At 47.0% G+C, this 51,160-nt stretch carries 49 protein-coding genes, 1 tRNA gene and 2 pseudogenes (2 of these 52 only partly in view); 42 read left to right on the forward strand and 10 right to left on the reverse strand.

Features of this window, described 5'->3' with window-relative positions; all coding sequences use genetic code 11:
- Window positions 1-42: the end of a tRNA lysidine(34) synthetase TilS gene (gene tilS, locus DXA20_RS06505; protein ID WP_118559712.1), read on the forward strand. The gene continues 1,509 nt to the left of window position 1, outside the view; 42 of the gene's 1,551 nt are visible here — the last part of the coding sequence; its start codon lies beyond the left edge, outside the window; the stop codon is at window positions 40-42.
- Window positions 1-517, forward strand: partial view of a hypoxanthine phosphoribosyltransferase gene (gene hpt, locus DXA20_RS06510; RefSeq protein ID WP_022306533.1) — the 3' portion only. It extends 14 nt beyond the left edge of the window; only the last 517 of its 531 coding nucleotides appear in the window; its start codon lies beyond the left edge, outside the window; its stop codon occupies window positions 515-517. The genes tilS and hpt overlap by 56 nt, the downstream gene beginning before the upstream one ends.
- Before the next feature lie 79 nt (window positions 518-596).
- Entirely contained in the window at window positions 597-2,426 is a 1,830-nt protein-coding gene (gene ftsH / locus DXA20_RS06515; RefSeq protein ID WP_243100561.1) for an ATP-dependent zinc metalloprotease FtsH, read from the forward strand.
- A gap of 292 nt (window positions 2,427-2,718) precedes the next feature.
- Window positions 2,719-2,892 (forward strand): hypothetical protein, encoded by a 174-nt coding sequence (locus tag DXA20_RS16135; RefSeq protein ID WP_158577153.1) that lies wholly within the window; start codon window positions 2,719-2,721, stop codon window positions 2,890-2,892.
- 754 nt (window positions 2,893-3,646) lie between these two features.
- Entirely contained in the window at window positions 3,647-4,642 is a 996-nt protein-coding gene (locus tag DXA20_RS06520; protein WP_022305345.1) for a LacI family DNA-binding transcriptional regulator, read from the forward strand.
- On the forward strand, window positions 4,639-5,043 hold the full coding sequence (gene rbsD / locus DXA20_RS06525; RefSeq protein ID WP_118559713.1) for a D-ribose pyranase: 405 nt from the start codon (window positions 4,639-4,641) through the stop codon (window positions 5,041-5,043). Before DXA20_RS06520 ends, rbsD begins: the two co-directional genes overlap by 4 nt.
- An 18-nt stretch (window positions 5,044-5,061) precedes the next feature.
- Window positions 5,062-6,546, forward strand: coding sequence for a sugar ABC transporter ATP-binding protein (locus tag DXA20_RS06530; protein WP_118559714.1), 1,485 nt, complete (start codon window positions 5,062-5,064; stop codon window positions 6,544-6,546).
- Between the two features lie 182 nt (window positions 6,547-6,728).
- Window positions 6,729-7,540: pseudogene (locus DXA20_RS06535) on the forward strand (ABC transporter permease).
- Window positions 7,541-7,557: 17 nt separating this feature from the next.
- Window positions 7,558-8,493, forward strand: a complete 936-nt coding sequence (locus DXA20_RS06540) for a substrate-binding domain-containing protein (protein WP_118559715.1) — start codon at window positions 7,558-7,560, stop codon at window positions 8,491-8,493.
- A 13-nt stretch (window positions 8,494-8,506) separates the two neighbouring features.
- Window positions 8,507-9,394: a ribokinase gene (locus DXA20_RS06545; protein WP_118559716.1), complete on the forward strand. Its 888-nt coding sequence runs from the start codon at window positions 8,507-8,509 to the stop codon at window positions 9,392-9,394.
- 193 nt (window positions 9,395-9,587) lie between these two features.
- Window positions 9,588-10,088 carry a CarD family transcriptional regulator gene (locus DXA20_RS06550; protein WP_022305339.1) on the forward strand — a complete coding sequence of 167 codons (501 nt, stop codon included), beginning with the start codon at window positions 9,588-9,590 and terminating at the stop codon, window positions 10,086-10,088.
- A gap of 92 nt (window positions 10,089-10,180) precedes the next feature.
- On the opposite strand, the gene DXA20_RS06555 is transcribed toward DXA20_RS06550, so the two are convergent.
- The gene (locus DXA20_RS06555; protein WP_022305338.1) at window positions 10,181-11,755 is read right to left on the reverse strand and encodes a response regulator; all 1,575 of its coding nucleotides are present in this window, start codon (window positions 11,753-11,755) and stop codon (window positions 10,181-10,183) included.
- 148 nt (window positions 11,756-11,903) lie between these two features.
- Between DXA20_RS06555 and DXA20_RS06560 the strand changes: the two genes are divergently transcribed.
- The 8 genes from DXA20_RS06560 (at window position 11,904) to hydG (ending at window position 19,832) form a co-directional block, all read left to right on the forward strand.
- Entirely contained in the window at window positions 11,904-12,449 is a 546-nt protein-coding gene (locus DXA20_RS06560; protein WP_118559717.1) for a spore maturation protein, read from the forward strand.
- 93 nt (window positions 12,450-12,542) lie between these two features.
- A complete protein-coding gene (locus DXA20_RS06565) occupies window positions 12,543-12,902 on the forward strand; it encodes a hypothetical protein (protein ID WP_118559718.1) in 360 nt (119 codons plus the stop codon).
- Between the two features lie 319 nt (window positions 12,903-13,221).
- Window positions 13,222-13,398, forward strand: coding sequence for a DUF6472 family protein (locus DXA20_RS16390; protein WP_022305870.1), 177 nt, complete (start codon window positions 13,222-13,224; stop codon window positions 13,396-13,398).
- Between the two features lie 31 nt (window positions 13,399-13,429).
- Window positions 13,430-14,269 (forward strand): class I SAM-dependent methyltransferase, encoded by an 840-nt coding sequence (locus DXA20_RS06570; protein ID WP_118559719.1) that lies wholly within the window; start codon window positions 13,430-13,432, stop codon window positions 14,267-14,269.
- A 15-nt stretch (window positions 14,270-14,284) separates the two neighbouring features.
- Complete coding sequence (locus DXA20_RS06575; RefSeq protein WP_118559720.1) at window positions 14,285-15,952, forward strand: glycoside hydrolase family 36 protein; 1,668 nt, start codon at window positions 14,285-14,287, stop codon at window positions 15,950-15,952.
- A gap of 103 nt (window positions 15,953-16,055) precedes the next feature.
- Entirely contained in the window at window positions 16,056-17,549 is a 1,494-nt protein-coding gene (gene glpK / locus DXA20_RS06580) for a glycerol kinase GlpK (RefSeq protein ID WP_118559721.1), read from the forward strand.
- A 482-nt stretch (window positions 17,550-18,031) separates the two neighbouring features.
- A complete protein-coding gene (locus tag DXA20_RS06585; protein ID WP_022305866.1) occupies window positions 18,032-18,277 on the forward strand; it encodes a TM1266 family iron-only hydrogenase system putative regulator in 246 nt (81 codons plus the stop codon).
- Between the two features lie 127 nt (window positions 18,278-18,404).
- Complete coding sequence (gene hydG / locus DXA20_RS06590; protein ID WP_022305865.1) at window positions 18,405-19,832, forward strand: [FeFe] hydrogenase H-cluster radical SAM maturase HydG; 1,428 nt, start codon at window positions 18,405-18,407, stop codon at window positions 19,830-19,832.
- Window positions 19,833-20,045: 213 nt separating this feature from the next.
- On the opposite strand, the gene rfbD is transcribed toward hydG, so the two are convergent.
- The 4 genes from rfbD to DXA20_RS06610 form a co-directional block, all read right to left on the reverse strand.
- Window positions 20,046-20,987: a dTDP-4-dehydrorhamnose reductase gene (gene rfbD / locus DXA20_RS06595; protein ID WP_022305864.1), complete on the reverse strand. Its 942-nt coding sequence runs from the start codon at window positions 20,985-20,987 to the stop codon at window positions 20,046-20,048.
- A 43-nt stretch (window positions 20,988-21,030) separates the two neighbouring features.
- On the reverse strand, window positions 21,031-22,050 hold the full coding sequence (gene rfbB / locus DXA20_RS06600) for a dTDP-glucose 4,6-dehydratase (protein ID WP_118559722.1): 1,020 nt from the start codon (window positions 22,048-22,050) through the stop codon (window positions 21,031-21,033).
- 62 nt (window positions 22,051-22,112) lie between these two features.
- The gene (rfbA, locus tag DXA20_RS06605; RefSeq protein WP_118559723.1) at window positions 22,113-23,009 is read right to left on the reverse strand and encodes a glucose-1-phosphate thymidylyltransferase RfbA; all 897 of its coding nucleotides are present in this window, start codon (window positions 23,007-23,009) and stop codon (window positions 22,113-22,115) included.
- A 200-nt stretch (window positions 23,010-23,209) separates the two neighbouring features.
- Window positions 23,210-24,394 carry a MerR family transcriptional regulator gene (locus DXA20_RS06610; RefSeq protein ID WP_118559724.1) on the reverse strand — a complete coding sequence of 395 codons (1,185 nt, stop codon included), beginning with the start codon at window positions 24,392-24,394 and terminating at the stop codon, window positions 23,210-23,212.
- A gap of 233 nt (window positions 24,395-24,627) precedes the next feature.
- Here DXA20_RS06610 and DXA20_RS06615 point away from each other — a divergent pair.
- From DXA20_RS06615 to DXA20_RS06645, 8 genes are all read left to right on the forward strand, one after another.
- Window positions 24,628-24,711: transfer RNA gene (locus DXA20_RS06615), tRNA-Leu, on the forward strand.
- Window positions 24,712-25,184: 473 nt separating this feature from the next.
- Window positions 25,185-28,664, forward strand: a complete 3,480-nt coding sequence (locus DXA20_RS06620) for an InlB B-repeat-containing protein (RefSeq protein WP_118559725.1) — start codon at window positions 25,185-25,187, stop codon at window positions 28,662-28,664.
- Between the two features lie 2 nt (window positions 28,665-28,666).
- Window positions 28,667-28,801, forward strand: a complete 135-nt coding sequence (locus tag DXA20_RS17125) for a hypothetical protein (RefSeq protein ID WP_279222356.1) — start codon at window positions 28,667-28,669, stop codon at window positions 28,799-28,801.
- Between the two features lie 107 nt (window positions 28,802-28,908).
- Window positions 28,909-30,621 carry a hypothetical protein gene (locus DXA20_RS06625; RefSeq protein WP_118559726.1) on the forward strand — a complete coding sequence of 571 codons (1,713 nt, stop codon included), beginning with the start codon at window positions 28,909-28,911 and terminating at the stop codon, window positions 30,619-30,621.
- A gap of 128 nt (window positions 30,622-30,749) precedes the next feature.
- A complete protein-coding gene (locus tag DXA20_RS06630) occupies window positions 30,750-32,066 on the forward strand; it encodes a hypothetical protein (protein WP_118559727.1) in 1,317 nt (438 codons plus the stop codon).
- Window positions 32,067-32,253: 187 nt separating this feature from the next.
- Window positions 32,254-32,442, forward strand: coding sequence for an EAL domain-containing protein (locus tag DXA20_RS06635; protein WP_279222357.1), 189 nt, complete (start codon window positions 32,254-32,256; stop codon window positions 32,440-32,442).
- A 165-nt stretch (window positions 32,443-32,607) separates the two neighbouring features.
- On the forward strand, window positions 32,608-34,056 hold the full coding sequence (locus tag DXA20_RS06640; RefSeq protein WP_118559729.1) for a hypothetical protein: 1,449 nt from the start codon (window positions 32,608-32,610) through the stop codon (window positions 34,054-34,056).
- Between the two features lie 105 nt (window positions 34,057-34,161).
- Window positions 34,162-35,445: a hypothetical protein gene (locus DXA20_RS06645; protein WP_118559730.1), complete on the forward strand. Its 1,284-nt coding sequence runs from the start codon at window positions 34,162-34,164 to the stop codon at window positions 35,443-35,445.
- A gap of 10 nt (window positions 35,446-35,455) precedes the next feature.
- Here DXA20_RS06645 and DXA20_RS06650 read toward each other — a convergent pair whose 3' ends face one another.
- Window positions 35,456-35,842 (reverse strand): NusG domain II-containing protein, encoded by a 387-nt coding sequence (locus tag DXA20_RS06650; RefSeq protein WP_118559731.1) that lies wholly within the window; start codon window positions 35,840-35,842, stop codon window positions 35,456-35,458.
- A 263-nt stretch (window positions 35,843-36,105) separates the two neighbouring features.
- On the opposite strand from DXA20_RS06650, the gene rpmG reads away from it, so the two are divergent.
- The 7 genes and pseudogenes from rpmG to DXA20_RS06685 all read left to right on the forward strand — a co-directional run bounded on the left by rpmG (window position 36,106) and on the right by DXA20_RS06685 (window position 39,708).
- Complete coding sequence (gene rpmG / locus DXA20_RS06655; protein WP_118559744.1) at window positions 36,106-36,255, forward strand: 50S ribosomal protein L33; 150 nt, start codon at window positions 36,106-36,108, stop codon at window positions 36,253-36,255.
- A gap of 27 nt (window positions 36,256-36,282) precedes the next feature.
- Window positions 36,283-36,537: a preprotein translocase subunit SecE gene (secE, locus tag DXA20_RS06660; RefSeq protein WP_022306961.1), complete on the forward strand. Its 255-nt coding sequence runs from the start codon at window positions 36,283-36,285 to the stop codon at window positions 36,535-36,537.
- Between the two features lie 51 nt (window positions 36,538-36,588).
- Window positions 36,589-37,083 (forward strand): transcription termination/antitermination protein NusG, encoded by a 495-nt coding sequence (gene nusG, locus DXA20_RS06665; protein ID WP_118559732.1) that lies wholly within the window; start codon window positions 36,589-36,591, stop codon window positions 37,081-37,083.
- An 85-nt stretch (window positions 37,084-37,168) separates the two neighbouring features.
- Window positions 37,169-37,593, forward strand: a pseudogene (gene rplK, locus DXA20_RS06670) (50S ribosomal protein L11).
- A gap of 130 nt (window positions 37,594-37,723) precedes the next feature.
- Window positions 37,724-38,416 carry a 50S ribosomal protein L1 gene (rplA, locus tag DXA20_RS06675; protein WP_118559733.1) on the forward strand — a complete coding sequence of 231 codons (693 nt, stop codon included), beginning with the start codon at window positions 37,724-37,726 and terminating at the stop codon, window positions 38,414-38,416.
- A gap of 165 nt (window positions 38,417-38,581) precedes the next feature.
- A complete protein-coding gene (locus DXA20_RS06680) occupies window positions 38,582-39,241 on the forward strand; it encodes a family 10 glycosylhydrolase (protein ID WP_158577154.1) in 660 nt (219 codons plus the stop codon).
- Window positions 39,214-39,708 carry a family 10 glycosylhydrolase gene (locus DXA20_RS06685; protein WP_147403710.1) on the forward strand — a complete coding sequence of 165 codons (495 nt, stop codon included), beginning with the start codon at window positions 39,214-39,216 and terminating at the stop codon, window positions 39,706-39,708. The genes DXA20_RS06680 and DXA20_RS06685 overlap by 28 nt, the downstream gene beginning before the upstream one ends.
- A gap of 56 nt (window positions 39,709-39,764) precedes the next feature.
- On the opposite strand, the gene DXA20_RS06690 is transcribed toward DXA20_RS06685, so the two are convergent.
- From DXA20_RS06690 to DXA20_RS06700, 4 genes are all read right to left on the reverse strand, one after another.
- Complete coding sequence (locus tag DXA20_RS06690) at window positions 39,765-40,229, reverse strand: hypothetical protein (protein ID WP_158577155.1); 465 nt, start codon at window positions 40,227-40,229, stop codon at window positions 39,765-39,767.
- On the reverse strand, window positions 40,226-40,378 hold the full coding sequence (locus DXA20_RS16140; protein ID WP_158577156.1) for a hypothetical protein: 153 nt from the start codon (window positions 40,376-40,378) through the stop codon (window positions 40,226-40,228). The genes DXA20_RS06690 and DXA20_RS16140 overlap by 4 nt, the downstream gene beginning before the upstream one ends.
- Before the next feature lies 1 nt (window position 40,379).
- On the reverse strand, window positions 40,380-41,687 hold the full coding sequence (locus DXA20_RS06695) for an MATE family efflux transporter (RefSeq protein WP_118559737.1): 1,308 nt from the start codon (window positions 41,685-41,687) through the stop codon (window positions 40,380-40,382).
- 77 nt (window positions 41,688-41,764) lie between these two features.
- Window positions 41,765-42,346 (reverse strand): flagellar filament capping protein FliD, encoded by a 582-nt coding sequence (locus DXA20_RS06700; RefSeq protein ID WP_022306968.1) that lies wholly within the window; start codon window positions 42,344-42,346, stop codon window positions 41,765-41,767.
- A gap of 177 nt (window positions 42,347-42,523) precedes the next feature.
- Between DXA20_RS06700 and DXA20_RS06705 the strand changes: the two genes are divergently transcribed.
- The 8 genes from DXA20_RS06705 to DXA20_RS06740 all read left to right on the forward strand — a co-directional run bounded on the left by DXA20_RS06705 (window position 42,524) and on the right by DXA20_RS06740 (window position 50,637).
- Window positions 42,524-42,970: a hypothetical protein gene (locus DXA20_RS06705; protein WP_118559738.1), complete on the forward strand. Its 447-nt coding sequence runs from the start codon at window positions 42,524-42,526 to the stop codon at window positions 42,968-42,970.
- Window positions 42,971-43,128: 158 nt separating this feature from the next.
- On the forward strand, window positions 43,129-43,827 hold the full coding sequence (locus DXA20_RS06710) for an ABC transporter ATP-binding protein (RefSeq protein WP_022306970.1): 699 nt from the start codon (window positions 43,129-43,131) through the stop codon (window positions 43,825-43,827).
- The gene (locus DXA20_RS06715; protein ID WP_118559745.1) at window positions 43,827-46,148 is read left to right on the forward strand and encodes an ABC transporter permease; all 2,322 of its coding nucleotides are present in this window, start codon (window positions 43,827-43,829) and stop codon (window positions 46,146-46,148) included. The genes DXA20_RS06710 and DXA20_RS06715 overlap by 1 nt, the downstream gene beginning before the upstream one ends.
- Window positions 46,138-47,292 carry an AAA family ATPase gene (locus DXA20_RS06720; protein ID WP_243100563.1) on the forward strand — a complete coding sequence of 385 codons (1,155 nt, stop codon included), beginning with the start codon at window positions 46,138-46,140 and terminating at the stop codon, window positions 47,290-47,292. Before DXA20_RS06715 ends, DXA20_RS06720 begins: the two co-directional genes overlap by 11 nt.
- Before the next feature lie 4 nt (window positions 47,293-47,296).
- Window positions 47,297-48,400, forward strand: a complete 1,104-nt coding sequence (locus tag DXA20_RS06725) for a DUF58 domain-containing protein (protein WP_118559739.1) — start codon at window positions 47,297-47,299, stop codon at window positions 48,398-48,400.
- 2 nt (window positions 48,401-48,402) lie between these two features.
- Window positions 48,403-49,503, forward strand: coding sequence for a hypothetical protein (locus tag DXA20_RS06730; RefSeq protein WP_118559740.1), 1,101 nt, complete (start codon window positions 48,403-48,405; stop codon window positions 49,501-49,503).
- 67 nt (window positions 49,504-49,570) lie between these two features.
- Entirely contained in the window at window positions 49,571-49,996 is a 426-nt protein-coding gene (locus DXA20_RS17130; RefSeq protein WP_118559741.1) for an AI-2E family transporter, read from the forward strand.
- Complete coding sequence (locus DXA20_RS06740) at window positions 49,939-50,637, forward strand: AI-2E family transporter (protein ID WP_118559742.1); 699 nt, start codon at window positions 49,939-49,941, stop codon at window positions 50,635-50,637. Before DXA20_RS17130 ends, DXA20_RS06740 begins: the two co-directional genes overlap by 58 nt.
- Window positions 50,638-51,160: the final 523 nt, after the last annotated feature.

Here is a 51,160-nt window from a genome sequence, read left to right on the forward strand (position 1 = left end):
ACATGTAATGTTCTCCCGGGAGCAGGTAGAGAACAGGATTAAAGAGTTAGCAGACCAGATCAATGAGGAGTATGGAATGACACCGCTCCGTCTGATCTGTATTTTGAAGGGAAGCGTATTTTTTTCCTGTGAACTGGCAAAGCATCTGAAGATGCCGGTGACACTGGATTTCATGTCTGTGTCCAGCTACGGCAACAGCACATCAAGCTCCGGCAAGCTGACGATCAAGAAGGATCTTGAGCAGTCTATCCAGGGCGTCGACTGTCTGTTGATCGAGGACATCATTGATACCGGTTACACACTTTCCATGCTTAAGCCGATGCTGTTAGAACGTAAGCCAAAGAGCTTTAAGATCTGTACACTTTTAAATAAGCCGGATCGCAGGGAGGTTGAGATGGAGGCAGATTATACCGGATTTGCCATCCCGGATGAGTTTGTAGTCGGATATGGACTGGATTATGCACAGAAGTACAGAAATCTTCCGTATGTCGGCACACTGGAGTTTGTTGAGGAATAACAGCCCATCGCAGGAATTGCCCGTCAGGGCATTTCTTATGAAATAAATATCAGGTAAGGAGACATTCATGAGGCAACAGATGAGAACAGGAATCGGCTTTTATCTGCTGATTCTGGTGATTATTGCAGCGGCCGTCTATGTTTCGGGAACTTTGGATTCGGGTGGACAAAAGTCCTACAATATTGTGAACTTCACTCAGGATCTGGAGGATGGAAATGTCACCTCCGTGGCAATCCTTCCGAATGAGGAGGTGCCGACCGGCGAGGTCGACGTCCGCAAGAAGGACGGTTCTACACAGAATTTTTATGTATCCGATGTAACAGAGGTTGAGAAGCTGATCCGGAGCAAGGACAGTAAGCTGGCAGATAAGTATGTGATGAAGGATGTGCAGAAACCATCCTGGATCATCACGACACTGCTTCCGTATCTTTTAGGCATCATTGCTATTTTCTTCTTGTTTTCATTCCTGTCTGCGCAGACAGCAGGTCAGGGAGGCAGCAATGCCAAGATGATGAACTTTGGCAAGAGCCGTGCACAGAGGATCGATCCGGATGATCCAAATGCAAAGCATTTTAAGGATGTAGCAGGACTCAAGGAAGAGAAGGAGGAGCTGGAGGAGATCGTCGATTTCCTGGCAGATCCATCCAAGTATACACAGCTTGGAGCCCGCATTCCAAAGGGAATTATCCTTGTGGGACCTCCGGGAACCGGTAAGACGCTGCTTGCAAAGGCAGTGGCCGGAGAGGCCGGAGTACCATTCTTCAGCCTGTCCGGTTCTGATTTCGTCGAGATGTTTGTCGGAGTCGGAGCATCCCGTGTGAGGGATATGTTTGCGGAAGCTAAGAAGAACGCACCCTGTATCGTATTTATCGATGAGATAGATGCAGTGGCAAGAAAGCGAGGAACCGGTCTTGGCGGCGGTCACGACGAGAGAGAGCAGACATTGAACCAGATGTTGGTTGAGATGGATGGTTTCGGTATCAATGAAGGAATCATTGTAATGGCAGCCACGAACCGTGTGGATATTCTGGATCCTGCGATCCTGCGTCCGGGTCGTTTCGACCGCCGTGTGGCGGTTGGCAGACCGGATGTCAGAGGACGTGAGGAGATTCTTGAGGTTCATGCAAAGGGCAAGCCGCTCAGCGACGATGTGGATCTTGAGAAGGTGGCACGCACTACGGTTGGATTTACCGGAGCAGATCTGGAGAATCTGATGAACGAGTCCGCAATCGCCTGTGCAAGAGAGGGACGTCCTTGCATTACACAGGCAGATATCGACCGCTCCTTCATTAAGGTTGGGATCGGCACCGAGAAGAAGAGTAAGATTATTTCCGAGAAGGATAAGCGGATCACCGCATATCACGAGTCCGGGCATGCGATCCTGTTCCATGTGCTTCCGGATGTCGGTCCGGTGCATATGGTGTCTGTGATCCCAACCGGACAGGGCGCAGCAGGTTATACGATGCCACTGCCCGATAAGGATGAGATGTTTAATACCCGAGGCAAGATGCTGCAGGATATTATGGTAAGTCTTGGCGGTCGTATCGCAGAGTCATTGATCTTTGACGATATCACCACAGGTGCTTCGCAGGATATCAAGACAGCGACAGCAACGGCGAGAGACATGGTGACAAAGTATGGTTTCTCCGAGGCGATCGGTATGATCAACTATGCCGACAGCGACGAGGTGTTCATCGGAAACGACTTTGGACATACGAGCCGTACCTACAGCGAGGAGACGGCACGGGATATTGACAAGGAAGTGCGTAAGATCATTCAGGACTGCTATGACAAGGCACGCGCGATCATTGAGGAGCATATGGATGTGCTTCATGCATCTGCCGAGATCCTGATGGACAAAGAGCGTATCACCCGTGAGGAGTTCGAAGCACTGTTTGATACAAAATAACAAAAAACAGCTATCATATCCGTATTTTTTATGGAAAATGATAGCTGTTTTCTTATGCCAAGCAAAAATGCACAAAAACTTTTTGGAAAAGATAGTAAGTTTATGCACACTTTAGTAGACCCCGCTGTTATACTAACACTCGTAAACCCCAATACATTATATAGTTTTTGCTACACCCCATAAGTAACAAAAATACCTTCTCCAAAAGGGACAGTCGTTCGGTGACTGTCCCTTTTATTGTGGGCGGAAAAATCGGACGAGGCTCTGATCATGAACAAGCGAAAATAAGCTTGTGCTGTGGTTTATAGATAAGATCGAGCTGCCGCTTGCCAATCTGTGTGGTCACGGAGACGTCACGCTTCCAACAAAGGAATTGATTGCAGAATGCTGTAAGAACGCAGGTTTGACCGTAGAGAAGCTAGAGTTTCGCACGGGGATGAGAATGCACTGCGTTGTAAGAAAATAAAAATGAGATGAATGACCTCGATTGGAAATGGATCAAGCTTCGCACACCAATTATCAGATTGCATTCATCCTATTTCTTATGACTGGAGTGTAGATGTGATTTTTGCCATATAGATTTTTGAAATCTCTGGGAGAGTGCTCCTGAAAATTGACGCAGATCGTTAGGTTTTCTGAAAAATCTTTGCTTTGCAATGTTTCGATGAAATACGTGTCTGGACGACTGAGCCTCTCGGGTGGGCTCAGTTATTTCAGCGGGCACGCTCCCGCTACATTGCGCTACGCAGCACTACATAGCATCCTATAAAGCAGGATGCAAGTAGTGGCGAGCGCAAGTGCCCTTTGAAACATCTGAATCCCACCCGGAGGCGAGTACGGGAAGAACCGTTCATCAAACATCGAAACAGCAAAGTATTTAGATTTTTCGAAAACCGTAGAACGACAAGACAATTTTCAGGAGCACTCTCCCAGAGTTATTTAAATTCAGAGGCAAAAATCAATTAATAACATTTACGAGACATAAGAAATAGGATAGGTGCCGCCACATACCGAATGTGCGAAGCTTGTCTCAATAGAATGATTGTACATAATATACAAAAATCACGGTGAAATTAACGAGCTCATCGTGATTTTTTGTGCTTTTTGCCAGAAATACATGAAGCGATGGGATTCATATTGACTTTAAATGACAAAATGATATAATGAAACCATCATGAAACGGGTTTCAAAAGTAAAAAAGCACAAAACGGAGGGATGATATGGCAAGTATTCGAGAAGTGGCAAAGCTGGCAGGGGTTTCCCCCTCCACGGTATCCAGAGTGATCAACGGAACAGCGAATGTAGATGCAGAGAAAAAGGATCGTGTTTTAAAAGCCATCGAAGAAAGCGGTTTCACACCGAATGAGGTGGCAAGATCTCTTTTTAAGAAATCTTCCAAAACGATCGGTGTGATCGTTCCAAGTATCACGAATCCGTTTTTCGCGGAGATGTCCAGTGCAATCGAGCATACGGCTAACCAGCACGGCTACCGTATGACGATCTGCAACACCGGCGGAGATGTCGAAAAGGAGAAGACAGCGATCTCCATGCTCACCTCCATGAATGTGGACGGCATCGTATTGACAACCAGCAACAAAGGACTGAAGAAGATCATAGAAAACTGTGAAACGCCGATCGTTGCAATTGACCGGGCTGTTTCCAGGAACACGGCAGGCGGCTATATCCACTGCGACAATTATGAGGGTGGCAGAATGGCAGCACAGCATCTGATCGACTGCGGATGCAAGAGTATTGTATGCGTCAGAGGTCTTGACCGGATTTCCAGTGCCAGCGAGCGTTACAAAGGATATCAGGATGTATGTATGGAACAGGGCATTAAAGAGCATAGTATACAGTGTGACTATTCATTTCATGAAGGTCTTGAAATGACACAGAAGCTGTTAGAACAGTTTCCGGATGTGGATGGCATTATTGCCTGCAATGATATGGTTGCAATCTCTATTTATAAGGTGCTTTGCCGCAGGAACATTCGCGTTCCGGAGGACATCCAGCTCATCGGCTATGACAATATCGCCCTGGCGCATCTGATGACGCCGGAGCTTACCACAGTGGGACAGCCGATCAAAAAAATGGGCATCAAGGCGGTCAATATGCTGCTGCAAAAAGAAACCAAAAGCTATAAAGAATATATATTTTCACCGGAGCTGATCGTCCGGGAGACAACAAAAGAAATGAAAGGAGCTGATCATCAATGAAGAAACAGGGCATCTTAAACAGTGATATTTCCAGAGTTCTTTCTTACATGGGACACACAGACTGCATTGCCGTCGGAGACTGCGGGCTTCCGATCCCGGAAGAGGTGGAACGGATTGATCTTGCACTCGAGTTTGGCGTTCCGTCATTTATGGATGTGCTTCGTGTCATCACAAAGGACATGAAGGTTGAGAAGATCGTTCTGGCAGAAGAAATCAGGGAGCAAAACCCGAAGGTACTCGGAGAGATCAAGGAGCTGTTTGCAGGACAGGAGCTTGAGACCGTATTTGTATCTCATACAGAGCTTAAGAAACAGACAAGGGAATGCAAGGCAGTGATACGCACCGGAGAGACAACACCATATGCCAATATCATTCTGCAGTCGGGTTGTATTTTTGGGTAGAAAAGGGGGTGAGCATTCATGAAAATCGAGATGAAAGGGATTAATAAATCGTTCGGTCCCAATCAGGTGCTTAAGGACGCCGGTTTTGTTCTGGAGGATGGTGAAGTACATGCACTGATGGGCGAAAATGGTGCCGGAAAATCGACCCTGATGAAGATTTTGACCGGAGTATACAAAAAGGATTCCGGAACCATAACGATCGATGGCAGGGAGGTTCATTTCAAATCACCGCAGGAGGCAGAGAAAGCCGGTATCGTATTTATTTATCAGGAGTTAAATGTGCTGTTCGACCTGACCGTGGAGGAGAATCTCTTTATGGGAAAGGAGATCACAAAACATTTTGGAATTTGTGATAAAAAGGCAATGCGTCGCAAGGCTCAGGAGGTCATGGAACGGATGGGGGTGCAGATCCCGGTCGATGCTGTGATGTCCGATCTGTCCGTAGGACAGCAGCAGATGGTTGAAATCTGCAAGGCACTGATGGTAGACGCAAAGGTTCTGATCATGGATGAGCCGACAGCAGCACTGACAGAGCGTGAGACAGAAACCTTATTTAAGGTCATGAAATCGCTGCGGGAAAAGGGTGTTTCCATTGTTTATATTTCTCATCGAATGGAAGAAATCTTTGAACTGTGTGACCGGATCACGATTCTTCGCGATGGTACCTATATTGGCACCGAAGAAATCAGCAAGATCGACATGGATGGCGTTGTCCGCATGATGATCGGAAGAGAGATCGGCGAGCGTTTTCCGAAAAGAGATGCAAAGATCGGTGATGTTGTCTTAAAGGTGGAGGGACTGACAAAGGAAAAACTGTTCCACGACGTATCCTTTGAGGTCAGAGCCGGTGAAGTTCTCGGTGTTGCCGGACTGATGGGGGCCGGACGGACAGAGATCATGAGAGCGTTGTTTGGCTGTATCGCCAGGGATCGCGGCAGTATTTACATTGATGGTGAAAAGGTTAAGATCAAAAATCCGGAGCAGGCGATCAAGGCAGGCATCGGATTTATCACAGAGGACCGTAAAACAGAGGGACTTCTGTTAGAGAAAAGCATTGCGGATAATATTGAGATCGTGAATTTGAAAGCGGTTTCACGAAAAGGCGTTTTATCCAAACGCAAAGAAAAGGATCTGGTTCATAAGGAGATTGAAGAGTTTCGGATCAAATGCTTTGGACCATGGCATGAATGTGATAACTTAAGCGGCGGTAATCAGCAGAAGGTTGTTCTTGCAAAATGGATCGCAACCAATCCGAAGATACTGATCCTGGATGAACCGACAAGAGGAGTCGATATCGGTGCCAAGAAAGAAATCTATCATGTGATCAATCAGATGGCGTCCCTCGGGGTGGCAGTGATCATGGTATCCTCAGAGCTTCCGGAGGTACTTGGCATGAGTGACCGCATTATGGTGGTACGCGAGGGTGAGGTACGAGGCATTCTGGATGGAAAGGAAGCTGACCAGGAGAAAATAATGACTTTAGCGACGGGAGGTACATTATAATGGGAAAAAATAATGAGAAAAATAAATTAAATATCGGCACACTGATCGGAGAATATGGAGCTTATATTGCACTGGTACTGCTCGTCATTGTGATCAGCTGTGTCAGTCCGGAATTTCGGACAGGCAGCAACTTCTTGAATCTGCTCAGACAGGCATCCTTCAACGGACTGATCGCCTTTGGTATGACATGTGTAATCTTATCGGATGGTATTGATCTTTCCGTTGGATCAACCTTTGCATTAAGCGCGATCATCTGCGCAGAACTTATGATCCATGGCATTCCTGCAGCGGCAGCAATTCTGATCGCTCTTCTGGCTGGTACGGCGCTCGGCATGGTCAGCGGTGTTCTTGTAACAAAGGGAAGACTTCAGCCGTTCATCGCAACACTGATCACGATGACGGCATATCGTGGACTGGCACTGATCATCACCGATGGAAAGCCGGTTTCCAGACTGGCAGCCAGCGTGAAAAATGAGTCAGGTGCATTTTTGTTTAAGGTGCTTGGAAAAGGAAGTTTTGTATTCGGACCAAACGACATGATCTCCATTCCGATCCCGGCGATCATTCTGATCCTTTTCCTTCTGGTATTCTATTTTGTACTGCATCACACCACCTCGGAAGAAGAATTTATGCAACAGGAAGTAATGAGAAATGTGCAAAGCTGGTTGGTGTCAATACAACCAAGATCCGTATCGCTGTTTATTCCATTTCCGGCTTTATGTCTGCCCTTGCAGGTCTGATCATGATCTCCCGTGTCGATTCCGCACAGCCGACACTGGGCGAGGGATATGAACTGGATGCCATTGCGGCGGTTGCACTTGGCGGTACAAGCATGAGTGGTGGACGTGGTAAGATTGTTGGAACGATCGCCGGTGTACTGATCATTGCTGTCCTGAATAACGGACTCAACATTCTGGGAGTTTCCACATATTATCAGGAAGTGATCAAAGCGGTTGTTATTCTGGTAGCAGTATTGTCAGATCGTAAACGGTAAGACAGGAGGTATACAGCATGAAAAAATTGGTAAGTTTATTATTGAGTATGTTAATGATATGTTCCCTTGCCGGATGTGGTATTGTGATCGATGGTGAGGGTGGAAGCACAGGTTCGAAAGCGTCCGGAGCAAGTGGTGCGATCGGACTGTCCATCTCCACACAGAATAATCCGTTTTTCGTCACACTGGCGGAGGGTGCAAAGAAAGCAGCAAAGCAGGCAGGCGTGCCTCTGACCGTGGTAGATGCCAGCGATGATGCAACAAAGCAGGTGAGCGATATCGAGGATCTGGTATCCAAAAATGTCAGCGTGCTGATCGTGAATCCGGTCGATTCCGATGCTGTGACCGGAGCCGTTGAGGCAGCGATTGCAAAGGGGGTCAGGGTAATCTCCGTTGACCGTGTTGTAAACGGTGTGGACATTGACTGTCAGATCGCATCCGATAATGTAGCAGGTGCCGAACTTGCGACACAGTACATTGTGGACACTCTGGGCGAAAACGTGAAAACAGCAGAGCTTGTCGGAACCTCCGGCGCATCTGCGGCGATTGACAGAAGCCAGGGCTTCCATAATATTGCCGACAAGAAATTAAAGGTTGTTGCAAGCCAGACGGCGGATTTTGACCGTACACAGGGAATGACCGTTATGGAGAATATGCTTCAGGCGGACAGCAGCATTCAGGCGGTATTTGCCGGCAATGATGAGATGGCACTCGGAGCCGTTGAGGCGATTTCCGGTGCGAAAAAGGATGTGCTTGTGGTTGGTTTTGATGCAACGGACGATGCAATCGAAGCGATCAGGCAGGGCAGAATGGGTGCTACGATCGCACAGCAGCCGGATCTGATCGGATCTACAGCAGTAGAAAATGCGATCAGGCTGACAAAGGGTGAGAGTATTCCGAAGGAGATCCCGGTTGAGGTGACACTGATCACAAAAGACACTGTCGACAAGTAAGGAGGTGGACGCGATGAAGGTGTTAAATATTGGTTCAATGAATCTGGATTATGTTTACCGTGTGGATCATATCGTGCAGCCGGGCGAGACGATCAGCAGTCAGGGAATGAATATATTTCTGGGAGGCAAAGGTATCAACCAGTCGATCGCACTGGCAAAAGCGGGCGCAGAGGTTTATCATGGCGGCATGATCGGCGAGGATGGCGAGGCGTTTCTGGACGCCTGCAAAGAGTATGGTGTACACAGTCGGTATATCTGCCGGATCGAAGGAAAAACAGGCCACACGATCATACAGATCGACAAGGAGGCGCAGAACTGTATTCTTCTTTACGGCGGTGCCAATCAGAAGTTGACACATGAATATGTCGATGGAGTTCTGTCCCATTTTCAGGACGGAGACATTCTTCTTCTGCAGAATGAAGTAAATGATATCGCCTATATGGTCGATCAGGCATATGAGAAGGGTATGCAGATCGCCCTGAATCCATCGCCGTTTGATGACCGATTAAGAGAAGTGAACATGGACAAGATCAGCATCTTTCTCCTCAATGAGATTGAGGGCGGACAGATCACGGGTCTGACAGATCCGGAGGAGATTTTCGAAGAAATGTGCCACAGATTTCCAAAGGCAAAGATCGTGCTCACTCTTGGTAAGGACGGCGCTGTTTACGGAGAGCAGGGGAAACGCTATGAACAGCCGATCTTCCCGGTGCAGGCGGTTGATACGACAGCAGCCGGTGACACATTTACCGGATATTTTCTGGCAGGTCTTGTGGAGGGCATGCCGATTGAGAAGATTCTGGAAATGAGCGCAAAAGCATCCTCCATTGCTGTTACCAGAGAGGGGGCGGTTCCATCCATTCCGTACCGCAGTGAGGTACAGGAGGCACTGCAGCAATAAAAAAACTATCATTTATTCTGAAATTAACCCTTACAAAATACTTAAAATATGTTATAATAAATACAGATCTAAAGCGGATATCAATTGCCGGAAGTTCGATATACAGGGACTTCCGGCTTATCTATGGTGGGATGGAACGTCTTTGTTAAAGTATCTGGATTTTGAAGTCATTGTTTCATGAAAAGAGGGAAATATGTATCAGGTAAATGATAGTGTTATGTATGGTACACATGGAGTGTGCGAGGTGACGGCGGTAGGCAGATTATCTATGTCAGTAGCGGATCGTAAGAAGAAATATTATACGCTGCGACCGGTATATCAGAAGGATTCTCTGGTATATGTGCCGGTGGATAATGTGAAGCTGCCGATGAGACTGGTTCTGACCGGAAAGGAAGCGGAGGAGCTGGTGGAGGAGATTCCACAGCTTGAAACCATCTGGATCGGCAACGAGAAGGAACGGGAGAGTCAGTATAAGGAAGCAGTACGCAGCGGCGACTGCAGAGAGCTGGTTCGTATCATTAAAACGATCTATTTGCACAAAAAGGAACGGGTCGACGAGGGCAAGAAGGTTGCTGCAGTTGATGAGCGTTATTTTCATCAGGCAGAGGAACTGCTTTACGAGGAGCTTGCCTATGCGCTGAATATGGAGGTCGATCAGATCGGAGATTATATTGCATCCAAAATACGCAAATAATAAAACAGCGTGAATATTCGTTTCTCAATAACGAAATATTCACGCTGTTTGTATTTCCATCAAAGCGAAGAAGCCCGCATTGTGTATTCGCATCAGTGCTCTGCTTCCATATCCGGCTGACGCATCTGCTTGCGGTATTCTGCCGGGCTTTGCTTGACATATTTCTTGAATTTCGTGTGGAAATAATCCACGTTGCGGTAACCGACCTTTTCGGCGATCTCATAGACCTTCAGGGAGCTGTTGACCAGAAGATCCTTGGAATGTTCAATACGGATCTTGTCTACAAATACATTGAAGCCCTGACCGACCTTTTTGGTGAAGATCTTGCCAAGATAAGAGCTGTTGTAGCCGAAAAGTGGTGCGATATTCTCCAGCTTGATATTGTCCATATAATTGTGCTCGATATAATGAATGATATCATCCATCACACTCTCGCTGGAAGGATTGCCGATGGTGCGGATGATCATTTCAAACTGCTCTGTGAAGAACAAAACGATCTCATAGAGGTAATATTTGTCGTTGATAAACTCAATGATCTCGGCGTTACTCGGAAAAGGTATGTCCGCATTATGGTACAGATGGAAAATCTTTTCCTTGATGGACAGATACAGATCTGTCAGAAAAAGTTTGATCTGTGGAATGTCCTCATCACAGGAATAGAGCTTGCCCTCGAGTTCATGAAGCATTTCTGCCATCTGATTGCGCTTTGCTGCCTGAATATATCCGATCAGTGATTCACAATAGGACTGTAACACCTCCGGAGTAAGCTGGAAGATATGCTCTTCATCCTGCTTTGGAAGCTGGTCATAGCCGATCGTGTGCTGGCGGTGCTCGCAGAAAAAGCGGCGCTGCAGCAGACGAAGCGCTTCCTGATAGGAAACAGGAACCTCACGGATATCCCGGACCGGTCTGCCGTAGGTGATGAACAGGGAATCAAGAGGAGAATCCTTCTGTGGTTTCTGTTCACGCTCATAATGCTCCAGAAACTGCTGGAACTTGTGAAGTGTAAATTCTCCCTTGAGCAGAAGGATTTCGTTGTCGTCGATTGTGATCTGCTCATACGAGCTGTTCATCTCATTGGTAACCTTTAACAGATCCGCAAAACGATAGGACATCTGTGTTGCGTTGTGACTGTATTTCTCATAGATAACAACTTGATACTGATCTGCATTCAGATGCATGTCATCAATGTTGATCTGGTCAAAATCAGCCTTGTCTGTAAGAATATCCAAAAGGATCATACCATGCGCCTTCTGGCGGTAATGCTGCCAGGTTCCGGACTGACGGCTCTGCTCCTCAAGCGTTGTCTTCAGTGATTCGACCGCCTCCAAAAGTTCGTCCTCATCGATCGGCTTTGTCAGATAGAAATCAACGCCGTAGCGGATCGCTGCCTGCGCATATTTAAAATCGGTAAAACCACTCAGGATAATAAAATGTCCCTCAAAGCCTTTGTCGCGTGCCTGCTTCACAACATCCACACCGAGAAGCCCCGGCATCCGGATATCGATCAATACCAGATCGGGCTGTTCCCGGACAATATAATCTAATGCATCAATGCCGTTGGATGCTTCGCCAATAATTGAAAATCCCAGAGATTCCCAATCGATAATACATTTTAAACCCTGACGTATAATCAGTTCGTCATCCGCAATAAAAACGGTATTCATGTGTTTACCAAACCTTTCTGATCCTGCATGCCTGAATAAAAGACACTTCTGCAGAATATATATTTACAACTCATATTTGTTTGAAAAATGAGCCTCCCATTATTATAACTTTTTGGGAGGAGATTTGCAAGAAAGGGGATTGGTTTTCGTGCAGTTTCTATTATATTTATCGAATTTCATGATACCCATCGTGATATTTTATATTGTGGGCTACGGACTGTGCAGCCACACCGATATTTTCGGAGCTTTTGTCAAGGGTGCACAGGACGGCTTCAAGGTAGTACTTAAGGTTTTGCCAACGCTGATCGGTCTGATGATGGCGATCGGGATCCTGCGGGCGTCGGGGCTTATGGAAATGCTTTCCGCCCGGATCGCACCGATAGCGGAGAAGGCGGATTTCCCGGCGGTGCTGGTGCCGCTTTCTCTGATCAAAATGGTTTCCTCCTCGGCAGCCACCGGTCTGCTGCTTGATATTTATAAGAAATTTGGAACCGATTCCCATGAGGGATTTCTGGCATCGGTTCTGATGTGCTGTTCGGAGACGATTTTTTATACGATCTCGGTATATTTTATTGCAACCGGAGACAAAAAGCATGCACCGGTCACGAAAATGAACTGGACATTGACCGGCGCACTCATCGCAACCTTTGCGGGAATGGCGGCGAGTGTATGGCTGTGCCGGGGGATTGCGTAAGGGGCAGAATAAGAGTTGTCGGGGAAGTTGACAGCTCATGGGAATATATAGTACAATATAAACTACAATTATAGCTGCAAGGAGGATGAAAAGATGAACAAAGAACTTTTATTTGCGATTGCTGTTTTGGTGGCAGGAATACTGTGTCTGATCAAGGTGTATCTGGATCGGAAAGGAGAAAAGCTTTCGGGAGTTGTCAGCGGTTTCGTTAACAGTGACGGATATGATTTTGCGGTGATTCGGTTCCAGTATAATGGACAGGAACTGGAAGCCAGAGCTGCCAATGCAGAAGGCAGGAAAGGGAAACACGCGGAGGGTGACAGAGTGGATATTGTCTATCGTCCGGGGAAAGCAAAATATGTAAATATTGTCGGTGATAATTATGATATTTATATAGCGGTTGCAATCACAATATGCGGACTGGCACTGGTTATCCTGCGCCTGATCAAGTAGATTTCAAGACCGCGCACCAATATGAGGTGTGAAGTATCAGCATGTTAATCGTAGGAAAGCATGACAAAATGGGAGGTATGGATTACCTCCCATTTTACGTTTTTTTAAGGCAAAAATCTTATTTGACACCACGCCACATAAGAAACACTATGGGCGCTGGTTCTCTTTGGAATATGGAAAGTTTTCGTTCTTTAGGATATAGACAGTTCTGGAGAATAAGCGTAAAATAGGTTATATAACATATTTTTGGAGTTTCATAAGATAGGGGGAGTGAAGCTTCTAAAATCGGAAATACATTTATAGTGTAGAGGAGATCAAAATGTCAAACGAATGTGATACCTGTGCAAATTACAGTTATGATGAAGAATATGAGGAGTACTTCTGCGATGTGAATATGGATGAGGATGATATGGTGCGTTTTATGACAGATCACCGGAACAGCTGTCCGTATTACCGCAACGGTGACGAATATCAGGTTGTGCGCCACCAGATGTGATGTGACAAGGGAGAGTTTCAGGAGAAAACAAATGACAGAATTAGAGAAATATTATAATAAATTTAACGAAGAGAAACGGTTGACGAGACGTCATGGCAAGGTTGAATATATCACCTCCATGAAGTATATTCATGAGTGCATTGATGCAATTTGTCCGAATGAACCGGATGGAGGAGAGAAGGGGAACCAGACATATGACCGGTCCGGACAGACCAACCCGTCGGACCTCCGCATTCTGGATGTCGGTGCCGGCACCGGGCGTTACAGCGTGGCACTTGCCGGGGAGGGCTATGACGTTACGGCGGTAGAACTGGTCAAATATAATCTTGGCATTTTAAAATCTAAGAAAAGCAGTGTCAAAGCGTTTCAGGGCAATGCTTTAAATCTGTCCCGTTTTGCGGACAGTAGTTTTGACATCACTTTGCTATTTGGACCGATGTATCATCTGTACACATTTGAGGACAAGCATCAGGCACTGGAGGAAGCGAAGCGTGTGACGAGACCGGGCGGCAGGATACTTGTGGCATACTGTATGAATGAGTACGGAGTGCTTTTGTACGGTTTCAGGGACGGTAATGTAAAACAGTGTCTGGAGGATGGCAGATTGTCGAAGGAATTTAAGTGTGTGCCGCATCCCGAGGATCTGTATGATTACATGAGACTGGAGGATATTGATGCACTGAATGCAGCATCGGGGCTGGAGCGGTACAAGATCATTTCCCCGGACGGTCCGGCAAATTATATGAGACCGGTTTTAAATGCGATGGATGAGGAGACCTTTGACCTGTTTGTACAGTACCATTTATCGGTCTGTGAGAGACAGGATCTGATCGGTGCCGGAGCACATACGCTGGATATTCTGATACGGTAGAGGAGGAAGTCTGAAATGGACGATATTATTTTTCTGATCAAAGGAAACAGGAACGGAGAGCCTTTTGCGGCAGAGATGTATCAGGGCGGCGAGCAGCCGTATTTTACACTGCGCTGGCAGGAGGATGAGGGAGAGCTGCATATACGCATTATCCCGAAGGAGTTTGATGAATACGGGGAGCCGGTTGGGGATCTTACATTGGAATCAGTGACACTGACCTTTCCATGGAAGTGCCGTGGAGGAAAGCAGCCGGAGCAGATCTTTATGAACGGGTATCAGTCATGGACGGATTCCCATGAGCATACAGTTGGAGAGAAGGAGCCGGCGATATCGCCGTTTGCCTCCGGAATGGTGGAGAAGTATTATCTGGACCGGTACGGTGATTCGCTTTTTACGATGAAGGGAACGGCAGCAGGACAGTTTCATGGATTTACATATTGTTATTTCAGGGATGGAGTGACGTATCGTTTTGTGGGTTCTCTCAGTGAACGCTCCGGCTTTACGGTATTTTATTACAATGCAGATGCCGGACAGATGTCAATTGAAAAGGACTGTGCGGGCGTGAAGATCTCCGGGGAGTGGAATGCGTTTGATCTCGTAGAGCTTACCGGAGGCGAGGATCAGGTATTTGATACCTATTTTGAGAAAATGAACATTGCTAAGCCGAAGGGCAGACCGATGACAGGGTATACAAGCTGGTACAATCATTATCAGAATATTTCGGCACAGATCATATCAGATAATCTGGAGCATGTCCATGAAATGGGACAGAGTTTTGATGTGTTTCAGATCGATGATGGATATCAGACGTATGTGGGGGACTGGCTGAATGTGCAGAAGGATAAGTTCCCGGATGGTCTTGAACCGATCGTGGATCAGATCCATGAATACGGTATGAAAGCGGGACTGTGGCTGTCTCCGTTTGTGTGTGAGAAGAAGTCGCGGTGCTTCCGCAAACATCCGGACTGGCTGGTGCGGGATGTCAATGGAGAGCCATTTTGCGGTGGAAGCAACTGGAGTACTTTTTATGCGCTGGATCTGTCTAACGAAGAGGTGCGGGAATATCTGCGCGAGGTCTTTCATCAGGTGCTTGATGTGTGGGGCTTTGATCTGGTCAAACTGGATTTTCTGTATGCGGTCTGCATGCTGCCGACAGAGTATAAGACGAGAGGGCAGATCATGTGCGAGGCGATGGATTTCCTGCGCGAGGTTATCGGTGATAAGCTGATCCTTGGCTGCGGTGTGCCGCTCGGACCGGCGTTTGGCAAGGTTGATTACTGTCGGATCGGACCGGATGTGGGACTGAACTGGGATGGCGCTCCGAAGGAGAAGCTGCTTCACCGGGAGAGAGTATCGACAAAGAATACGATCGGCAACACGATTTATCGCAGACAGTTAAACGGACGTGCTTTCTGGAACGATCCGGATGTGTATCTGCTGCGGGATGATAATATCAGGTTGTCGGCGAAACAGAAAGAAATGCTGGCGCAGGTCAATGGTCTTTTTGGCGGACTGCTTTTTACCTCGGACGATGTGGGGACTTACGATGAGGAGAAAAGAGCGCTGCAGCAGAGTCTATCTGCCTTGCGGGAGGCACCACGGAGTGTGGAACGCAAAGGCAAATATACGATTGTCCGATATCAGGGACAGGATGGTGAGAAGGAGCTGCGTGTGAAGCTGTAGGAACAGGGAAGGTTGTGAGAAAGCATTTGCGTATGGAGAATGTGTTGCTGTCCGGTTTTTGGGACAGATAAATGATTTGGTAAAATAATGACAGGGGGCAGAGATTATGGGGTATATTATGGCGTTAGATGCCGGAACGACAAGTAACCGGTGTATTTTATTTAACGAGAAGGGCGAGATCGTTTCTGTGGCGCAGAAGGAATTTACACAGATCTTTCCGCAGCCCGGCTGGGTGGAGCAGGATGCCAGTGAAATCTGGTCGACACAGCTTGGCGTTGCCGTGGAAGCAATGTCCAAAATAGGGGTCAGTGCAAATGAGATCCATGCAATTGGAATTGCCAATCAGAGAGAGACGACGATCGTATGGGACAAGGTGACAGGAGAGCCTGTCTATCATGCGGTTGTCTGGCAGTGCAGACGAACCTCTGAGTTTTGCGATGAGTTAAAGGAACGGGGACTTACGAAATTGTTCCGGGACAAAACGGGTCTTGTGATCGATGCGTATTTTTCGGCAACCAAGCTAAAATGGATCCTGGATCAGGTACCGGGAGCAAGGGAGCGTGCGAGGAGGGGCGAGCTGTTATTTGGAACCGTGGACACCTGGCTGCTGTGGAAGCTGACGAAGGGGCGTGTTCACGCGACCGATTACTCCAATGCATCCCGCACGATGATGTATAACATCAATGAGCTTTGCTGGGATAAGGAGATTCTCGATATATTGGATATTCCGGAGTGCATGCTGCCGGAGGTGATGCCATCGAGTGGTCTGTACGGAAAAACGGACAGTTCATTCTTAGGTGGAGAGATTCCGATCGCCGGTGTGGCAGGAGATCAGCAGGCGGCATTGTTTGGGCAGACCTGTTTTCTGCCGGGCGAGGCGAAAAATACATACGGCACAGGCTGTTTCCTGTTGATGAATACTGGCACGAAGCCGGTATTTTCGGATAACGGACTTGTCACAACCCTGGCATGGGGGATTGACGGAAAGGTCAATTATGCGTTGGAGGGATCGATCTTTATTGGAGGTGCATCGGTGCAGTGGCTTCGTGATGAACTTCGCCTGATCGACTCCGCGGAGGATTCCGAGTACATGGCAAGAAAGGTAAAGGACACCAATGGGTGTTATGTTGTGCCGGCATTTACCGGGCTTGGTGCACCGTATTGGAATCAGTATGCCAGAGGCACGATCGTCGGTCTGACACGCGGTGTCAACAAATATCATATTATCCGGGCAACACTGGAGTCCATTGCTTATCAGGTCAGTGATGTCTTGCGGGCGATGGAAGCCGATTCCGGCATCACGCTTTCTGCTTTGAAGGTGGATGGCGGCGCAAGTGCCAATGATTTTCTGATGCAGACGCAGGCAGATATTATTCAGACACCGGTCAACCGTCCGATCTGTCTGGAGACGACAGCACTCGGTGCGGCATATCTTGCCGGGCTTGCCGTCGGCTACTGGAAGGATTTTGAGGATATCCGGCGCAATGCGGGTGTCAGCCGTGCCTTTGTTCCGGAGATCACACAGCAGGAGTGCAGGGAGAGACTCGACGGCTGGAAACGTGCCGTGGGATGTGCCATAAGCTGGACAAAGCAGTAAGGACAGTAGCTGAATTGGAATTTGAAATGCCGGTACAGAAACGGATTCGATCAAAGTAATAGATTGATAAAAGCATTTTGGCATCCGGCATATTGCATCTTGCCATCCGGTACATTAAATGATAAAATATTCTCATGTTCCGACACGAAGGGTTCGTCCCAACGCGAAGGCATGATGATATGTTCTTGAATATGGTCCGCAGGGAAGGTCTGCGGTTTTATAGGGGAAGAAGCGTCTCATGCCATCCGGCAGAGGCGCTTTTACATTATAGGAAACTTGTCGTTTCCTATAATGTAAAACGCTCCGCGAGGATGCGATCACCGCACAAAGGAAGATTGCATAAGCAATTGTGCGGTGACGCGCAAAGTGGGCAAGTCCACTTTGTTCATATATAGGAAAATGCTCGTAATGTGGTGGGAAGCAAGGGCAAAACCAGCGTTTTGGCAGACGTATCCCGTGATCGGCAAAGGAGGAAGTGTTTCATGGATCGACGGATTGCAATCCTTGGAATTATTGTGGAGAACACAGATAGTGTGGAGCGGGTGAATGAGCTGCTTCACGAGTATCGGGAGTTTATTGTCGGAAGGATGGGGATGCCCTACAGAGAGCGTGGGATATCGGTGATCAGCGTGGTGATGGATGCGGATACCAATACGGTCAGCGCTCTGTCCGGCAAGCTGGGAATGACACCGGGTGTCAGTGCCAAGGCAGTTTATTCCAAGGCATAATAGATCAGCCGGTATTACCGGAAAATCTAAGCTACCGGTGAGATTTGTTATGTAGACATGGTTACACAGAAAAGACAGGATCACTCCTGTCAGAAATGCACAAGATTTTATATATGGAGGAATAGAAATGAGCAGTTATAAGTATGATCCGAAGTCATTAAAGGCAGAAGAATTTATCAATCATGAGGAGATTCTGGAATCTCTTGATTATGCGAAAAAGAACAAAGATAATCTTTCTTTGATCCGCGAGATTCTTGAGAAAGCGAAGAAGGCAAAGGGAATTTCCCACAAAGAGGCAGCCGTTTTGATGGAGTGCGATGATCCGGAGATCAACCGTGAGATCAGAGAGCTAGCCATGGAGATCAAGGAGAAGTTTTACGGGCATCGTATCGTTATGTTTGCACCGCTGTATCTCTCCAATTACTGTGTGAATGGATGCACTTATTGTCCATATCATCACAAGAATAAACATATTCCTCGAATCAAGCTGACACAGGATCAGATCCGTGATGAGGTCATTGCCCTGCAGGATATGGGTCATAAGCGCCTGGCGATCGAGGCAGGCGAGGATCCGGTCAACAATCCGCTTGAGTATATTCTGGAAAGTATCGACACGATCTACAGCATCAAGCATAAGAATGGTGCGATCCGCCGTGTCAATGTCAATATTGCAGCAACAACTGTGGAGAATTATACCCGCCTGAAGAATGCCGGAATCGGTACTTATATTCTGTTCCAGGAGACCTACAATAAAGAATCCTATGAGCAGCTACATCCAACCGGACCAAAGCATGATTATGCATATCATACCGAGGCAATGGATCGTGCGATGGAGGGCGGCATCGATGATGTTGGTCTTGGCGTTTTGTTTGGGCTGGAGGGCTACCGCTATGAGCTTGTTGGTATCCTGATGCATGCAGAGCATCTGGAGGCAGCACAGGGCGTTGGACCACACACGATCAGTGTACCGAGAATCTGCCCGGCAGACGATATTGATACCGGTGATTTCAGCAACGCCGTACCGGATGAGATCTTCGAGAAGATCGTTGCCGTGATCCGTATCGCGGTTCCGTATACCGGAATGATCATTTCTACCAGAGAGTCCCAGAAGACAAGAGAGCATGTGCTGCAGCTTGGTATTTCCCAGATCAGCGGCGGCTCCCGTACCAGCGTGGGTGGTTACACCGAGCCGGTACGTGATGACAGCTCTGCACAGTTTGATGTCAGCGATACCCGTACACTTGATGAGGTTGTCAACTGGCTGATGAAGATGGGCTTCATTCCAAGTTTCTGTACCGCATGCTACCGCGCAGGAAGAACAGGAGACCGTTTTATGTCACTTCTTAAGTCCGGTCAGATTGTAAACTGCTGCCAGCCGAACGCCCTCATGACATTGAAGGAATATCTGGAGGATTATGCATCACCGGAGACGAAGGAGATCGGTGAATCGCTGATCGCCAAGGAGATCCGGAAGGTGCCAAATGAGAAGGTCAGAGAAAGAGCCATCCAGTATCTTGAGGAGTTAAAGGAAGGAAAGAGAGATTTCCGTTTCTAGAACATAGAAATCAATGTCCTGAAAATGGGACAGACAAAATGTTATTTGAAAAAATAATATTAAGAAACAACAATATAGAATGCAATAAAAAGACTGCTGCTTTACGAATAGAAATCGTGAAGCGGCAGTCTTTGTTTTCCATGAAATCCTCGTTTCTCTGAAAAGACAACGAGAATTTCATTGTTGAAAATAAATTATATCATTAGTTAAAAATTAAAACTCTATCTCTTTCAGATAACGTGCTACGGCATCCTGCCAGGTTGGCAGTGGAGTAAAGCCGTTTGCGGTGAGCTTTGATCTGTCCAGACGGCTGTTGAATGGTCTGGCTGCTTTGGAAACACCGTACTCAGCAGTTGTGACAGGAGTGACGGTGACGTGTGACTCGTCATATTCCGTGTGTCCCATGGCTGCTGCCTGGCGGAAGATCTCCTTTGTGAAATCATACCAGCTGATATAGCCGCCTTCATTGGTTGCATGGTAATATCCATACTTGTCCGTCTCGATCATGTCAACAAGAAGTCTTGCAAGATCGAAGGTATAAGTCGGCGTACCGATCTGGTCATTTACAACAGTCAGCTTATCATGTGTCTTTCCGACATTGAGCATGGTACGGATAAAGTTCTTTCCGTTGGTACCGAATACCCATGCAATACGCACGATAAAATACTTGTCCAATATTTCGGACACAGCAAGCTCGCCGTCGAGCTTGGATGCACCGTATACATTTAACGGCTTGTAATCCTTGCAGTCCGGATCCCACGGTGTGGTTCCCTGACCGTCAAATACATAATCGGTACTGATATACATCATCTTGCAGTCAAGATCCTTGCAGACAGCGGCGATGTTCTCCGTGCCGGTTGCGTTGACGTTATAGACCTTATCTTTGTTGGCATCGTCCTCAGCGGCATCCACGGCAGTCCATGCGGCACAGTGGATGACAGCATCCGGGTTGATCTTTAAAAGCGTTTCAGCGACAGAGGCACGGTTTGTGATATCCATGGATACATAGGCTGCTTTTGTTACATAGGTTTCGTCTGCAATGCCGTTGTATTCCGGAGCAAGGTCACTTCCGATGCCCTCATGTCCTCTGGACGCAAGCTCATTCATGACATCATGTCCTAATTGTCCGGCGACGCCGGTTACTAATATTTTCATAAAACACTGTTCCTCTTTCCGGGTATCATTCTGTGGTTATGGATTAGCGGTTACCGTACATCTTCTCGTAGTAATTCTGGTACTCACCGGAGATGATTGTCTCCCACCACTCCTTGTTGTCGAGATACCACTGAATGGTCTTCTTGATACCGTCAGCAAACTTCGTCTCAGGAAGCCAGCCAAGCTCGTTGTGGATCTTGGTCGGATCGATCGCATAACGCATATCGTGACCCTTACGGTCGGATACATATGTGATCAGGCTTTCCGGCTTGCCAAGCTCCTTGCAGATGATCTTAACGATATCGATGTTGGTCATCTCGTTGTGACCACCGATGTTGTAAACCTCGCCGACACGTCCCTTGTGGATGATCAGATCGATCGCCTTGCAGTGATCCTCGACGTACAGCCAGTCACGAACGTTTTCACCGGTACCGTATACAGGAAGCGGCTTGTCATTCAGTGCGTTGGCAATCATAAGAGGAATCAGCTTCTCAGGGAAGTGATATGGCCCGTAGTTGTTTGAACAGCGGCTGATCGTTACAGGCAGACCGTAGGTTCTGTGATATGCCAGCACCAGAAGATCAGCGCCGGCCTTGGATGAACTGTAAGGGCTGCTTGTATGGATCGGAGTTTCCTCTGTGAAGAACAGGTCCGGTCTGTCGAGTGGAAGATCACCGTAAACCTCATCGGTAGATACCTGATGATAACGGGTGATGCCATATTTACGGCATGCATCCATCAATACGGCAGTACCCATGATATTTGTCTGAAGGAATACCTCCGGTGTCTCAATGGAACGGTCAACGTGGCTTTCTGCAGCGAAGTTGACAACGATGTCCGGATGCTCCTCCTCAAATAATTTGTAAACAGCTTCGCGGTCTGTGATATCTTCCTTAACAAAACGGAAATTCGGATTGTCCATAACAGGAGCCAGAGTAGAGAGGTTTCCGGCATACGTCAGGCAATCCAGACAGACGATACGGTAGTCCGGGTACTTGTTCAGCATGTGAAATACAAAGTTACTTCCAATAAATCCGGCACCGCCGGTTACGATAATAGTCATAATTTTTCTCCTTAATCTGTAATATAAATTGTTATTCGGTGTCTGGCATCGCAAAACATTAATTAGTGAAGAACATCCATGTACTTGCCGTCCAGAACGTCCATCAGATACTGACCGTACTGGTTCTTCTTGAGCGGCTCATATGCCTTCAGCACATCCTCACGGGTGATCCAGCCGTTTAAGTAAGCAATCTCCTCCAGACATGCGATCTTGCGGTGCTGGTGAGACTCGATGGTCTTTACGAAGTTGGTTGCCTCGACAAGGCTCTCATGTGTTCCGGTATCCAGCCAGGTAAAGCCCTGTCCGAGAAGTTCTACGTTCAGCTCGCCGTTTTCCAGATAGACGCGGTTCAGATCGGTGATCTCAAGCTCGCCTCGTGGACTTGGCTTTAACTCCTTCGCATATTTGACAACGCGGTTGTCATAGAAATAAAGACCGGTTACACAGTAATTGCTCTTTGGCTTCTCCGGTTTCTCTTCGATGGAAACAGCCTTTCCGTCCTGATCGAACTCAACGATACCGAAACGCTCCGGATCATCGACGTAATAACCGAATACGGTAGCTCCCTTTCCGGTCTCTGCATTCTCGACAGCGGCTTTCAGCCGTTTTTTCAGTCCGTGGCCGGCGAAGATGTTGTCACCGAGTACCATGGCAACGGTGTCGTTTCCGATGAATTCCTCGCCAATGATAAATGCCTGTGCCAGTCCGTCCGGGCTTGGCTGAACAGCGTAGGTCAGATCGATACCGAAATGATGACCGTCTCCGAGCAGCTCTTTAAAACGAGGTGTGTCCTGTGGTGTTGAGATGATCAGTATCTCGCGGATCCCTGCGTTCATCAGTACGGAAAGCGGATAGTAGATCATCGGCTTGTCGTAGATCGGCAGAAGCTGTTTTGATGTGACCATTGTTAATGGATAAAGTCTTGTGCCGGAACCGCCGGCTAAGATAATACCTTTCATAAGGAATCTCCTTTCTTTGATCTGTTTGTGTAAGTCCCAATAGAAGTATGTTCATTTTTCAGTTTCTGTACACAGTATAAAAGGTGACGTTACGTCACCTTCAAGCTTTTTTTGTAAAATTGTCACTTTGCTGTAAATACGACAATGAAAATGTTGGTTTATTGTGAAAAATGAATACGTTTCCGGGCAGTTTCGCCTGTCTATGAGGGACGGCACAGGAAAATTCCGGCGTCCTTCGTGATCGTAAAGCCGTCCTTCGTTGCCTTTTGGACGAAATGACGGAAGTCCTTATAGCGGTTTAACAGATACTGGTTCTGATTGCCATGGCAGGATAAAATATAGTCGATCAGCGGTTCGGGTTCCTTCAGATAAATACTGTCCACATAACGGGACAGAGTTACCTGACGGAAATGCGGCTGTAAAATAGAGGCTCCGTTTTCCAGACCGAAGCGGTCATAAAGATTGTCTGCTGCAAGCTGGATATGCGGATCAAAATCCTGCACCAGTTTACTGATCTCCTTCATGTGACGGGAACCGTAGGTGCTGCAGATGAAGCAGCCGTCCTTTTTAAGAACGCGGCGGATCTCACTGCAGACCTGCGGAATGTCATCGCAGTAGAAAAGGACATGGTTGGCAAAGATCAGATCGAAGGAATGATCCTCGCAGGGAATATTCGCACAGTCGATCGTCCGGTAGGAGAAACGGGAATCCTCAGCGCCGATGGTACGACGGACATCACGCAGCATACCCTCGGATATGTCGGAAAGCAGAATGGAGATCTGTTCCGGAAGCTGTGCAAGATTCTCTGTCCAGAGTGCGCCATTGCCGCAACCGACCTCAAGGATATGCATGCCCGGACGGATGTCTGCCTGCTCATAGATCCAGGGAAACCAGCCCTGCTTATTGACAGAATACTTCTGATGAAGATTGATCCGTGCAGTGATGTTGGTGGAATCCTGATACTGCCGTTTCAGGCTTGTCTCCATACCGGTCAGGTGGATCAGGCGCAGCATCTGGCTCCAGTCCAGCTCGTGATCCTTTTCTATGGCATCGGCGGTATCACGGATCGCCGTCTCCACAAGCTGCATCTGTTCGATGCGATCCTGGATCAGCTTGTGCTGCTGCTCGAGAGAATTTTTCATCATATGATAGTCGGCAGTATCGACCGTCATCTCGCGGATATCGTCCAGCGAGAAACCAAGATATTTTAAAAGAAGGATCTGCTGCAGTCTTGCCAGATCATGGTCGGTATAGAAACGGGCACCATTCTCATTCACATAGGAAGGCTTCAGGATATTCTGCTTATCGTAGTACCGGATCGTGCGTACAGAGACGCCGGCAAGCCGGGCAAACTGTCCGGAAGAGTAGTAGCCGTCTTTCTTCATGGAAATTCTCCTTATTATATATAGTGATGTTGGGGCAAGCCACCGGATAGCAATTTGTATGTATACATACATCGCTATCTGCTTTTGAACCCTGCATCATATTTTAACAGATGAAGCGCGAAAATGATATTTTTTTGAAAAATATTTCATAATTTGAAAAAAACTGTTGACAAATAGAAATACAGATGATATTATCTTATTTGTTCGCGGCACAAAAGTGCAAAGCGAAACATGCGGAAGTGCTGGAATTGGCAGACAGGCTAGACTAAGGATCTAGTGTTGGCAACGACGTGAGGGTTCAAGTCCCTTCTTCCGCATTGCGGATCAGAGAAGTCTTAGAGATAAGGCTTCTTTTTTTGTTCTTCCGTCATCCTTCCTAAAATGAAATCAGAATGGTCACCTCATCCCGTATAATCTCAACGCAGAAATGATAGGCTTCCCCCACCACCAAAACATAAATTTCCCCATAATATTTCTTGTGTCTCATTATCCTCAATGGCATTTTGCCTGCCAAAGCACTGGAAAATCCGTGAGCTGTGACTGAAAAATTGTCTTGTCACTTACGGATTTCGAAAAGTCTAATTGCTTTGCTGCTTTGATTTTTGATAAACGCATCCTGCCGTACTCGCCCCGAGGTGGGAAGCCCATCAATTTAATTTTCAATGGGGCAGCGTGCCATTCACACCATATTTTGACCATTCACTCTATTTGGAAACCCCGTCCCCCTAAACTGATATAATATATGATAACCATATATATAAAGAAGTGAAAAAGATAAAGGAGGGATTCTATGAAGCTACACGAGGTAAAGAAACGTGTTCTCTGCGGTGTATTGACGTTCGCAATGATATTTTCGTCAACATCCTTTCAGGGGATCACGGTAAAAGCTGCGTCGACAGGAGCACAGACGACGGCAGCAGTACATGAGGGAGAATATTATACCGGCGTCTTTGCGGGACGGTATGGTATTGATCAGTTGTTTGATTATGTAATGAGTACAAGCAGGCTGAATTCGCTGCCCTTTGATGCATCCTGGGGAACAGCATATGCGTCAAGCGGACATCAGTTAAAGACAACGCTCATGAAAGGACGTTATTTCGTACTGAAGTATTCCGGCGATTCGGACTATCCGATTGCATTATGTATGTACGAGAATGACGGTACGCCGGTGGTTGCCGGCAGATCGAAGAATCTGCTTGCCAGTTCACACATTGGTAAAGCAGACAATGTGTGCCTGACAATACAGGCCAAAACCTATATGAAGAAGACCTATACCGACGGCATTGAGGGCGTGATGGCTCTCTGCGAGATGGGTAAGGCGGATCAGAATGGTCTTTACTTCAGCAGCTCGAATGGATTTGGTTATTACTTAAGCGGCAATCAGGGACGTGATGTCGGAGAGAAGATCACATGGGTGAATGCAGATACCGATGTGACAATGAAAAAGCTTGCGGGGTTGGATAAGTATTCTTACACGGAGCTGAGCTCCGGGGAATATGCGGTGATGTATCAGACGAATGGAGATGCCGTTCGGAACATGCCGGAGGATCAGGTGAAAAAGCAGGGCGTGGCACTGACTTTATCAGACAAGAAGCCACTTCGAAAGGGATATCGTTTCAAAGGCTGGAACACAGCGGAGGACGGCTCCGGAGATATCTATGCAGCCGGCAGTGCGTACACAGGTGACAGTGTGCTTACCCTGTACGCAGTATGGGAGCGTTATTATGAATCCGGTCTGTTTAGCGTGAAGCTTAGTAAAAGCCAGTTTTTTGATAATGTTACCTCTGCGAACAGGATCAATGGTCTTCCGTATGATGCCTCCTGGGGAACGGCGAATTGGTCAACAGGACATCAGTTCACGGAATCACAGGTGGAGGACAGATATTTCCTGTTCCGGTATAGTGGAGATTCTTCCTATCCGTTTGCTCTGTTCATGTATGAGAATGACGGAACACCGGTGGTGGCAACAGGATCGGGGAACCTCTCCCAATCGTCATATATCGGACAGTCAGAAAATGTTTGTATGACGAAAAGTGGTCAGACCTATATGAAGGCAACCTATAAGGATGGGTATAAGGGACTCATCTGTCAGGGAAAGATCACCAAGTACGATAAGAACGGTGTGCAGTTTGTCAGCCCGAATGGCTTTGGTTACTATGTTTCCTGTAACCGTGGTTACAAAAGGGGAGATTATATTGCATGGTCCGGTGCAGTTACCAGCGGGATCACTCCGGATGTGATGGATTCGGTTGATACATTCTCCGATATGGAAATGTTAGAGGGAGAATATGCACTGAATTATAATGTCAATACGACCGATGAAGTGACCGGCATGCCGGACACACAGCGCAAAGAGGATCTGTATAATTCCGTGCTTACCATGGATGAACCGCAGAGAAGCGGTTACACTTTTATCGGATGGAATACGAAAAAGGATGGAAGCGGCAAAATGTATATGCCGGGCGCACGTTATGAGGGAGAGCAGTCCCTGACGATGTATGCGATCTGGGAGAAGTTAGACAAGTCACCGCTGTCTCTGGAGGAAAACGGAACGGTGGCTCCGAAAGTATATAAACTTTCCAACAGGACACTGATTTCAGATGCTCTCGATGCAGCAGATGATGCAGATGCATTTTACAGTGCACTCAATCAGGCAACCATGACCCGTTATATGGATATCAAGGGCGGTGCCGGTGAGGATGATGTGTTTAGTGTCAAGTCCTCCGATGAGAGCGTTGTGGAGTGTTCCGTTGAGGGCTCAAAGCTTACCATGACCGGTAAGACGGACGGATTTGCTTATGTAACGGTGACTGATGAAACAAGTGGTCAGCTTTACCGCTCCAGCGTTTATGTGGAGACCTTGAAGGAGCAGCTTTATATTATCAGACCGGTAAATGCGGACAATAACAAGTCCTATTTAACGGATAGCAGCAAAACAAGCTTTGAAGCAAAGACAGAGTCTGATAAGAAAGTGACCTGGGATGTTAAGAACAGTTCCGTAGAGAAGGTGAAACAGCTTTCCAACGGTGACGCAGTTGTCTGGAAACCAACTTCAACAGACGCTGAGATTGGTGTGACCTATGGCGCATGTCAGTTATCGGTACCGCTTACGGATATGGAAAGCGGTGAGACAGCAGGTGCTTATCCGATCAACAATTATGAGATGGCTGCAAAATACCGTCAGAATCTGACATTGAGCGATTCCTTCAGAAAGGTGAAGAATACAACGATTCAGATTCGGTCATTTATTGTAGATACGGATGGCAATGTTATTTCCAGTGTGACGAAAAACATCAAAAGAGAAAAGGCTGTCGAAACGGAGACAATAGCGTTAGATTATAGCGGAGTGACAGAGCTTACAAATGCGGATGTTGTAACGGAGATCGCATCCGAAGATGAATCCTTTGCATCGCAGCTTGTACGTTATCCGATCTACCGTGACGGTGTTCAGAAAAATACAGGAACCACCGTTATGATGAAAGCATCCGCCACCTTGATGAATACAGACTGTACTTTGATGATCAAGGAAGCCGGGGGTGCACCGATCCGTAATGTCGTTTTGTATAAAGGTGCCAAAAAAACACTTTATGTGTATTCGAAGGCATCGCAGGCGCATTCCCTGACGATGACGATCAACGGAAAGGAGATCAAGCCGACCTCTGCAACCGTTGCATCCGTGGAGGGAATGAAGTATGAATGGGTGAAAACAGTATTTGAGGTCAATACCAAGAATACAAAGACCGGAAAATATACACCGCAGTTTCAGGTGAAGGCGGCAAGCGGAACTCTTCTGATGGATATGCCGGGTAATTTTACCGTGAGCAATGTTTCTGATATAGGAACGCCGGCGAAACCGACCGAGATGAATTTCTGTGGAACTGTACAGACACCGACGATCTCAGCAGGAGAGATCATTAACCGTAATTTCTCCTTTGATCTTCCAAAGGTACTGCCAATGAAGATCGCATATCAGGATACAAAGGATCCGATGAAGAAGACCTTTATGATCGCGATCGGAACAGCAGGACTGGATGAGGATCATGTGGTTTCCGTGGTGACAGACACGATCAATGATCTTCGTGACAATAAAATGAGTAAGAAGATATCCGGTTATGCATTCGGTACAGCAGATTATATCAACGGTAAATGGGTGCTTACGTATACCGGCGGTGGTATTGCCGGATCACTTGGATATGAATTTGGATTTGATAACAGTACTGTAATTGGTATCGTTCCGGTTTACTATGGATCAAGGTTGGATGCTCTGTAAGCGTGGATGCCCTTCTGAGTGGAAAGAACGCATACCATGATAAATTTGTTGGAATGAACTTCCAGTCCAATAATCTGACAGTGACCAGCGAGTATGATTTTGTTTCGGATATTATTGTTGGTGTACAGGCTATGTAGGTGCCAGCGGAGGTATCGGTTTTGATGCAAAGCTTATCAAGCTGAAGTTTGGACCGGAGGGACAGTTAACACTCGGTTATGATAACCGTATTATTACCTTTAAGGATTTGGATCAGTCAAAGACCTATTATGGTGGCTGTCTGAACTTTACCGGTGATATTGCACTGACCTTTGAGTACAAGGGCATATTTGTTCACAAGAAAAAGAGAATTTGCGGAACAGGTTTTAGCAAGAATAAAACCTTCAAGGATTGGGCGAATTTCCCATCCGGAAGACCGAACCTGATGGATTTTGCCAATATGAGCAGTCAGGACACCAGCAAGGTGGTACAGTATTCTTCCATGAAAAAGGGAAGTGACTGGACACAGTATATTGATCCGGATATCAATCCTGTACTTTCAGAAAGCGCGGACAGCATGGGACTTGCATATTCCGATACACTGGATGATCTTGCAAGCATCAATCCGGCGATCAGTGCGAAATCCGGCAGCAGCTGGACGAAGCCGGAGGAGCTCACCTCATGGAGAACAGCGGGTAAGAGCGAAACCATCAACTCTGTAGATTATGCGGCAGCCGGAGATTTAAATGTACTGGCGTTTGATTCAGTGGATTATGATCCGGATATTATGTCAGACGGTTCCGTGGATACGGACGAATTAAACGCTGCTTATAATTCATCAGAAGTTCATGTGTATGTGAATGGAAAGCACACTTGTCTTACGAGCAATAAGGTTGCCGATATGGCGCCGGAAGTGGCAGTGAGAAACGGAAAAGCGATCGTAGTCTGGGAGAGTGATTCCTATGATCTTACGGGTACGGATGTAGACGCACTTCAGAAGGATGCAATGGGCGAGAAGAAGCTCTGCTACAGCTACTATGACGGAAAAGAGTGGAGTACACCGGCGTATTTAGAGCGAGGAGAGATCAAGGGAGTACAGGCGTATGATATTGCATTGGGTGACGATGGCACGGCAATGGTATTGGCGAGCATGGGAACCAGTGAAAAGGTGCAGGAGAGAGAGCTTTATTCATATATGATCGAGGCGGGGACACAGAAGAGTGTAAACAGAATTACCTGTAACAATGCAGCAGAGACACAGCCTCGTGTGAAATATGTAACCGATCAGGGGGGCAGCTTCCTCGCAGCATGGAAGCAGTCAGAATACGAAAATAATGAGCTGAGCGATTCTTATCTGGTTGTACAGGGCTATCAGAAAGATGGTAGTGCGAATGACATTTCCATGACGGATGAGTCCAGAGAGGTTTCAGAAAAATTCGATTTTGCAAGAGGCGGAGATACCATTAAGGACAGTGCCGTATACTGGCAGGCATCCGGTGAGGATTCTGCAATGCACACTTATGTGAAGTATATGAATGCACAGGCAGGAAAACTGTCCATGAAGTATTCCCTGAACAGTGTGGCGACCGGTGATGAGACATTGATCGGAAGCAGCGTGGCAGTGGACGGAGATAAGTTTACCGCTGTTGCCTGTGCACAGGAGGTCGAGCAGAAAGATAGCTCAAACGAGGAAACACCATTTGCCCAGGCCGACGATGAGGAGAAGCCGGCACGGCTGATCAGCAGCCAGAAGCAGATCACAGATGCATTTGAAAATGTATCCGCAGACACATTTGGTCAGAACATTGAGAAAAACAGCACGATCAATGTCACCTTATCCTTTGTCAATGCGGGACGCAAAGCGATGGACGCTGTCACAGTAAAACAGGGAGACACGATCGTTGCAGCAGATCTGCCGATCCATCTGGAAAGTGGAGAAAGCGGCCAGGTAAGCTTAGCTATACGCTTGGCGATACACTGAAAAACGAGGCATTTGACCTTGTCGCAGACAACGGTGCGAAGGCAGAGACGAAACTGACTCTGCTTGGAGCTGATATTGTTGTTGGAAGTCCGGAGGTTACAGAGGTATTATCCGGAGGAGAGCGTATCGTGCAGACTGTTTTGAGCAATGCCGGAACAAAGGCACTTACGGCAGACGATACGATCCGCTTGGATCTTACGTCAGCAGATCAGGAGGCACTTAGCGTACGTCCAATCTCAGAGTCTGCCTCATATGATGCAGATAAGAAGCAGCTCGTTATCAAGGGCAGCGGTGCAATGGAAGCGATCAACCGTGGTGAATATATCCTACAGTTTGGTTATAAGCCGGAATTTGACAGTGAATCCGATAATGTATCGGTATCCGTGAAGGCAACAGCCTACACAGGAGAGACGGCGATGGATGAACTGAATCTGATCGATAATTCCGCAGCCTTCAGTATTGTAAAGCCTTCCGTGCAGTACGATACACAGTTGACATACAGCACGGTTGTGGAGGACGGAAAGATCACACAGCTCCGCGTCAATAACCAGTATGAGACACCGGTTGAGAAGAGTATTACAATTTTAAACGGTACGGATTCTAAGAAGATCAATGTGGTATTGGGTGCTGAGGAGTATAAGACCTACGAGATCGGCATTGATGCTTCCGCAGAAGTAACATACGATGAGCAGAAAATGGATGGAGAGGAAACTCCAAACATTGATCCGTCTCCGGAGCCAACTGTGGAGCCGACAGCAGAGCCTACCGTGACACCGGGAACTACGCCGACAAAGACACCGGAAACAGAGCCGACCAATACACCGGCTGTGGAACCGAGTGCAGCACCATCACCGGAGCCTACGAAGGAGCCGGCAAAGCCGACAGAGGTACCGAGCGCAGCGCCGACACCGGAACCAACCAAGGAACCGGCAAAGCCGACCACAAAACCGACTGTGAAGCCGACAGCGGTGCCGAGTAAGATACCGGTGGCAACTGCAAAACCGACCAAAACACCGAAGCCGGCCGTAACTGTGAAGCCGACGAATAAGCCGGTTACACGTGCAACCGCAAAACCGACTGTGAAGCCAACGAAAAAGCCGGGTACACAGACATCGGCAAAGCCGGCAGCAAGCAGTAAGCCGGTAAGCACGAGTTCTTCTGTTGGAAAGGCAGGATTTGCTTCCGTGAAGAATAAGGCTGGCAGAAAATTAGTCGTTATGATCAAGCCGGCAGCAGGGGCAGACGGTTATTGTGTACAGTACAGCACAAACAAGAAATTTAAGAAACCTGTATCAAAGCTGACGAAGAAGTATATATTGACCATCAAGAAGCTTAAGAAAAAGAAAACGTATTACGTCCGTGTATGTGGATATAAAATCGATACACAGGGAAATCTTGTATTTGGCTCCTATAGTAAAGCTAAAAAGGTAAAGATTAAGAAATAACAGACGAGAGGATAGCATGTCAGAGCATCCCCTGTCACAATGATAAGCAGGCATAGTTTTTCAGGTAATTGAAAGGCTGTGCCTGCTTTTTGATAAAAGCCGATAGCATTTCGTGATCATAAATGATATAATTAATCATACATACCTTCTGCTTGAGACGGAGTAAAAGCAGTGCAGAGGGAAGGAGATTGTACGTTATATGATCCGGGTGACGCAGGCAATCGGGCTGGATATGGTAGCGGAAGGTGTGGAGACAAAGGATCAGGCGGACTTCCTTTCCGAGTGTGGCTGTGATATTGCACAGGGATTTTATTATGCGAAGCCGATGCCGTTGGAAGATTTTAATAAAAAATTGCAAAACCAGACAAAACCTTGATTTATCAGTTGCACAAAGAGATTTCTTCTAATATAATGAAGAAGATAATGGAGTTACTTTGTGAAACTCCGTTGCTTATATATAGATCAGTCGTTTTGAGACGTTTGATCAATTCAGAAAATACATCTGTCTTAAGTACAGATTATAGAAAGGTACGGTATAAGAATGAGTGAATTAAAAGCAAAAGCACTCCACATGGGACCTGCACAGTGTGCGGTTGATCTTGGAGACGGCAGCGAGAGAGGCGAATATGTGAATCAGGATTATATCCTGCAGAAGCTTGGCAGACCACACAGAGCGATCAATCTGATGTACTGCTATTATCCAAATGATGAGGGATGGCCGGGACGTGCCAGCGTCGTTCATGCAGATCCATCGGTACAGTTTGCATGGGATTTTCCATACGATGACTATTTCACCTACAAGGGTGGTCTGAACGGAACGCGCGATGACGAGCCGTTCACATGTATGCGTGATGTGCGCCGTCATGGTCAGGACGTTCTTCTGACAATGACGATCGATCCGAAGGTATCCGATGAACACTTGAGAGCGATCGGTCAGGATCTACGCACCTTTGGTCGTGTACAGCTTCGTATCAATCATGAAGCAACCGGTAACTGGTTCTCCTTCAACAAGCGTGCAAGCTATGAGGAGGTTGCAGCATTCTTTGCACATGCCAGCGAGATCATCCGTGAGGAAGCTCCGAACGTTAAGACGATCATCTGTCTGGATGGCTGCAAGAGCGTTGATGATGAGAAGATGGAGATGGAGGATATCTTTGCAGAGGCTTCCAGAGCAGCAGATATTGTATCCGTTGACCGTTATATGTCTCTTCACTGGGGCTGGCCATATGATGTGGCTGAGGAAGGGGGAGATACCTTCTCCCGCAGCAAGGTAGAGGATATCTATACACTTGCCAAGAAGAGCTATGAGCGTTATACCTTTGTCAATGGCGGAACGAGGAAGCCGATGGTACTTTCCGAGTTCAACTCAGACGGTGATGTAACAGGACCATATGATCAGGCAGATATGCTTAAGGAGTTCTGTGAGATGCTTAAGGCAGACAAGGACAAATGGCTTTCCGGTTTTACACTGTATCAGTTCCGTGACAGAGGACGCCTTGGTCTGGAGATCGAGGATCCGAACAACGCAGAGGTTGGTATTGAGCAGCCACTGATGGACACTTACCGTGATATCATTCATGATGATTTCTTCCAGCCGTCTATGGAGGTTGGCGCAGAGACAGCACTTCCGGCAACACTTCGCTGGGGTGGCTCTGAGGATGCTGACGGAATCAGTGTACCGCTTCATTTTGACAGTGATCCGGTATTCTGTGAGGCATATTTTGATGAGGATACGGTGGACATGAACCTGATGCTCGAGTTGAACGGTTTCTGGTTCTACAAGGCACCCGGTGTGAAGTGTGTCGACATGATGAGTGCATTCTTCAAGAATCGTCTTGATGGCGCAAAGGATATGGATCTGAAGATTTTTGCACCACCGGCAAGCGGCGAGAATGATCCTTCACAGGGAGAGGACTGGCAGACCAATTATTATACAGAGCTTAAGGCACTGCCTGCGATCCGGATCCGTTATGCTCCAATCGTAAAATAAGAGCGTTAAGAAAGTGAGAAGTTCTTATATTCCGGGGTGGCAGATGTGACGCATCGGAATGAGGAAAGATTGCATTTTAAAGTTTAGTAAAGGAGAGTGGTTTTGATGGATTATAATGTCTATAATTACTTTATCGGTAACTATGCACAGAAACCGGCAACCAAGTATGATACCCATAAGTCTTCAGAGCTGCGCTCCGTCATGAAAAATATCACCAAGATGACCCAGTCATCGCCGATCTATCTGGTGCGCCTGTCTCAGGCGAAGCAGGAGTATGCGCTCAATATTAAGGAGGCGGCAATCTCCCTGAGCAACACACTGTCAATGCTTTCCGAGGATTCCATGGACAGTGTCTTTGCACAGAAGAAGGCGGTATCCTCAGATGAGGCGCAGGTCGGAACGAGGATTATCAACGAAGACTACAGCCAGCTTCCGAAAGAGCCGATGATCCGGGTCAATCATCTTGCAACCACGCAGGTCAATGTCGGCAACGAATACTATATGACCGGAAAGGGACTTTCGGCAGGAACGTATCGTTTCCGCGTGGCGGTTGGTGATGACAGTTATGATTTTCAGTACAATATCCGTAAGGATGCCAATCACCGTGAGATCATGGAAGGCCTTTGTGATTTTATCAATAAGGCGAAGATCGGACTGACGGCAACGCCGGTATCGCGAAGTGCCGATAAGATCATGATGCGGATCGAGTCCGATATGACGGGCTCGCCGGACGGTGGCAATTTGTTTTCGTTTGCGGACCGTACCGGAGAGGGAGGAGACGGAAGAGGAATTGTTTCTTATTATAATATGAACAATGTCGTTTCCAGACCATCCAGTGCCTCCTTTGAGTGGAACGGAGAGACGAAGGAAACCTTAGGCAATACCTTCGTGCTGGGAAGATCGTTAGAGGTGTCCATGTATGCACCGGGTGATCAGGCAGCACAGATTTCCTATATTCCGGACAGCGACAAGATCCTTGACGGTGTCTCCGGCATTATCCGATCTTACAATAAGCTGGTGGACAGCACCAACAACTACAGCGGTCAGACCGGACAGAGTCCGAGACTGATCCGCGAGTATCAGAATCTGTTAAAGCCGTATCTGTCTGAGCTGGAATCCTGCGGCATCACCTTGGATGAGCAGGGCAGGATGAAGATGGACGAGTCACTTGCCTCGCAGGCAGCGCAGGATGGCGACATGGAGAAGCTGATCGGAAGAGATTCCGCGTTAAACCGCAGACTTCGCAAGAAGAACGAAGAGATCAAGCTCAATCCAATGGATTATATTCAGAAAAAGATCGTATCTTATCCGGATTACGGGAAACCGCCGAAGGGATACTCCTACATCACCTCACTTTACAGTGGGATGCTGTTTAATTATTATTGCTGATGGGGTTCGATTATTTGGCAACACCATCCAGGTCGTCCTCCGATGCATTTGCCGTGACCTTTACGATCACCTTATGAGGAAGACAGACCAGACTTTCTCCGTTGTGGCGGATCGAAGTCTGATGTACACAGAGTTTATCCGGGCAGTCAGCCTCTGTAATGGAGGCGTGCCCGTTTTTTATTTCCAGATGATTGGTGCCGCCGTCTGCTCCCGGGATATCAAGAGTTGTATCGACGGACAGAGGGAGTGTGCGGTATGTCCTGCCATCGACGGTGATCGTGACGGTATCGCCGGTGGTGCGGTGAAGCAGCCGGTATCCGCCGGTCACACAAAGCCCTGCGATCGCAAGAATCAGGAGCAGGATAATATCATTTTTATGAGCTGTCAGTTTGTTCATAAGAAAGACCTCGCTTTGCCGATTTGTTCCGTTTGTTTTATGAAGTATACCATAAAAATGCCACTGGGAAAATCAAATGAGTCATAAATTGGGAAAAATAGAAAGAAATGACAGAAGGAACCCGAAAAAGTTCAGAAACGTTGCAGATAATGGGATTTACCTCTTGACGAAAGAACTCTACTTTGTTATAATTATCGGGCGATGTAACAGGTCTTTTTTTTATGTCTTTTTTTAAACAAACTAATATGGAGGTGAATAGTGTCGTGAGAGTAAAAATTACTTTAGCATGTACAGAATGCAAGCAGCGTAACTACGATACGACGAAGGAGAAGAGAAACCATCCTGACAGAATGGAAACCAAGAAGTATTGCAGATTCTGTAGAAGACACACATTACACAAGGAGACAAAATAGTCTCGTAGCATGAAAGGAATGTGAGATATGGGAGATTCTGAGATCAAAGAGGAAATCAAAGAGCAGAACGAACCACAGAAGAAAGCAGAAAAAGCTGCAAAGAAAAAAGGCGCTTTTCAGAACATGAAAGCCGAATTCAAACGTATCGTTTGGCCGGACAAGAACACAGTTGTGAAGGAGTCCACCGCAGTTGTTGTCGTTACAGTTATTCTGGCAGTCATCATTGCATTGTTAGACTTTGTGATCAAGACTGGCCTGGATAAGATTCTTCAGATAGGATAAGGGTGATTGACGTATGGCAGATCGTATGGCAGATAAAGAGCACATTGGTATGTGGCACATACCTATTCCGGATATGAGAAAAAGGTAAAGATGGATATCGAGAAAACGATTGAAAATCGTAACCTGCAGGATCAGATTCTTGAGGTTTCAATCCCGATGTTGAATGTGACTGAGGGGGAGGATGAGGATTCAAAGGTTGTTCCGAAAAAGATGTTCCCGGCCTATGTGCTGATCAATATGTATCTGAATGATGATACATGGTATGTCGTTCGGAATACCCGTGGAGTGACAGGCTTTGTCGGTCCGGGATCCAAACCGGTTCCACTTACAGATGCAGAGATGGCAAGCATGGGACTGAAGGCAAATGCTCCGGCATGCGAGTTCAGTATTGGTGATTCCGTGGTTGTAAAGTCTGGTGTCTGGGAAGATACAACAGGAATTGTTCGCCAGATCAATCACGAAGACCGTATGGTCACGATCAACATCGATATGTTTGGACGTGAGACGCCGGTTGAGATTAGTTTCAACGATGTGGAAATCGTCTGAGAAAGCCGCTTGAGATACAAGCGCCGCACTAAAGTGTGAAGTTTGACGTGAATGTACGTCAGGAAATATATAGGAGGTTAAGAAAATGGCTAAGAAAGTCGAAGGATATATTAAATTGCAGATCCTGCCGGAAAGGCAACTCCAGCACCGCCTGTTGGACCAGCCCTTGGACAGCATGGAGTTAATATCGTACAGTTTACAAAGGAGTTTAATGCGAAGACAGCAAATCAGGGTGATCTGATCATCCCTGTTGTTATCACTGTATATCAGGATAAGAGCTTCAGCTTTATCACAAAGACTCCTCCGGCAGCTGTACTGATCAAGAAAGCTTGCAAGATTCAGTCCGGTTCTGGTGTACCTAACAAGACAAAGGTTGCTACCATTACCAAGGCTCAGGTACAGGAAATTGCAGAGACCAAGATGCCTGACTTGAACGCAGCTTCTTTAGAGTCAGCAATGAGCATGATCGCAGGTACATGCCGCAGCATGGGCGTTGTTGTAGAGGACTAATATTAATAAATAACTCGATGTAATCATTATATATTGAAAAGACTTGTTATTAGATTGAACGTCGTGGGAGGCTGGCAGATGACTGCCATTGAATACACGCCGTTACTACCACTAGGAGGTTAATTATATTATGAAAAAGGGAAAAAAATATGTAGAAGCTGCTAAGCTTGTAGATAAGACAACACAGTACGAAGTACAGGATGCTGTAAGTCTTATTAAGAAGACAGCAGTTGCAAAGTTTGATGAGACAATCGAAGCGCATATCCGTCTTGGCGTTGATGGACGTCATGCAGATCAGCAGGTTCGTGGCGCAGTTGTACTGCCTCACGGAACAGGTAAGACTGTTCGCGTACTCGTATTTGCAAAGGGTGCAAAGCTTGATGAGGCACAGGCTGCAGGTGCTGATTTCGTTGGTGGCGAGGAGCTTATTCCTAAGATCCAGAACGAAGGATGGTTCGATTTTGATGTTGTAGTAGCTACACCGGACATGATGGGTGTTGTAGGTCGTCTGGGACGTGTCCTTGGACCTCGTGGTTTAATGCCAAACCCTAAGGCTGGTACTGTAACAATGGATGTAACTAAGGCAATCGAGGATATCAAGGCTGGTAAGGTTGAGTATCGTCTCGATAAGGCTAACATCATCCACGTTGCTGTAGGTAAGGCTTCCTTCACAGAGGAGCAGCTTGCAGATAACGTAAATGCAATTCTGGATGCGATCCGTAAGGCTAAGCCTGCATCTGCAAAGGGACAGTATTTCAGAAGTGTTACACTGGCAAGCACAATGGGACCTGGTGTAAAGCTGAGTACAGCTAAGTATGCATAATCGTTCATACGATATAGTATGATTCCCAAATAAATAAAAGTGACTATCGGTTAACGGGTAAGTGGTTTTCAGATAGTCACTTTTTTTGCATTTTTAACATGATTTTAACATATATTTATGGTATCATCTAAGATAGCAGTTAAAATACATAAAGGAGTTTTACCTATGACACAACGGGAATTTCGTAAAAAATCATTTATCATTCTTGGACTTACAGTTCTTCTTCTGATCTGTATGGTCTGGGATACCACAGCATTCCGCCATTCATCCGGTGAGAGCAGCAGCGCGGCAACCAAGACCACCAAGACGGCAAGCAGTGTGTCAACCGGCTCTGCACTGGTTACGGATGTACAGGCTGTCTGGATCTCTTTTGGCGATTACAAGGCGGCTGGCTTGTACAACAAGTCACAGTCCGCATTTCAGACCAATGCGAACAAGTATTTCAAAAAGCTCAAGAAGGACGGTATCAACACTATCTATTTCCATGTGGCTCCATGTAACGATGCCATTTATCCAAGCAAATATTTAAAGTGGAGTTCCTATATGTTTGAGTCTGTACCGGACTATGATCCGCTGGAGATTCTGATACAGACGGCACATAAGAACAAAATGACATTTCATGCATGGCTCAATCCTTACCGCAAGAAGATGGGCGTAAGCTACGATCCGGGTAAGGCATCCTCTCTGAAGCGGATCCGGCGCATTGTGGCGGAGATCGTTCAGAACTACAATGTGGACGGCATTCATTTTGATGATTATTCTATCCGGCGAAGGCAAAGGGGGCACAGTTTTCCAAGGTGTCTGTTGCCAAGCGTAAGCGTGTGATCAACAAGATGGTGCAAACCATTTACAGCACGGTCAAAAAGCAGGATGAGAAGCTTTTGTTTGGTATCAGTCCTGCCGGCAATATTGAGTATGCGGAAAGCCTTGGCTGCGATCTGGCAACCTGGCTGAGCGAGGACGGCTATATTGATTATATCGTGCCTCAGATCTATTGGAGTGACCAGTACAGAATGGGCCGCAAGGTGACCTCTCTGTATACTAACCGGTTAAACAAATGGGTGAATCTGAACAAGAATAACACGTCGATGTATATCGGGCTGGCAACCTACCGTGCCGGAACCTACAGCTCCTCCGATCTGGGCTGGCGCCGCAAGAACAACAATCTGGTCAGTCAGATCAAGAAAGAAAAAGCAGCAGGTTGTGATGGTTTTGTACTGTTTAGCTCCAGTTACATGTACCACAGCCGTGCCGCCAAGGAAATGAAAAATTATAGAAATTATATCCGTTAACTTTCGCAAATGGATATCTTATCCTGCACCGATAATGTTTCAAACCATAGGAAGCGTTATTGGTGCAGTTTTGTTTCCAGACTTTTGATGATGCTTGTGATCTGATATTCCAGTGCGTACATCATCGTGTCATATTCCGGATAATCTTCTTTGACATGCTCCATCAGAGGATAGATGAAATCCTTTGTTTCTGTAATATAAGCCTGCAGGCGCTTTTCGGAAAAAACACCTGCCATTGATGAAACATTGTGACAGCGGTCGAAGACCTTGGCAATGCAGGCTTCCCTGCTGCCGCGAATATCCTTCATATAGCGCTTCATCGTCTCAAGCTTTGCTTCCCCGTCCAGATGCTTCTTGGTGATACAGTCTACACCGCGGCGCACGGTCTCATTGACCGGAAGCTCGTCCGGGCAGACAGGGCAGTCCTCGCAGACATCGTGTAACAGCATGACTGCCATTAGGTTGTCATCCGTCATGCCGAGTGAGATGCCATGCAGGGCGAGTGTCATGGGGTGGATCACATAGGGAAGCCCCTCGGTTCTTTTCTGATCCCGGTGCATCCGCAGGGCGATGTCAAGAGCGATACGGCTCTGCTCGAGCTGATGAGCTCGATGTAATCCCGCAGAAAACGTTCCATATATTCTGCATTTTCGTTGTACTGTAATTTCAAATCATTTCCTCCTCTTGTTCAAATACACCAGCATGATCATGATCATTATGGTGGTCAACATTTCTGCGGTCATAAAGGAACTCCATATACCACGCATTCCCAAGATCCGGCTTAAGGTGAACGCACACAGGATGATCGCTATAACACCTCTGGAAAAGGAGGTGGCGAGTGCCTGCAATGCGCAGTCAGATGCGCTGAGATAACCGGTGGCTACTATATTGAAACCCGCAAAGATAAATCCCGGGAAATACAGTCTTATTCCGTTAAATGCCAGTCCGTGCAGTTCCTTGGAACCCTCGCTGTTAAACATGGCGATCAGAAGATCGGTCTGTGCTCTGGTGATAAAAAGGATTACAACGGAAAGGGCAAGAGCAGTAGCAATTCCGTAGCGCAGAAGCCGTCTGGCAGCGAGGGTGTCGCCTTTACCGTAATAACGGCTGATCAGCGGCTGGGAGCCCTGCGCTACACCGTTAAACATAGCGGTTGCCACAAGAGCGAGATTGGCGATCACACCATAGGCGGCAACGCCGACATTACCGGCAATCCCAAGGATCAAAAAATTAAAGGTTGTGGTTGTTACACCGGATGAAAATTCACCGATAAATGCGGAGGTTCCAAGCTGGCATGCCTGAAACAGCCGTTTTGGTGACGGTGGCTGCCACAGAAAACGAATCTGATTGTCTTTCTTAAAAAAGTGGATCCCGCAGATGCAGGTACTGATAATTGGTGAGAGGGCGGTTGCAAGTGCTGCACCTGCCATTCCCATTCCCATAGGAAACATAAAGATATAGTCAAAAATAATATTGAAAAAACTTCCGGCGAGTGTTGCTGCCATTGCGAGAGATGGCGCACCGTCATTTCGAACGAATGCATTGATAATGAAATTGATCATAAAAAATGGTGCGAACATCAGAAAGATACGTGCATACGGAACACCGAGTGATGCGATGTCTGCATCGCCGCCCATGATCCGCAGGATGCCGTCCGGTGAGAATGCACCGATTAATATAAATGGAATGCTGATGATCAGACAACAAAATACAGCATTGGAGAAAAACCGATCGCAGCCGGAATCTCTCTGCGCTTTCAGGATAGTAAAACGTGTTGCGGAGCCAACGCCGATCATCGAGCCAATCGCATAGATCAGATTGTATAACGGCAGACAGAGATTTAACACGGTAATTCCATTTGAACCGGCTGCCTTGGAGATATAAAAGGTGTCCGCCAGAATGTAAATGGAAATGCCGAGCATGCCAAGAATATTTTGCGAGACAAACTTCGTATATTCTCTGCCAAGGTTCTGCGACATTCTGTTGATTCATAATGCAGCCGATGATCCGGATGCATTATTTTCCCCTTCGATTTGATATTTAAATTGTAACGATGTCACAGGGATAAGTCAACGGTTTTTCCATTTTCCTCCGGATTTAAGGACGTCTTTTCGCCGGAAGAATTGTAGGTAGCAATCTTGCCGGAGGAACGGTATATTTTGGCGACGATGGACCGGAGTGAACGGGAAAATGTACCGTCAGAAGACAGATATTTGCCGATCTTGGAAGGACTTGCTTCGGAAAACTTTTCCTCATCCAGAGACAGGCTGCCATCGCCCTTGAGTTCAATGCCGAGCGAAGACAGATCTTCCTTACTGTTCCGGAGTATTTTTGTCATTTTCTTTTTGAGAGCCGAGGTGCTGCTGTCACTGATGCCCTCGGAGGAATTGATCAGGTTGTTGTAGGTTTTGACGAATGCCTGCGCAGTCTGCAGGATCTCCGTTTCGTGGTCGGAATCATAGTTCAGTGCGCGAAGCTTCTCGGTCATGCGCTGAACGGCTTTTGCATCGGCCGACACAATGACGCTCTGGGGCTGCGAGCCGCGAAAATCCTCCTGAAGTGCATTCACATTTCCACGGTAGGCACTGCGCATATAATAATTCAGACTGTGTTTTACGGTGTAAGAGACAACGTCCATTCCTGATTCCTCCTCTAACGATCAAAATGTACTATATGATATATCGGTTCGTTCCGGCAAATTATTTAATCCATCTGGCTTCCTGAATTTTTGGCAAAGCACAAGCTCTTTCATTGACTTCGTTTTCGCGGTATGATATGCTGATACGGATATCATTTAAGAAAAGAGGAAATAGCAATGAAAGATAAAGCAGTGATCGCAGTGCTGGCAGCAGTCCTTATCGTAGCGGCAGCTGTTGGTGGCATTTTTATTAAGAACCAGATGAAGTCTTCGGATTCGACCGGAAAGCAGACAACAAGCATGAACATTGTCGACAAGACGCCACTGCAGCGGCAGTCAGATGAGGTTTTGGATAAGCTTTCTTACTGTAAGCGTGTTCTTGATAAGAAGAAACAGGGCAAGAAAAAGAAAGAGGAGCTTGATAACCTCTGGAACAGCGTCAATGAGATCCATGCGAAGTCATATGCAGCCACAATGACACAGGAGGAGGTTGACGAGGAGATGACAGCCCTTAACTCCTACAGCCAGACGGTGGATGAACTGTATCAGCAGAATCAGAAAGCCATTGAGAAGCTGAAAAAGCAGGACGAAAAGGAAGAAAGTCAGAAGAACGCTAAGAAATAATACGTTGTTTTCATAAAGGAATCAGTACAAAATCAAACAGAAAGATGTTTAATGATATTTATTATCAATAACTGTCTTTCTGTTTTTTTTGTTCAATGGTATAATGACAATTGGTTAGTTTATTCTAACTAAAATGAAAAGATAGAATGGAGAGTACCATGTTTCTTGAAATTAATGATCTGAAGAAAAGCTTTGGACAGGGTGACAGCCGTGTGCAGGTGCTGCGCGGCATTGATCTGAGCGTGGACAAGGGAGAGATCTGCGTTCTGCTGGGACCATCCGGCTCCGGCAAATCGACTCTGTTAAATATCATTGGAGGAATTGATGCACCGGATTCCGGCTATGTATCCATTAACGGGGAGAAGATGGTGGATATGACGGAGAAGCGTCTGACCAGATACCGCAGAGAGCATCTGGGCTATGTCTTTCAGATGTACAATCTGATTCCGAATCTGAATATTAAGGAGAATATTGAGGTTGGCGCATATCTTTCCGACCACCCGTTAGATATTGATGATCTGTTACATACACTTGGTCTGTATGAGCATCGTCATAAGCTTCCGAACCAACTTTCCGGTGGACAGCAGCAGAGAACGTCGATCGGACGTGCGCTTGTCAAGAATCCGGATATTCTGCTGTGCGATGAGCCGACGGGTGCACTCGACTATACGACATCCAAGGAGATCTTAAAGCTGATCGGCGATGTCAACAGTAAATACGGCAATACCGTTATTATGGTAACACATAACGATGCCATCAAGGAGATGGCTGACACGGTGGTTAAACTGCGTGATGGCAGGATCCGCAAGGCTTACCGCAATGAAAATAAGATATCTGCAGAGGAGTTAGAATGGTAATGAGAAATCCATTAAATAAGCGAATATTCCGCGAATTTCGTTCTGAATTTGGAAAATATGCGGTGATCTTTCTGTTTATGGTGCTGACCATTGGTCTGGAGTCCGGCGATATGGTCGCAAGTGACAGCATGATCGCAACCTGTAACGAACGTTATCAAAAATATCATGTGGAGAACGGACATTTTCACCTGAAGCAGGCAATGAAGGACAAGGCGATCGAGAAGATTGAAAAGGATGATGTCACGATCTATCCGGATTTTTATGTGGAGCGTACCTATCAGGGAAAGGACAAGAAAGAAAAAAAGCTTCGTATTTATGAGAGCAGAGATGAGATCAACAAGCTCTGTATCATGGATGGTGCACTTCCGAAGAATGATAATGAGATCGTGATCGACCGAATGTTTGCAGACAACAATAAGACAAAGACGGGCGATAAACTTACGATTGACGGAAAGACATATACGGTATCCGGTCTTGTTTCCTTCTCGGACTATACGACTATGTTCGAAAATAATACGGATATGATGTTTGATTCGGTCAATTTCGGTGTGGCGATGGGAACAAAAGAGGAATTTAAGACTCTCTCTGAAAAGAGTCTGACGTATAACTATGCATGGACTTACAATGCAGGTGATCCGGCAGATGACATCGAGGAGAAGAAATGGTCGGATGATCTGATGGATACCGTTGTGGATGCTGCCGGAGAAGGCGGCGGAGCGACGATGCTTGGTTCCATGCTTGGCGTGCTGAATATGGACAATGGTATTGATGATTATGTTCCGCGTTACGCCAACCAGGCGATGAATTTTGCCGGGGATGATCTGGGAAGCGACAGAGGCTCCATGCTTGCTTTTCTTTACATCTTGATCGCTGTTCTGGCATTCATCTTTGGCGTGACGATCAGTCATACGATCACAAAGGAGTCAACCGTGATCGGAACGCTTCGGGCATCCGGTTATACAAAGGGAGAATTATTCAGACATTATCTGGCAATGCCGGTGATTGTGACATTGATCGCGGCAGTGATCGGTAATATACTGGGTTACTCTTATATGAAGCAGGTCATTGCAGATCTGTACTATTCAAGCTATAGCCTTCCGAAATATGAGACGCTCTGGAATCAGCAGGCATTTGTGCTGACAACGGTTGTGCCGATCCTGTTAATGTTTCTAGTGACAGGAATTACGCTGATGCGCAAGCTCAAATATTCGCCATTACAGTTTATTCGCCGTGATCTGACAAAGAGCAAGCGCCGGAAGGCAGTAAAGCTGCCGCATTTTAGTTTCTTCAACCGATTCCGTTTACGCATTATCTTACAGAATATTTCCGGTTATCTGACGCTGGTATTCGGAATTTTTGTGGCAACAACAATTCTGTTATTTGGAATGATGTTTCTGCCTCTTCTTGATCATGTATCGAAGATATCCAGAGATCATATGATGGCGAAATATCAGTATATGTTAAAGGGCGATGCGGAGACATCCAATAAGGATGCCGAGAAGTTTGCGGCATATACGATGAATACATATATGGACGGCTATAACCAGGAGGCGGCAACCGTGTATGGTATTTTTGACGACAGCCGTTATGTGAAAACGAAGCTGCCGAAGAAGGGTGCTGTGATCACAAGCGGCATGGCGGAGAAATATAAGCTTAAGAACGGTGATGCATTCCTGTTAAAGGAGCAGTATGAGGATAAGCTGATTCGCTTTCAGGTTCGGGGAATCCTCAACAGCCCGACGACGATCGGTGTCTACCTGAGTCATTCCTACTACGAGGATCTTTTCAATGTGGATAAGGATTATTATTGTGCATACTTTTCGGATTCCAGGATCACGGATATCAGCACCAATAAGATTTTCAGCACGATCACCTCGCGTGATGTCACGAAGATGGCAGATCAGCTCAAGGTATCCATGGGGAATATGTTCCAGATCGTGGAGGGCTTTGCTGTTGTAATGTTTATTCTGGTTGTGTATCTTCTGACCAAGATCATTCTGGAGAGAAACTCCACCTCCATTTCCATGGTAAAAATTCTTGGATACGAGGATGGCGAGATCGGAAGACTTTATCTGGTGGCAACTTCGTGGGTGGTTATCTTTTCCGTGCTGCTCAGCTTTGTACTTGTTACGGAATTGATCCGGCTGATCTTCGTTGCCTTCATGAAGGGCTACAGCGGCTGGATTCCGTTTGGTATCGCGACGAATACCTATGTGGAGTGTTTTATTCTGACGGTTATATCTTATCTGGTGGTTGCAGCAATGCAGATGCGTAAGATAAAGAAAGTGCCGATGGATGAAGCACTCAAAAATGTGGAATAAAACAGCATTTCCAATGGGAAATGTGAATAAAAAGGCAGACTGTTTGCGAATGGTCTGCCTTTGCTGCTTTGATGAAAGCTTCTTCTCATTTCAGGGGCACTGTGATAAGATAAATAAAACAAGGCTTTTCGGAGAAAATGAGAGGATTCTTCAAGCAGCGAAGAAAGGAACGGTGACAGATATGGAGTTACAGATTCAGGTGGCACAGGCTGCCAAGAAGATTATGGAGATTCAGAACAATGTCTCCAAGGTGATCGTTGGAAAGGAAGCAGTATTTCGGAAGCTGATGGCGGCATTTCTGGCAGGCGGTAATGTTCTTCTGGAGGATATGCCGGGAACCGGCAAAACAAAGCTTGCCAGAGCACTGGCGGCATCGATCGACGCAGAGTTTGGACGGATTCAGTTTACGCCGGATCTTCTGCCGTCGGATGTGACCGGACTTAATATTTACCGGCAGGATCAGGGTGTGTTTGAATTTACGGCGGGACCGGTATTTTGTAATATTCTCCTGGCGGATGAGATTAACCGTGCCACGCCGAGAACGCAGTCCGGTCTTTTGGAGTGCATGGAGGAGCGTCAGGTGACCGTGGACGGTGTCAGCCGGAGGATGAAGGCTCCGTTTTTCCTGATCGCCACACAGAACCCGGTGGAGACGGCGGGAACCTATCCGCTGCCGGAGGCGCAGATCGACCGGTTTGCCATGCAGCTTTCCATGGGGTATCCGACCATGGAGGAGGAACTGGCGATCATCGACCGCTACAAGAGTGACGATCCGCTGGCGCAGCTTGAACCGGTCTGTACCTGTGAGGATATTCTTCAGCTGCAGGAGTTATGCCGCCGGATTTATGTGAGCGACAGCGTCAAGAAATATCTGGTGCAGATCATTCAGGCGACGAGAGAACATGATGGTCTGGCGATGGGAGTCAATCCGAGAGGAACACTGTCCTACCTGCATTGTGTGCAGGCGTATGCAATGATACAGGGACGGGAGTATGTTACGCCGGATGATGTGAAGGAGTTATGTGTCCCTGTTTTGGGACACCGTATAATATCTTACCGTGCCGGTCAGAGCGGATCAACGAAAGAGATTCTGCAGGGAATCCTTGAGCAGATTCCGGCACCAACGGAAGAGTGGACGAGGTGATTGTGTGGGGCTGATCATTGCTGTTATAGTAGCATTTGCTGTGCTTTATGCACAGCAGAAATATTTTAAAACTCATTGGAACAGAGGGCTCGAAGTACAGCTTCGTTTTCAGAAAAAGGGCGTCAGTGCCGGTGAGAAATGTTATCTGGAGGAGACGGTGGTCAATGAAAAGAGAATGCCTCTGTCGTCGCTGCAGGTGAAGTTTACCGCATCGAATACCTTTCTGTTTGAGCAGGAGGGCAATGCGGCTGTGACGGATCAGTATTACCGGACAGATCTTTTCGCGGTTGGAGGAAGGCGAAGGATCACAAGAGCGCTGGAGTTTGTTCCGTCCCGGCGTGGCTATTATGAGATTGACCGGATCGATATTCTGGCACGTGATTTCTTTTATACGGCAACCTGTTCCGAGCGGCGGGACAATGTGGCGAGTCTTTATGTTTACCCGTATAAGAGGGATGTGAGCCGGTTTGATGTGCTTTACCGGAGGATGCAGGGAGAGCTTCTTGCGAGAAAGCAGCTGGAGGAGGATCCGTATGCGTTTCGCGGCATGCGGGAGTACCGTCCAACGGACAGTATGCGGCGGATCAACTGGAAGAGTACCGCCAAAGCGGGGAAGCTCTTAGTTAATATGTATGAATCCAGCTTTTCACAGGAGATTCAGATCCTGCTAAATGGTGACTGTCGTGACGAGAGGCATAAGAGAGAGCTGCAGGAGATGGCGATCTCGCTTGCTTCCTCTCTGGCGGCAGAGCTTTTGCAAAAGGGAGTGCCGGTCTCGTTATCCGGCAATATGACGGATATTCTTTCGAAGGAGCCGGTAAGCTGCGAGGCGGGTGTTCATAAAAGTCATCTTGAGAAAATGGACCGGCGTCTGGCATTGGCGGATACGGAGCAGCTGTCCGGCAGCTTTGCAGAGTTGATCAAAAAGAGTGGGAACGACGGGGAGACCGACAAATGTTATCTGGTGATCACAGCAGAGGATACAGAGGACATTCGGGCGGCGGTCGAGGCAAAGCGCACGGATGGGGAAGCTGTTTATGGGATCATTATCTGCCGGGAGGGTGAGAGTGGTCCGGCAAGAGAAGGATTTCTTTGGTGGGAGGTGTGAGTGTGGCAAGGAGAGTAAGGATCAAAAGCAGACCGCGCATCTGCCTGGAGATTTCGCTGGATCTGTTGCACGGCGCAGCGTGGCTTGGAATTTATTTATTTCTGAAATTATTTCTGACGTCCGGACGTGCGGCGACCTGTGCGGCGATCGGAGTTGGTGTATTATTTGTGATCGGATGCCTTGTCCGAAATATGGGACAGATCCGGTCGTGGGATTATAATGCCCTGTGGGTGGCAGTCGCAGAGGGTTTTATCTTTATGCTTTACGGCAAGCTGCAGGGCTATCCGATGCTTTCGGTGTATGGTATGTTTCTTGGCGGGATCAGTATCTTGGGGCATTTCTGGTGCCTGTCGTTTCAGGGCATGCAGGAATATCTGGAGCAGAGCAGTGATCTGAAATATGTACCGGGAGAGAAAATCTTCTGGACAAATACACGGATGGTAACGGGATGGCTTCTGGTGATGGCAGTGCTGTTTCTGGGAATCGCGTTTGTTCAGGCGGATATGTCCTTTGCGGTGATCGGCAATGCATTTCGCCGGCTGATCCTTTGGATCGCCGGACTGGCACGGATGCTTGCACATATGCTGGAAGGAAATGCGCAGACGGATACGATGCCGGAGATGACGATGCCACCGTCTCCGACCGGACTGCCGGAGGCTGTGGATGATGATCATGCGCAGGGACTTGGCGTGATCGTCGCACTCATGGCGATCGGAGCTGTGATCATCTATGTGTTTGTAAGGATGATTCTGACCTCACAGGGTCCGAAGGATCCACAGCGCGGGCAGCGTCCGGTATTTCACCGTCGTGGCAGCAAAGAGGATGTGGTGGAGAAGCTTGAAACGGAGGAGAAGAGATTTCTGTTTTTTCGAAATAACAGAGAACGGGTGCGTTATCTGTTCCGGAAACAGGTGATGAATCATTATTCCGGGAAGGTGCCTGTTTCCCATACGGCAGGACAGCTTTGCGATGCCATGAAAAAGGACAATTACGATCCGTGGTTTGATCGTCTGGAGGAAGCGTATGAGGTGGCGAGATACAGCCGTCGGCCGGTCAGCAGGCAGGATGTACGCATTCTGAAGAAATCAAAGAAAAACTTGTGAAGTCATAAATCGGGCAGGAAAGGGCATAGTAAAAGTAACATATTTTTAGAGAAAGGCAGGAATTGTTATGAGTGCTATGCCGCCAGCCGCGTTTTGTGAGAAACATCCATTATGGTATCGTCTGATCGTTCTGTTTATTATTACGGCAGGAGTGTATCTGGCATTCCGTTATCTGCTTGTGATCTTTATTCCGTTTATCATTGCATATCTGATCATGCGGATGCTTTTCCCGGTGATCTGGTTTTTGCGTCACAGGTGGCGGTTTCCGGGCTGGCTTGCCTATGGAGGAACGCTGACGGTATTTTTCGGCACTGTTTTTGGAACAGTGCTTGTTTTAATATGGCAGTTCTGGAAGCAGCTCAAGCTGTTTCTGCAGAATTTTCCGGTGTACCGGCAGGAGTTTTTACAGCTGTATGACAAGCAGACCGGCTATCTGTGCGGCTGCTTCGACCGGTGGATGAGCTGCCGGCAGGAAGTGCGCAGGAATATCTGAGCCGGTGGACGAGCGGGGTGATCGCGGGCAGCAGTGCAAAGCTTTCGGAGCACGCCGGAAATCTTCTGACGTTCTGCTTCTCGGGAACGGCACGGTTTCTGACCGTGATACTGATCATTGTTGTGAGTATGATCGCGCTTTGCGGGGATATGCAGGTGGTTCACCGCATTTATCGCAAAAGCTCCTTTTACCCGGTAGTGCATCGTGTGGCAGTCACACTCAAGCAGTCAGGGCTTGCCTATCTGAAATCGCAGGGGATCATTCTGATGATCATATGGATCGTATGTAGTGTGTCACTCACACTGATCCACAATCCCTATAGTATTTTGATCGGGTGTGGAATCGCCGTGTTTGATACCTTTCCAGTTCTCGGAAGTGGCATGATTCTTGTGCCGTGGGCTGTCTGCGCTGCATTTGGACAAAATTATTATGTGGCAGTGATCTTAATGATTGCCTTTATTTTATGTGTGGTCGTGCGTGATCTTCTGGAAGCACATATGATGGGAAATAATATGGGTCTTTTGCCGTTTTTCATGACGGCGGCACTCTATGGCGGCGTGTGCCTGTTCGGTGTATGGGGAATCCTGTTAGGACCGTTTGGCGTGATCCTGATCCGGTCGATCTATCAGCAGATCGTATAAGAATGCGGCAGGGATAAAACAGTGTTTGTCCCTGCCGCCGGTATGCTCATATAAAAACAGAAAAAAATAACGAGCCGCCGGAATAAGCAGCCCGTTAAAGGAGAAGGTATGAAAAAAATTTTAAGCACTGCCAAATGTTTAACCATTTGACATTTTCAATTATAGAAATCATTTATGAACATGCAATGATGAACTTGTAAAAAAAATGTAAACATTTGTCGTCATAAATATTAACTTTATTTTGAAAAGTCATTGCTTTGATAAATACGCATCTGAATCCCACCTCTAGGAAAAAATCATTTTATACTTCAAGGAAATACGAAAGATTCCGGGGAATCCCGTTTCCGTATAAGACAATATGTAATGACCTCCAATTTGTAGCATCGTGGATTTACCTGTATACTATGAATTGGAAAAAAACAATGGTAACAGGGATTACCGCATACAAAAGGAGGTCACCAAATGTATTATAACACAATTTATGTGGGAATGGACGTTCACAAATCAAGTTTTACACTTTGCT

The organism is Roseburia sp. AM59-24XD (assembly GCF_003478445.1).
GTDB lineage: Bacteria > Bacillota > Clostridia > Lachnospirales > Lachnospiraceae > Jutongia.

What these genes read in the sequence shown, in the direction of transcription:
- ftsH (WP_243100561.1), top strand. Translation starts at nt 597, where the DNA reads ATGAGAACAGGAATCGGCTTTTATCTGCTGATTCTGGTGATTATTGCA.
- DXA20_RS06520 (WP_022305345.1), top strand. Translation starts at nt 3,647, where the DNA reads ATGGCAAGTATTCGAGAAGTGGCAAAGCTGGCAGGGGTTTCCCCCTCC.
- rbsD (WP_118559713.1), top strand. Translation starts at nt 4,639, where the DNA reads ATGAAGAAACAGGGCATCTTAAACAGTGATATTTCCAGAGTTCTTTCT.
- DXA20_RS06530 (WP_118559714.1), top strand. Translation starts at nt 5,062, where the DNA reads ATGAAAATCGAGATGAAAGGGATTAATAAATCGTTCGGTCCCAATCAG.
- DXA20_RS06540 (WP_118559715.1), top strand. Translation starts at nt 7,558, where the DNA reads ATGAAAAAATTGGTAAGTTTATTATTGAGTATGTTAATGATATGTTCC.
- DXA20_RS06545 (WP_118559716.1), top strand. Translation starts at nt 8,507, where the DNA reads ATGAAGGTGTTAAATATTGGTTCAATGAATCTGGATTATGTTTACCGT.
- DXA20_RS06550 (WP_022305339.1), top strand. Translation starts at nt 9,588, where the DNA reads ATGTATCAGGTAAATGATAGTGTTATGTATGGTACACATGGAGTGTGC.
- DXA20_RS06555 (WP_022305338.1), bottom strand. Translation starts at nt 11,755, where the DNA reads ATGAATACCGTTTTTATTGCGGATGACGAACTGATTATACGTCAGGGT.
- DXA20_RS06565 (WP_118559718.1), top strand. Translation starts at nt 12,543, where the DNA reads ATGAACAAAGAACTTTTATTTGCGATTGCTGTTTTGGTGGCAGGAATA.
- DXA20_RS16390 (WP_022305870.1), top strand. Translation starts at nt 13,222, where the DNA reads ATGTCAAACGAATGTGATACCTGTGCAAATTACAGTTATGATGAAGAA.
- DXA20_RS06570 (WP_118559719.1), top strand. Translation starts at nt 13,430, where the DNA reads ATGACAGAATTAGAGAAATATTATAATAAATTTAACGAAGAGAAACGG.
- DXA20_RS06575 (WP_118559720.1), top strand. Translation starts at nt 14,285, where the DNA reads ATGGACGATATTATTTTTCTGATCAAAGGAAACAGGAACGGAGAGCCT.
- DXA20_RS06585 (WP_022305866.1), top strand. Translation starts at nt 18,032, where the DNA reads ATGGATCGACGGATTGCAATCCTTGGAATTATTGTGGAGAACACAGAT.
- hydG (WP_022305865.1), top strand. Translation starts at nt 18,405, where the DNA reads ATGAGCAGTTATAAGTATGATCCGAAGTCATTAAAGGCAGAAGAATTT.
- rfbD (WP_022305864.1), bottom strand. Translation starts at nt 20,987, where the DNA reads ATGAAAATATTAGTAACCGGCGTCGCCGGACAATTAGGACATGATGTC.
- rfbB (WP_118559722.1), bottom strand. Translation starts at nt 22,050, where the DNA reads ATGACTATTATCGTAACCGGCGGTGCCGGATTTATTGGAAGTAACTTT.
- rfbA (WP_118559723.1), bottom strand. Translation starts at nt 23,009, where the DNA reads ATGAAAGGTATTATCTTAGCCGGCGGTTCCGGCACAAGACTTTATCCA.
- DXA20_RS06610 (WP_118559724.1), bottom strand. Translation starts at nt 24,394, where the DNA reads ATGAAGAAAGACGGCTACTACTCTTCCGGACAGTTTGCCCGGCTTGCC.
- DXA20_RS06620 (WP_118559725.1), top strand. Translation starts at nt 25,185, where the DNA reads ATGAAGCTACACGAGGTAAAGAAACGTGTTCTCTGCGGTGTATTGACG.
- DXA20_RS06640 (WP_118559729.1), top strand. Translation starts at nt 32,608, where the DNA reads ATGAGTGAATTAAAAGCAAAAGCACTCCACATGGGACCTGCACAGTGT.
- DXA20_RS06645 (WP_118559730.1), top strand. Translation starts at nt 34,162, where the DNA reads ATGGATTATAATGTCTATAATTACTTTATCGGTAACTATGCACAGAAA.
- DXA20_RS06650 (WP_118559731.1), bottom strand. Translation starts at nt 35,842, where the DNA reads ATGAACAAACTGACAGCTCATAAAAATGATATTATCCTGCTCCTGATT.
- secE (WP_022306961.1), top strand. Translation starts at nt 36,283, where the DNA reads ATGGGAGATTCTGAGATCAAAGAGGAAATCAAAGAGCAGAACGAACCA.
- rplA (WP_118559733.1), top strand. Translation starts at nt 37,724, where the DNA reads ATGAAAAAGGGAAAAAAATATGTAGAAGCTGCTAAGCTTGTAGATAAG.
- DXA20_RS06680 (WP_158577154.1), top strand. Translation starts at nt 38,582, where the DNA reads ATGACACAACGGGAATTTCGTAAAAAATCATTTATCATTCTTGGACTT.
- DXA20_RS06695 (WP_118559737.1), bottom strand. Translation starts at nt 41,687, where the DNA reads ATGTCGCAGAACCTTGGCAGAGAATATACGAAGTTTGTCTCGCAAAAT.
- DXA20_RS06700 (WP_022306968.1), bottom strand. Translation starts at nt 42,346, where the DNA reads ATGGACGTTGTCTCTTACACCGTAAAACACAGTCTGAATTATTATATG.
- DXA20_RS06705 (WP_118559738.1), top strand. Translation starts at nt 42,524, where the DNA reads ATGAAAGATAAAGCAGTGATCGCAGTGCTGGCAGCAGTCCTTATCGTA.
- DXA20_RS06710 (WP_022306970.1), top strand. Translation starts at nt 43,129, where the DNA reads ATGTTTCTTGAAATTAATGATCTGAAGAAAAGCTTTGGACAGGGTGAC.
- DXA20_RS06715 (WP_118559745.1), top strand. Translation starts at nt 43,827, where the DNA reads ATGAGAAATCCATTAAATAAGCGAATATTCCGCGAATTTCGTTCTGAA.
- DXA20_RS06720 (WP_243100563.1), top strand. Translation starts at nt 46,138, where the DNA reads ATGTGGAATAAAACAGCATTTCCAATGGGAAATGTGAATAAAAAGGCA.
- DXA20_RS17130 (WP_118559741.1), top strand. Translation starts at nt 49,571, where the DNA reads ATGAGTGCTATGCCGCCAGCCGCGTTTTGTGAGAAACATCCATTATGG.